General features: G+C 57.6%; 51 protein-coding genes and 1 tRNA gene (2 of these 52 only partly in view). 27 read left to right on the top strand and 25 right to left on the bottom strand.

Translation table 11 applies throughout. The features are described 5' to 3' along the window. From F3J26_RS15965 to F3J26_RS15940, 6 genes are all read left to right on the top strand, one after another. A protein-coding gene (locus tag F3J26_RS15965) for a hypothetical protein (RefSeq protein WP_166994816.1) crosses the window boundary here: on the top strand, positions 1-542 show its 3' portion. Its footprint begins 268 nt before the window's first position; only the last 542 of its 810 coding nucleotides appear in the window; its start codon lies beyond the left edge, outside the window; its stop codon occupies positions 540-542. Further along, positions 526-1,239, top strand: coding sequence for an RES domain-containing protein (locus F3J26_RS15960; protein ID WP_166994814.1), 714 nt, complete (start codon positions 526-528; stop codon positions 1,237-1,239). Before F3J26_RS15965 ends, F3J26_RS15960 begins: the two co-directional genes overlap by 17 nt. 121 nt (positions 1,240-1,360) lie before the next feature. Further along, complete coding sequence (locus F3J26_RS15955) at positions 1,361-2,329, top strand: cellulase family glycosylhydrolase (RefSeq protein WP_166994812.1); 969 nt, start codon at positions 1,361-1,363, stop codon at positions 2,327-2,329. Positions 2,330-2,442: 113 nt separating this feature from the next. Then, on the top strand, positions 2,443-3,207 hold the full coding sequence (locus F3J26_RS15950; protein WP_085938922.1) for a basic amino acid ABC transporter substrate-binding protein: 765 nt from the start codon (positions 2,443-2,445) through the stop codon (positions 3,205-3,207). 39 nt (positions 3,208-3,246) lie between these two features. After that, positions 3,247-4,011 (top strand): amino acid ABC transporter permease, encoded by a 765-nt coding sequence (locus tag F3J26_RS15945; protein WP_008460679.1) that lies wholly within the window; start codon positions 3,247-3,249, stop codon positions 4,009-4,011. Beyond that, complete coding sequence (locus F3J26_RS15940; RefSeq protein ID WP_008460680.1) at positions 3,998-4,720, top strand: amino acid ABC transporter ATP-binding protein; 723 nt, start codon at positions 3,998-4,000, stop codon at positions 4,718-4,720. Before F3J26_RS15945 ends, F3J26_RS15940 begins: the two co-directional genes overlap by 14 nt. 187 nt (positions 4,721-4,907) lie before the next feature. Here F3J26_RS15940 and F3J26_RS15935 read toward each other — a convergent pair whose 3' ends face one another. The 5 genes from F3J26_RS15935 to dsdX all read right to left on the bottom strand — a co-directional run bounded on the left by F3J26_RS15935 (position 4,908) and on the right by dsdX (position 11,414). Then, on the bottom strand, positions 4,908-5,891 hold the full coding sequence (locus F3J26_RS15935; protein WP_166994809.1) for a nucleoside hydrolase: 984 nt from the start codon (positions 5,889-5,891) through the stop codon (positions 4,908-4,910). 1 nt (position 5,892) lies between these two features. Further along, positions 5,893-6,924 (bottom strand): LacI family DNA-binding transcriptional regulator, encoded by a 1,032-nt coding sequence (locus F3J26_RS15930; RefSeq protein ID WP_008460682.1) that lies wholly within the window; start codon positions 6,922-6,924, stop codon positions 5,893-5,895. 91 nt (positions 6,925-7,015) lie between these two features. Next, positions 7,016-8,410, bottom strand: coding sequence for an MFS transporter (locus F3J26_RS15925; protein WP_166994807.1), 1,395 nt, complete (start codon positions 8,408-8,410; stop codon positions 7,016-7,018). Positions 8,411-8,730: 320 nt separating this feature from the next. Beyond that, entirely contained in the window at positions 8,731-10,059 is a 1,329-nt protein-coding gene (dsdA, locus tag F3J26_RS15920) for a D-serine ammonia-lyase (protein ID WP_166994805.1), read from the bottom strand. A 17-nt stretch (positions 10,060-10,076) separates the two neighbouring features. Continuing rightward, positions 10,077-11,414, bottom strand: a complete 1,338-nt coding sequence (gene dsdX, locus F3J26_RS15915; RefSeq protein ID WP_008458762.1) for a D-serine transporter DsdX — start codon at positions 11,412-11,414, stop codon at positions 10,077-10,079. 224 nt (positions 11,415-11,638) lie between these two features. Between dsdX and dsdC the strand changes: the two genes are divergently transcribed. Further along, positions 11,639-12,574, top strand: coding sequence for a DNA-binding transcriptional regulator DsdC (dsdC, locus tag F3J26_RS15910; protein ID WP_166994803.1), 936 nt, complete (start codon positions 11,639-11,641; stop codon positions 12,572-12,574). Here the strand turns inward: dsdC and emrD are convergent, their stop codons facing one another. Continuing rightward, entirely contained in the window at positions 12,575-13,759 is a 1,185-nt protein-coding gene (emrD, locus tag F3J26_RS15905; protein ID WP_166878713.1) for a multidrug efflux MFS transporter EmrD, read from the bottom strand. Positions 13,760-14,121: 362 nt separating this feature from the next. Between emrD and fhuE the strand changes: the two genes are divergently transcribed. After that, entirely contained in the window at positions 14,122-16,287 is a 2,166-nt protein-coding gene (gene fhuE / locus F3J26_RS15900) for a ferric-rhodotorulic acid/ferric-coprogen receptor FhuE (RefSeq protein WP_166994801.1), read from the top strand. A gap of 14 nt (positions 16,288-16,301) precedes the next feature. Here fhuE and F3J26_RS15895 read toward each other — a convergent pair whose 3' ends face one another. Beyond that, positions 16,302-17,204, bottom strand: a complete 903-nt coding sequence (locus F3J26_RS15895) for a LysR family transcriptional regulator (protein WP_166994799.1) — start codon at positions 17,202-17,204, stop codon at positions 16,302-16,304. A 109-nt stretch (positions 17,205-17,313) separates the two neighbouring features. On the opposite strand from F3J26_RS15895, the gene F3J26_RS15890 reads away from it, so the two are divergent. Then, positions 17,314-18,093: an oxidoreductase gene (locus F3J26_RS15890; protein WP_166994797.1), complete on the top strand. Its 780-nt coding sequence runs from the start codon at positions 17,314-17,316 to the stop codon at positions 18,091-18,093. Here the strand turns inward: F3J26_RS15890 and F3J26_RS15885 are convergent. The 3 genes from F3J26_RS15885 to F3J26_RS15875 all read right to left on the bottom strand — a co-directional run bounded on the left by F3J26_RS15885 (position 18,090) and on the right by F3J26_RS15875 (position 20,791). Next, complete coding sequence (locus F3J26_RS15885; RefSeq protein WP_166994795.1) at positions 18,090-18,368, bottom strand: hypothetical protein; 279 nt, start codon at positions 18,366-18,368, stop codon at positions 18,090-18,092. The two genes, F3J26_RS15890 and F3J26_RS15885, sit on opposite strands and share 4 nt — an antisense overlap. A 112-nt stretch (positions 18,369-18,480) precedes the next feature. Beyond that, the gene (locus F3J26_RS15880; protein ID WP_166994793.1) at positions 18,481-19,263 is read right to left on the bottom strand and encodes a metallophosphoesterase family protein; all 783 of its coding nucleotides are present in this window, start codon (positions 19,261-19,263) and stop codon (positions 18,481-18,483) included. Continuing rightward, the gene (locus F3J26_RS15875; protein WP_166994791.1) at positions 19,253-20,791 is read right to left on the bottom strand and encodes an MFS transporter; all 1,539 of its coding nucleotides are present in this window, start codon (positions 20,789-20,791) and stop codon (positions 19,253-19,255) included. Before F3J26_RS15875 ends, F3J26_RS15880 begins: the two co-directional genes overlap by 11 nt. A 114-nt stretch (positions 20,792-20,905) precedes the next feature. Between F3J26_RS15875 and F3J26_RS15870 the strand changes: the two genes are divergently transcribed. The 7 genes from F3J26_RS15870 to idnR all read left to right on the top strand — a co-directional run bounded on the left by F3J26_RS15870 (position 20,906) and on the right by idnR (position 28,182). Further along, positions 20,906-21,799, top strand: coding sequence for a LysR family transcriptional regulator (locus tag F3J26_RS15870; protein ID WP_166994789.1), 894 nt, complete (start codon positions 20,906-20,908; stop codon positions 21,797-21,799). Positions 21,800-21,884: 85 nt separating this feature from the next. Next, positions 21,885-22,496: a hypothetical protein gene (locus F3J26_RS15865; protein WP_039288852.1), complete on the top strand. Its 612-nt coding sequence runs from the start codon at positions 21,885-21,887 to the stop codon at positions 22,494-22,496. Between the two features lie 187 nt (positions 22,497-22,683). Beyond that, entirely contained in the window at positions 22,684-23,364 is a 681-nt protein-coding gene (locus F3J26_RS15860) for an HAD-IA family hydrolase (RefSeq protein WP_205246531.1), read from the top strand. Positions 23,365-23,783: 419 nt separating this feature from the next. Beyond that, positions 23,784-24,815 (top strand): L-idonate 5-dehydrogenase, encoded by a 1,032-nt coding sequence (gene idnD / locus F3J26_RS15855; RefSeq protein ID WP_166878693.1) that lies wholly within the window; start codon positions 23,784-23,786, stop codon positions 24,813-24,815. A gap of 24 nt (positions 24,816-24,839) precedes the next feature. Beyond that, complete coding sequence (gene idnO, locus F3J26_RS15850) at positions 24,840-25,604, top strand: gluconate 5-dehydrogenase (protein WP_008458735.1); 765 nt, start codon at positions 24,840-24,842, stop codon at positions 25,602-25,604. Positions 25,605-25,798: 194 nt separating this feature from the next. Further along, positions 25,799-27,118 carry a gluconate:H+ symporter gene (locus F3J26_RS15845; protein WP_166994787.1) on the top strand — a complete coding sequence of 440 codons (1,320 nt, stop codon included), beginning with the start codon at positions 25,799-25,801 and terminating at the stop codon, positions 27,116-27,118. 65 nt (positions 27,119-27,183) lie between these two features. Next, a complete protein-coding gene (gene idnR / locus F3J26_RS15840) occupies positions 27,184-28,182 on the top strand; it encodes a DNA-binding transcriptional regulator IdnR (protein ID WP_166994785.1) in 999 nt (332 codons plus the stop codon). A gap of 421 nt (positions 28,183-28,603) precedes the next feature. Here the strand turns inward: idnR and F3J26_RS15835 are convergent. From F3J26_RS15835 to F3J26_RS15825, 3 genes are all read right to left on the bottom strand, one after another. Then, a tRNA-Sec gene (locus tag F3J26_RS15835) sits at positions 28,604-28,698 on the bottom strand. A 128-nt stretch (positions 28,699-28,826) separates the two neighbouring features. Continuing rightward, positions 28,827-29,741 carry an alpha/beta hydrolase fold domain-containing protein gene (locus F3J26_RS15830; RefSeq protein ID WP_166994783.1) on the bottom strand — a complete coding sequence of 305 codons (915 nt, stop codon included), beginning with the start codon at positions 29,739-29,741 and terminating at the stop codon, positions 28,827-28,829. 83 nt (positions 29,742-29,824) lie between these two features. Continuing rightward, positions 29,825-30,160 (bottom strand): nuclear transport factor 2 family protein, encoded by a 336-nt coding sequence (locus tag F3J26_RS15825; RefSeq protein ID WP_008458728.1) that lies wholly within the window; start codon positions 30,158-30,160, stop codon positions 29,825-29,827. Positions 30,161-30,363: 203 nt separating this feature from the next. On the opposite strand from F3J26_RS15825, the gene F3J26_RS15820 reads away from it, so the two are divergent. Continuing rightward, the gene (locus F3J26_RS15820; protein ID WP_166994781.1) at positions 30,364-30,585 is read left to right on the top strand and encodes a YgdI/YgdR family lipoprotein; all 222 of its coding nucleotides are present in this window, start codon (positions 30,364-30,366) and stop codon (positions 30,583-30,585) included. A gap of 51 nt (positions 30,586-30,636) precedes the next feature. Here F3J26_RS15820 and fdhE read toward each other — a convergent pair whose 3' ends face one another. From fdhE to fdnG, 4 genes are read right to left on the bottom strand one after another with little or no spacing between them, the layout of a single operon-like run. After that, on the bottom strand, positions 30,637-31,566 hold the full coding sequence (gene fdhE, locus F3J26_RS15815; protein WP_008458723.1) for a formate dehydrogenase accessory protein FdhE: 930 nt from the start codon (positions 31,564-31,566) through the stop codon (positions 30,637-30,639). Continuing rightward, positions 31,563-32,198, bottom strand: coding sequence for a formate dehydrogenase cytochrome b556 subunit (fdoI, locus tag F3J26_RS15810; protein ID WP_008458721.1), 636 nt, complete (start codon positions 32,196-32,198; stop codon positions 31,563-31,565). The genes fdhE and fdoI overlap by 4 nt, the downstream gene beginning before the upstream one ends. Continuing rightward, the gene (gene fdxH, locus F3J26_RS15805) at positions 32,195-33,097 is read right to left on the bottom strand and encodes a formate dehydrogenase subunit beta (RefSeq protein ID WP_166994779.1); all 903 of its coding nucleotides are present in this window, start codon (positions 33,095-33,097) and stop codon (positions 32,195-32,197) included. The genes fdoI and fdxH overlap by 4 nt, the downstream gene beginning before the upstream one ends. 12 nt (positions 33,098-33,109) lie before the next feature. Beyond that, on the bottom strand, positions 33,110-36,160 hold the full coding sequence (fdnG, locus tag F3J26_RS15800; protein ID WP_166994777.1) for a formate dehydrogenase-N subunit alpha: 3,051 nt from the start codon (positions 36,158-36,160) through the stop codon (positions 33,110-33,112). Between the two features lie 179 nt (positions 36,161-36,339). Between fdnG and fdhD the strand changes: the two genes are divergently transcribed. After that, complete coding sequence (gene fdhD, locus F3J26_RS15795) at positions 36,340-37,164, top strand: formate dehydrogenase accessory sulfurtransferase FdhD (protein WP_166994775.1); 825 nt, start codon at positions 36,340-36,342, stop codon at positions 37,162-37,164. Positions 37,165-37,370: 206 nt separating this feature from the next. On the opposite strand, the gene exaC is transcribed toward fdhD, so the two are convergent. From exaC to F3J26_RS15770, 5 genes are all read right to left on the bottom strand, one after another. Next, positions 37,371-38,909 carry an acetaldehyde dehydrogenase ExaC gene (gene exaC, locus F3J26_RS15790; protein ID WP_008458710.1) on the bottom strand — a complete coding sequence of 513 codons (1,539 nt, stop codon included), beginning with the start codon at positions 38,907-38,909 and terminating at the stop codon, positions 37,371-37,373. 135 nt (positions 38,910-39,044) lie between these two features. After that, entirely contained in the window at positions 39,045-40,880 is a 1,836-nt protein-coding gene (gene selB, locus F3J26_RS15785) for a selenocysteine-specific translation elongation factor (protein WP_166994773.1), read from the bottom strand. After that, on the bottom strand, positions 40,877-42,265 hold the full coding sequence (selA, locus tag F3J26_RS15780) for an L-seryl-tRNA(Sec) selenium transferase (RefSeq protein ID WP_166994771.1): 1,389 nt from the start codon (positions 42,263-42,265) through the stop codon (positions 40,877-40,879). Before selA ends, selB begins: the two co-directional genes overlap by 4 nt. 69 nt (positions 42,266-42,334) lie before the next feature. Beyond that, positions 42,335-42,943, bottom strand: coding sequence for a glutathione S-transferase (locus tag F3J26_RS15775; protein WP_166994769.1), 609 nt, complete (start codon positions 42,941-42,943; stop codon positions 42,335-42,337). A gap of 65 nt (positions 42,944-43,008) precedes the next feature. Next, complete coding sequence (locus F3J26_RS15770) at positions 43,009-43,899, bottom strand: LysR substrate-binding domain-containing protein (RefSeq protein ID WP_166994768.1); 891 nt, start codon at positions 43,897-43,899, stop codon at positions 43,009-43,011. A gap of 100 nt (positions 43,900-43,999) precedes the next feature. Between F3J26_RS15770 and F3J26_RS15765 the strand changes: the two genes are divergently transcribed. The 7 genes from F3J26_RS15765 (at position 44,000) to F3J26_RS15735 (ending at position 53,179) form a co-directional block, all read left to right on the top strand. Further along, positions 44,000-44,596 carry an NAD(P)H oxidoreductase gene (locus F3J26_RS15765; RefSeq protein ID WP_166994766.1) on the top strand — a complete coding sequence of 199 codons (597 nt, stop codon included), beginning with the start codon at positions 44,000-44,002 and terminating at the stop codon, positions 44,594-44,596. Positions 44,597-45,066: 470 nt separating this feature from the next. Further along, positions 45,067-46,986: a PTS mannitol transporter subunit IICBA gene (locus F3J26_RS15760; RefSeq protein WP_166994764.1), complete on the top strand. Its 1,920-nt coding sequence runs from the start codon at positions 45,067-45,069 to the stop codon at positions 46,984-46,986. A 144-nt stretch (positions 46,987-47,130) separates the two neighbouring features. After that, entirely contained in the window at positions 47,131-48,279 is a 1,149-nt protein-coding gene (gene mtlD / locus F3J26_RS15755; protein ID WP_166994762.1) for a mannitol-1-phosphate 5-dehydrogenase, read from the top strand. Positions 48,280-48,324: 45 nt separating this feature from the next. Further along, positions 48,325-48,864: a mannitol operon repressor MtlR gene (gene mtlR, locus F3J26_RS15750; protein ID WP_008458691.1), complete on the top strand. Its 540-nt coding sequence runs from the start codon at positions 48,325-48,327 to the stop codon at positions 48,862-48,864. Between the two features lie 71 nt (positions 48,865-48,935). Then, the gene (locus F3J26_RS15745) at positions 48,936-49,298 is read left to right on the top strand and encodes a YibL family ribosome-associated protein (RefSeq protein ID WP_008458687.1); all 363 of its coding nucleotides are present in this window, start codon (positions 48,936-48,938) and stop codon (positions 49,296-49,298) included. Positions 49,299-49,494: 196 nt separating this feature from the next. Further along, positions 49,495-52,758, top strand: a complete 3,264-nt coding sequence (locus tag F3J26_RS15740) for an autotransporter family protein (protein ID WP_205246530.1) — start codon at positions 49,495-49,497, stop codon at positions 52,756-52,758. A 175-nt stretch (positions 52,759-52,933) separates the two neighbouring features. Then, a complete protein-coding gene (locus F3J26_RS15735) occupies positions 52,934-53,179 on the top strand; it encodes a YdgH/BhsA/McbA family protein (protein ID WP_008458685.1) in 246 nt (81 codons plus the stop codon). A gap of 43 nt (positions 53,180-53,222) precedes the next feature. Here the strand turns inward: F3J26_RS15735 and F3J26_RS15730 are convergent, their stop codons facing one another. From F3J26_RS15730 to F3J26_RS15720, 3 genes are all read right to left on the bottom strand, one after another. Continuing rightward, positions 53,223-53,750, bottom strand: coding sequence for a GNAT family N-acetyltransferase (locus F3J26_RS15730; protein WP_166994760.1), 528 nt, complete (start codon positions 53,748-53,750; stop codon positions 53,223-53,225). A gap of 4 nt (positions 53,751-53,754) precedes the next feature. After that, the gene (locus F3J26_RS15725) at positions 53,755-54,084 is read right to left on the bottom strand and encodes a DHCW motif cupin fold protein (RefSeq protein ID WP_166994758.1); all 330 of its coding nucleotides are present in this window, start codon (positions 54,082-54,084) and stop codon (positions 53,755-53,757) included. Positions 54,085-54,173: 89 nt separating this feature from the next. Then, positions 54,174-54,347, bottom strand: coding sequence for a DUF1127 domain-containing protein (locus F3J26_RS15720; RefSeq protein ID WP_008458678.1), 174 nt, complete (start codon positions 54,345-54,347; stop codon positions 54,174-54,176). Positions 54,348-54,524: 177 nt separating this feature from the next. Between F3J26_RS15720 and F3J26_RS15715 the strand changes: the two genes are divergently transcribed. Then, positions 54,525-55,934: an aminotransferase class I/II-fold pyridoxal phosphate-dependent enzyme gene (locus tag F3J26_RS15715; RefSeq protein ID WP_166994756.1), complete on the top strand. Its 1,410-nt coding sequence runs from the start codon at positions 54,525-54,527 to the stop codon at positions 55,932-55,934. Between the two features lie 183 nt (positions 55,935-56,117). Continuing rightward, positions 56,118-57,671: the 5' portion of an STY4199 family HEPN domain-containing protein gene (locus F3J26_RS15710; RefSeq protein WP_166994754.1), read on the top strand. It continues 84 nt past the right edge of the window; 1,554 of the gene's 1,638 nt are visible here — the first part of the coding sequence; the start codon lies at positions 56,118-56,120; its stop codon lies off the right edge, out of view.

Genomic DNA, 57,671 nt, shown 5'->3' with positions numbered 1-57,671 from the left:
AACTCTATGGCGAGAAGCTTATCGGTGAGAGCGTGCTTGTCGCCCATGAACCCGCGGCCAGCTACACTGCAGATTCGTCAAAGCGTTACGCGGCACAAAGCAGTTTTCTTCCTCCGGCCCAGCAGTGCGAGGTGATTAACCAGGCCCGCCTGGCACAGGCGCGAGACAGGTTAACGGACGAAGGCTGGCTGACCACCCATGAAATCGCCATGCTGGGCGGCTACTCGACAAAAAATGTCTCGGCTCAGCCAACGCGCTGGAAGGCGGCTGGAAAAATTTTCTCGGTCATTAAACGCGGCGTCGGGAACGTCTATCCGCGCTATGGTCTGGATGAAAACTACCGTCCTCTGCCTGTGATGAAAGTCATTCTGGAAACCTTCGCTCAGCACAAAACGGCCTGGGGGCTGGCAGAATGGTTTGCGACCTCTAACGGCCTGCTGGCGGGAAAAACGCCTGCCGAAATGGTCTCTGCTTATCCGGCTAACGTGCTACAGGCCGCTGAATACGAGGTCAGGAGGCTACAGGATGGCGCCGAAGGATGAGGCCAAAACGAAAGGACTTTTTGGCGAGCCAGTGTTGCTTGCCCCTGAACTTCCTGAGCCGGGAGACGCGATCCCGATTTTTAAAGAAACTTTACCGGCGGGAAAGGTCCTTTATCGCTGTCATGCCCTTACCTGGCCTGGAAACAGTTTCAATCCAGGGCGTGAACTGACCGGCAACGATTACGGTGCCAGGTTCAGCCCTTTTAAAGATATACAGGGGCGGCTGGTGCCAAGCCTGTATGCGGCAGACAGCATCACAGGGGCGCTGGCCGAAACGCTTTTTCACGACCTGATTGGCGGCGAGCGGCGGGGCTTTTTATCCATCAGGCCGTGGCGGCACTGGGGAATGAGTCAACTGGTGCTCAGGCGAGAGATGACGCTGGTGACGCTTAAAACAGCAGACCTCTACCGGATGGGGTTATCAAAGCAGTTTTTTCTGTTAAGCGATCGCCTGGTTTACCCGCAAACGCAGCGCTGGGCGCGTGCGATTCACGATCAAAATCCCGCCATTGACGGCATGGTCTGGAAATCCCGACAGCATGATGACAGCAGTGCTTTCCTTTTTTATGGCGACAGAACCCGTCCTGAGGATTTAGCGTTGCAACGTGAAGCTTGTGGGATATTTTCAACGCCAGAAGTGGTTGAAGAGATTGTGAAGATGGCGGACAGGCTCGGCATTGTGCTCAGCGACGAGTAGTTCGCTTTGGCAATCCTTCACACTCGGCATCACGATTAATTTTTTATTGCAATCCTCACTCCCCGCAAATGGGAAAAGCATGCTAAATATTAGTTTTCCTTCGCTAAGTAACGTGCCGCCGATGTTAAAGCCAACTCTTATTCTGGTTGCCCTCTCTTTCTGTGCCAGTTCGTTTGCGCAGCAGCAGGATGTTTTGCCGCCCACCTGGACCAGCCAGCTTGGGGTGGGAATGAACGTTGACTGGGCATTAACAGAGCGAGGCATCCGCGAATTTGACCCTCTGACGGTGCGTGACTTTCAGCAGCGAGGCTTTGGCCACGTCCGCATTCGCATTGCCGGGCCGATAACCCATCAGAAACTGGTGCATTTACGGCGCATCGTGGATGCCTGCGAGCAGTACCATATCGTGCCGGTGATCAGCTACCGGGCTGCGGAGCTGAAAGCGAAGCCGACCGCTGAAAATGCGGAAGATATTGTGGAGTGGTGGACGACCGTGGCGCGCTTTTTTGCCAAAAATGACGACTCGCTGGTGTTCGATATAATCGGGCAGCCGGAGGAGAAACTCAGCGCCAACCCTCAGTTGCTCAACCAGATTTACGACAAAACCGTGAAGGCGATTCATAAAATCAGCCCTCAGCGCCATATCTTTGTTGCGCCACGCAACCACGCCTCCCCGGAAGCGCTGGCCACGCTTAAAATTCCTGAATCCCGCCACGGACTGGTCATGGCTGACTGGCACCTGATGCCGGGCGGCCCAAAAAACTGGAACGGCAAAACATGGAACGGAAAAAACCAGTGGACGACGGGGACGGATGCTGAAAAAGCGGCTATCCACGCCCGCATCGAAACCGCCGTGCACTGGCAGCAGAAAACCGGCCATCTTTCCTGGGTCGGGAACTGGTCTCCTGGCAGTAAATTACCGGTCGATCAGCAGGTTGCGATGGCGACGTTTGTCGCCTGTGAATTACAAAAAGCGCAGATTCCGTATGCAGTCAACGGCGATGAAAAATTCTACGATGGGGAAGAGGGCGCCTGGCGGCCTGATATGGCGCCATTGCTGGACGCTATTCTGAAGCCTCAGTGTCAGTAATTATCACTCAGCGTGAATTATCTGTTGCTGCACTTCGGGTAATTATGTATTTTTATGCAAATTAACTGCATAAAAACATCATATATCCAGGGGCTTCTATGTTTACTAAAGCGATGAAATCAGTAGTGGCTGGCGGGTGTTTGCTCGCGGCATTGTTCAGTTCTGCTCAGGCGCTGGCGCAGACCTACGTTGTGGGTTCCGGCGGCACCTACCGCCCGTTTGAATACGAAAACAGCCAGAAACAGCTGGAAGGTTTCGATATCGACATCATCAAAGCCATCGCTAAAGCCGAAGGGTTTGATATCAAGCTGGTTAACACGCCGTGGGAAGGTATCTTCGCCACGCTGAACTCCGGCGATCGCGACATCATCATTTCCGGTATCACCATCACCGACAAGCGTAAAGCGATGGTCGATTTCTCCACGCCGTACTTCCCGGCAGAGCAATCCATCGTGGTGCCGACCGACTCTAAAGTAGATTCTGTTACCTCGCTGAAAGGCAAAAAAGTGGGCGTGGTTAACTCCAGCACTGGCGACATTGTGGTGTCCGACGTTCTGGGTAAAAACAGCACCGACATCAAGCGCTTTGACAACACGCCGCTGATGCTGCAGGAACTGACTGAAGACGGTATCGACGCCGCCGTGGGCGACGTGGGCGTGGTGAAGTACTACATCAAATCCCACCCGGAAAAACCGCTGAAGCTGGTACCGGACAGCAAGTTTGAGCGTCAGTACTTCGGCATCGCGGTTGCCAAAGGTAATACCGAGCTGAAAGGCAAAATCGACGCCGGCCTGAAGAAAATCATCGCCGACGGCACCTACGCTAAAATTTACGCCACCTGGTTCGACAACAACGTTCCAACCCTCCCGGCAGAGTAATTATCAATCGGGGCCGTTCCGGCCCCAAAAAGGACAGGTATGACCGGATTTCGCTGGGAGATAATCTCAGAATACGCGCCGTTGTTTATGCAGGGCGCGCTGATGACCATCAAGTGCACCATTATCTGCGTGATTTTAGGCACGACCTGGGGGCTGCTGCTGGGGCTGGGGCGTATGGCTCACGCCGATGACGGCCCGTGGAAGCACGTGCTGCGTTATGCCGTGCAGTGGCCAGTGCGCGTTTACGTCAGCGCGTTTCGCGGCACGCCTCTGTTCGTGCAGATCATGGTGGTTCACTTTGCGCTGGTGCCGCTGTTTATAAACCCGCGCGACGGGATCATGATCACCAGCGGGATGATGTCCGTGGACTTTGCCCGCGACCTTCGCTCCGAATACGGCGCGTTTCTCTCCTGCGTGGTGGCGATCACCCTTAACGCCGGGGCCTATGTGTCCGAGATTTTCCGCGCCGGTATTCAGTCCATCGACAAAGGGCAGATGGAAGCGTCACGCGCGCTGGGTATGGGCTGGGGCAAAACGATGCGTAAGGTTATTCTGCCGCAGGCGTTCCGCCGCATCCTGCCGCCGCTGGGCAACAACGCGATTGCCATTGTGAAAGACTCGTCGCTGGCATCCGCCATCGGTCTCGCCGACCTGGCCTACGCGGCGCGTACCGTTTCCGGCGCTTATGCGACTTACTGGGAACCGTACCTGACCATCTCCGTGGTGTACTGGGTGCTGACATTCCTGCTTTCGCTGCTGGTGCAACATATGGAAAAGAGGTTTGGCAAAAGTGATTCACGTTAAGGATTTACAGAAACAGTTTGGCAAAACTCACGTGCTGCGCGGTATCTCCTGCGATATCGCGCCTCAGGAAGTGGTTTGCGTGATTGGCCCTTCCGGCTCCGGCAAAAGTACGTTTCTGCGCTGCCTGAACGCGCTGGAAAAACCGGACGGCGGCGAAGTCGTAGTCAACGGTTTTGCGGTACACGACCCAAAAACTAATCTCAACACGCTGCGCGAAGGCGTGGGCATGGTGTTCCAGCGTTTTAACCTGTTCCCGCACATGACGGTGCTGGAAAACCTGATCATGGCACCCATGTCGCTGAAAGGGCTGTCCAAAGCGGAAGCGGTAAACCGCGCCGAAAAGCTGCTGCAAAAGGTCGGCCTGCTGGACAAAATCGATGCCTGGCCTTCGAGCCTCTCCGGTGGCCAGCAGCAGCGCGTGGCGATTGCCCGTGCGCTGGCGATGGAGCCGTCGATAATTCTGTTCGACGAGCCAACTTCAGCGCTGGATCCTGAGCTTGTCGGCGAAGTGCTGGCGGTGATGAAACAGTTGGCGCAGGAAGGGATGACGATGATTATCGTGACCCACGAAATGGGCTTTGCCCGCGAAGTGGCGGACCGGGTGATCTTCATTGACCAGGGTGTGATTCAGGAACAGGGCGTGCCGGCGCAGATCTTTAGCGCCCCGCAAAACCCGCGAACTCAGGCCTTCCTTAGCAAGGTTCTGTAAAAAAGGGCGCTTATGCGCCCTTTAACGTTGCTGACAAAGAGGGAAAAAGCGTGGTTTTTTCCTCTTTGTGGTTATCAGCCGAAAATCAACAAATTGATTTTCCTGTTTTTTAACGAGTCGTCTGGTTTTCTTCTATCACCAGCGTTTTTTAGCAGTAAAAAGGTCGCTTAAGCGCCCTTTCTATTGCCTATGCAAACTGGCGGATATGCCGGTCGATAAGCGCCAGCAGCTTCTGGTTATCCACGGTTTGCAGCAGCTTCACCGGCTTGCCCTGCGGCGCGTCAACGTTCACCGTCAGCCGCAAATGTTCCGGGCCATACCGCAGGGTTCTGCCGCGGCTCAGCCCGCTCAGCGACACATCCACATAATCCTCCGCCCAGCTCACCAGCTCGGGCTCAAGCAGCCAGGCAACGGTCAGCACATCGTGGATCCAGCAGCCCGGCAGTTGGCGAGTTTGCATGGAAAAATCCATCCACGGGCGAATGGTGTCCACGAGAAAACGGCTCAGGCGGTTATCGCAGGTGGCGAGCGCATCTAAATCCTGGTGAGTCATCATGGTTTGGGTGGTGACGTCCATCGGCACCAGAACGATGTTTGCGCCGCTGGTCAGCACGGCGTGTGCGGCCTCCGGGTCAACGCCGAAGTTGGTATCCTTCAGGTAGCCGTCAACGTTAAACACGCCGCCCATGATGACAATCTCTTTTACCGCGCTCGCCATCTGCGGGTAAAGCTGCAAAGCCAGCGCCACGTTGGTCAACGGGCCGATAGCTATCAGCGTGATTTCACCAGGATTTGTACAGATAAGTTCGCCCATCTTATGCACCGCCAGCGGGGCAACTTCGGCCAGCATTTGCGGGGCAGTAACGTCCTTCCACAGGTGGCGCAGACCCACTTTATCGACTTTGTGATCCAGATGTTCCCGCCACGGTGCTGAAGGCTCGATCAGCGCACGCGAAGCGCCGCGGGCGACCTCAACGGCCATGCCCAGGCGAGCGACTAAATCAGAGGCGACGGCGTAGCCCACTTCGCTTGGCGTATTGCCGGACACGGTGGTAATAAGCTCCAGAGAAATCTCCGGCGCCGCAAGCGCCAGGGCAAGGGCCAGACCGTCGTCTACGTTAGCCCCGGCAACGCCGTTACCCGGATCGCAATCGATAATTAAACGCTTCATGTTACTTATAACTTCCTGCTGTGGTGAGGGAGTGACAGCCGCAGGACTCGCCAATCTCCAGCTCAAAATCAAATTCGTGTTTATGCGGCTGCCCGTCCCACTTTTTCAGCATTTCGATGGCTTTTTTTGCCATTTTCGTGACGGGCTGGCGAACCGTCGTCAAAGAGGGAACGTTGAAGGCCGATTCCAGGGTGCCGTTGAAGCACACCAGGGCGAGGTCTTTCGGCGCGGAAAGCCCGTGTTCAGACAGTGCTCTCAGGCAGCCAAAGGCCTGTTGTTCATTGGTGGCAAACAGCGCCCGAGGCAATTCGCCAGCCAGCATTTGCTTTGTGGCATCGTAGCCGCCCTGGCGAGTGTAATCCGTTGAAAAAATCCATTCAGGGTGCACGGTAAGGCCCGCTTCTTCCAGCGCCAGCCGCCAGCCGCTGATGCGATCCTGAGTGTTTAGCATCTCCTGTGGCCCGCAAATAATGGCGATATCGCGATAGCCGTGCTCAATCAGATGGCGGGTTGCGCGCCGTGCGGCGTGCTGCTCGTTAACCTGAATCGAGCAAACGTTCAGCTCCGGCTCAACCCTGTCCAGCATCACGCAAGGCGTACCGCTGGCCTGGATAAGATCGATGTAAGGATGCCTGTCGACGCTGGTATAAATCAGCCCGTCCACCTGGCGATGTAGCAGGTTATTGATAAGCTCCAGCTCGCGGGCGCGATCGTCACCGGAATCCCCCAGCAAGAGCACCCGGCCATCGGCAAAAGCCTCCTGCTGGAGCGCGTGCGCCATGGACGAGATAAACGGGTTGGCAATATTGGGCACGACTAAACCGTAGGTGCGCGTGGTGCCGCTGGCCAAAGCCCTGGCAATGCCGTTCGGGCGGTAGCCGGTTTTCTTGATGGCGGCGAGCACGCGCTCACGCGTCGCCTGCGCGACCGGACGCGGGCCGTTGTTAATCACGTAGCTGACGACCGCGACGGAAGTCCCTGCTTCTTTGGCGACTTCAGCGCGGGTAACGCGGTGTACTTGAGGCTTAGTCACTGAATACCTGCTTTATTTGGCTGGCGGGCGATAAACGGAGCCACAGCATAAAGCTTTGCTCCGTAAAAATCGCCGTCAACTCTGTGACAAATCAAATAGCGTCTTCCGGCAGATTAAGGTCGCGACCTCGGGTCTCAGGTGCAAAGAAGGTGGTCACCAGCCCAATGCCCGCCATCACTGCAAAGTAGAGCGCGATAGGCCACCAGTGCCCGGTCCAGGAGAGCAGCGCGGCGGCAATCAGCGGTGCAGTTCCGCCGGAAAGCATCGACCCCAGCTCTTTGGCAAACGCCATCTTGGTATAGCGGTTTGTCACGCCGAAAAGCTCCACGCCCCAGGCGGCCTGCACACCGAAAATGCCCAGCGAAGCCAGCCCCATGCCGACAACGATGGTTGGAATAACGATCATCGGCTCGCGTGAGTCCAGCAGCATAAAGGCCGGGAAAGCGTAGATAATCAGCAGCAGGCAGAACCAGCGGTAAACGATCCGGCGGCCAAAGCGGTCGGAGAGCCAGCCGGCAAAAGGAATAATGGCGAAGCCCAGCACCGAGGCGATCAGCACCGCCAGCGTGGGGACGGATTTATCCACTGCCAGCACTTTGGCGACGTAGCCAATGATAAAACCCTGGGCGAGATAAGAAGGGCCGTTTTCACCAATGCGTAGCCCGACCATGGTCCAGAAGGCGCGGGTCCGCTGCCAGAAGCTGCGAGGATCTTTCTGCTGCTCGGCCAGCCCCTTTTCCCGTACCTGTTTACGCTCGGCTTCCAGCAGCGCTTTTTGGCGCTCAAACACCGGGGTTTCACGCAGATGCTGGCGAATAATCAGGGCAACAGCGGCAATCAACATGCTGCACAGGAACGGAATACGCCAGCCCCAGGCAAGCAGCGTCTCTTTATCCATCTGCAGCACCAGTAGCCAGGTCAGAGAAGCCAGCAGCGTGCCGCTGTTGGAGCCCAGCCCGATAATGGATGACACCAGGCCACGGCGTTTCACTGGCGCATATTCACCCAGCATGACGGTACCGCCGGACAGCTCCGCACCCGCGCCAAGCCCCTGGGCAAAACGCAGAATCACAAGGCAGGTTGGCGCCCAGACGCCAATTTGCGCGTAGCTTGGGATCAGGCCAATAAGCGTAGTGGAGCAGCCCATCAGCGCAATGGTAATGACCATCACCATTTTTCTGCCGTAGCGGTCGCCCAGCCAGCCAAACAGCAGGGCGCCTATTGGCCGGGCAACAAAGCCCACGGAGTAAGCGGCAAAGCTGGAGAGCAGCGCCATGACGGGCGTGGCATCCGGGAAGAACACATCGCCAAAGATGATCCCGGCCGCCAGGCCATAAAGCGCGAAGTCCGCGTATTCCATCGTGGTGCCGAGCCAGCAGGAGAAGGTGGCGCGAATAAAATCACGTTTACCTTCCGGCGTGGCCAGACGCTCTTCTGCCGCGTGTTGCGCCGAGGCCGGAGGAGGGGAGAAAGTGCTTGTCGTCATTAGAGTTCTCACAGAGATCGAACGTTATCTGTTGGCGAAGATGCCATTTTTAATCATTTCTCGCAGTGTATCTACGCGCGTAGATTGATCAAATAATTAAACCGGAAGTGAGAGTAAGGTAACTAAATGACAAAAATATGACGGGGAAGGTGACCCTCACCCTAACCCTCTCCCTGGAAGGGAGAGGGGACAGAACAGCATTCAGGCCAAAGATGCGGGTTTCTTCCGGCCCTTATTAGGAGAGGGGCCGATCGGGAGCAAAATATGCCGGGGTTTTCTCCCTCTCCCCTTTGGGGAGAGGGCTGGGGTGAGGGGAAAGATCAGCGAGCCTTCGCTAAATACTGCGCCATCTCAGCCTCAGGAACCATACCGCCTCCGGTGGCCCAGACCAGGTGCGTCGCGTTATCAAGCTGTTGGGCGCTGAAGCCCTGCAGCTCATGGTAAGACGTCGTCGCGCACACGCGCTGCGGCCCGGCCATACCAGCCAGGGCCGACGGCTCCAGGCGAATATTTTCCTCTTCAGCCAGCCAGCCTAGCAGGTTGTACAGCGTTTGATCGTCCACGGTATAGAAGCCGTCCAGCAGCCTTTGCATTGCTCTGCCGACAAAGCCGGAAGCCCGTCCCACGGCCAGACCGTCGGCGGCGGTTAGGTTATCTATCCCGATATCCTGCACGGAAAGCGCATCATGCAGGCCGGTATAAACCCCCAACAGCATGCAGGGGGAGTGGGTTGGCTCGGCAAAAATACAATGAACGTGGTCGCCAAAGGCCAGTTTCAGCCCAAACGCCACGCCACCGGGGCCGCCGCCGACGCCGCAGGGCAGATAGACAAACAAAGGGTGCTGCTCATCGACGGTAATAGCCTGTTGCGAGAATTGATCTTTTAGCCGTTGCCCGGCGACGGCGTAGCCAAGGAACAGCGTGCGGGAATTTTCATCATCGATAAAGAAGCAGTTGGCGTCAGCCTCGGCGGCTTTTCTCCCCTGCTCAACGGCAACCCCGTAATCTTCGGCGTATTCAACCACCTCCACGCCGTGGCTGCGCAGTTTAGCTTTTTTCCATTCGCGGGCGTCGGCGGACATATGCACCGTGACGCGGAAGCCAATTCTGGCGCTGATGATCCCAATCGACAGACCCAGGTTGCCGGTAGAGCCAACGGCGATGCTATAGCGGCTGAAAAACTCGCGTAATTCAGGAGAAAGCAACTTGCTGTAGTCATCTTCAGGACTCAGTAGGCCCGCCTCGGTAGCCAGTTTTTCCGCGTGAGTCAGGACTTCATAAATGCCCCCGCGAGCCTTAATCGAGCCAGAAATAGGCAGATGGCTGTCTTTTTTCAGCCACAGTTTACCGAAGAGCCGCTGCCCATTTTCTTTTTCCAGGCGCTTTTGCATCGCCGGAATGGCGGCCAGCTCTGACTCGATAATCCCACCGGCTGCGGCGGTTTCCGGGAATGCTTTGGCCAGATAAGGCGCAAAACGAGCCAGCCTGGCGTGCGCCTCTTTCACGTCCTGCTCAGTCAGGCCAACATGCGGTAAGCCTTCGGCAAGGGAGGTGGCTCCCGGATTAAACCAGGCCGTTTCGTTCAGGGCGGTAAGCTCGCTGAGCAGCGGAAATTTTTCGGTTAACGCGTGTAATTCTGTCGATTTCATAACGAGCCTCCTGGCGCTCAGATGATAAAGGAAAGCAGGAATGTGCCGGCCAGTGCAACTAAAGAAGCGATGAATGTCGCCGTGGTGTAGTACTTAAAGGTTTCATGGAGCGTCGCGCCGCAGTACTGCTTCACCAGCCAGAACAGCGAATCCGTCACAATGGTGCAGCCGATAGCGCCGGAGCCGATGGCGAGCGTCACAATCTCCGGACTGACGTTGGGATAGAGCGGCAGCAGCGGAGCAACGATAGCCGTGGCGCCCATCATCGCCACGGTCGCAGACCCGACGGCGGCGTGAAGGATAAGGGCAACCAGCCAGGCCAGCAGGATCGGATGCATATGCAGGCTGGAAAGGCTCAGCGCCAGGCTGTCTGCCATGCCGCTGGCCTTGAGAATGGCGTTAAACGCGCCGCCTGCCCCGATGATCATCAGGATATTCGCGATGGAGCCAAAGCCAGTTTCGGTGTGGCTCAGCAGCGTAGCGATACCCATGTTCTGACGCAGGCCCAGCAGATAATAGGCCACGAAAACGGCGATAAACATGGCGGTAATCGGGTTGCCGATAAACTCCAGCGCGGTATAAGCCGTGCTGCCCGGGGTCATGTTCAGCTCAGCGAGCGTCTTCGCCAGCATCAGGCCAATGGGTAGCAGCACGGTAAACAGCGTGGCGCTCAAGGACGGCAGAGAAGCCGCATCGCGCGTTTGCAGATATGAAAATTCGACGGGAACGGATTTAAACGGCAGACGCTTGCCCAGGCATTTCAGAAAGAGCGGGCCACCCACCAGAGACGCCAGCAGGCCAACCGCTAAGCCATACACAATCACGGTGCCTACATCGGCGCCGAGTTTATTGGTCACAAACAGCGCCGCCGGATGTGGGGGCACCACGCAGTGAACGGCCATCAGCGCGGTACACAGCGGGATCGCCAGTTTCAGCAGCGAAGTGTGGGTCTTTTTGGCGATGGAAAAGGCCAGCGGGATGAGCAGCACCACGCCAACCTCAACGAACAACGTAATGCCGCAAATCAGGCCGACCAGTACCATAATCACGTCGGCGGAAAGCCAGCGGCAGCGCTGCAGCGCCAGGCCAATGCGTTCGGCGGCGCCGGAGACTTCCATCATTTTTCCCAGAATGGTCCCCAACCCGATGACCGCGGCTAAAAAGCCGAGTGTGCCGCCGATGCCGCTTTCCACTGCGTTGACCATCTCCAGCGGGCCCATGCCCATCATCACGCCGACGAAAAAGCTCGCCAGCAGCAGCGCGAGGAAAGGATGAAGCTTCAGTTTTATGATGGTCAACACGATTAACACTATGCTGGCAAGCAGCGTACCCACCACCCAGATTTGCGATCCCATTAGCCCTTCTCCTGTGCATCATTTGCGGGCTATTGGATAAAAATCCATCCGGGCTGACAAACGATAAAACTGGCCTTTCACATGAGGTAAATTGAATCAATAGGGTGATTTGAGTCGAAATCAGGCGATGAAATGTGTTTCAGATTCGCTTTTATTCAACTAAATGCTGCTGGTTAGCCGCGGATTTTTTAAACTTGGCCGCTGGAATTGAGAGAGAGGTCACGATGGAAACGTCACGCGAGGGGCGAAATCGGTTATTAAACGGCTGGCAACTGTCGAAGCTGTACACTTTTGAGGTGGCGGCGCGCCATCAATCTTTTGCACTGGCGGCGGATGAACTGTCACTCAGCCCCAGCGCGGTTAGCCATCGGATAAACCAGCTGGAAGAGGAGCTGGGGATCCAGCTTTTTGTTCGCTCGCATCGTAAAGTGGAACTGACGCACGAAGGCAAGCGGGTGTTCTGGGCGCTGAAATCGTCTCTGGACACGTTGAACCAGGAGATTCTGGATATCAAAAACCAGGAACTCTCGGGGGTGCTGACCGTGTACTCCAGGCCGTCGATCGCCCAGTGCTGGCTGGTGCCCGCGCTGGGGGATTTCACCCAGCGCTACCCTGCTATCTCGTTAACTATTCTGACCGGGAACGACAACCTCAATTTACAGCGTGCGGGTATCGATCTGGCGCTCTATTTTGACGATGCGCCTTCCTCGCAACTGAGCCACCATTTTCTGATGGATGAGGCGATTCTGCCGGTTTGCAGCCCGGAATATGCCCGCCGCTTTGAACTCCATTCCCGGCCTGCTCAACTGCGCCACTGTACTTTGCTGCATGACCGGCAGGCGTGGAGCAATGATTCCGGCACCGATGAGTGGTACAGCTGGGCTCAGCAGTTTGGTATTGAACTCCCGGCCTCGACGGGCATAGGCTTCGATCGCTCTGACCTGGCGGTGATTGCCGCGATGAACCACGTTGGTGTAGCGATGGGGAGAAAAAGGCTGGTGCAAAAGCGGCTGGAGCGGGGCGAGCTCATCGCCCCGTTTGGGGAGAAAACGTTAAAATGCCATCAGCATTACTACATTTCGACCCTTACTGGCCGACAATGGCCGAAGATTGACGCTTTTGTTAGCTGGCTGAAAAACCTTGCCGAAGAGGCTAAATAACTAAACTGTCTCGCCATGATGCTGGAACCGCTGCGCCAGCGGCAGCCAGCAGCACAGGATCAGCACGCCCATCGCGGTCATCAGCATGCCGATGCTGTATTGCCCGGTTTGCGGCATCAGCGCGGAGAACCAGGCCATCACGCCGGAGCCGATGTTTTGCAGGCCGCCAACTAGCGCCCCTGCGGTACCGGCCAGGAACGGGAACGGCTCCATCGCGCCGCTGGTCGCCAGCGGGAACAGCATGCCTGCGCCGAAGAAGAACAGCGCCGCAGGTACCAGCAGTGTCCAGATATTCATGATGCCGAACCAGCCTGGGATCCACATCAGAATACCGGCGAACAGGCAGCTCAATACCGCCTGCCACATCAGGCTGGAGAAACGCACGTTCTGGCGGCCCGCGTACCAGGAGCCAAAAAACGCCGCCGGAATGGGCAGAATAAACAGAATGCTGACCACCACCCCGTTCAGGCCGAGTACGCCGCCCATCAGTACGCCGGAGCAGGCTTCAAACACCGCCACGCCCGCCAGGCCACCAACCAGCATCAGCAGATAGCAGTTGAAGGAGATATTGCCGAGCAGCATTTTGTAGCTGCGCATCAGGCGAGGCGGCGTGGCGTCTGCCGGGCGAGTTTCGGGCAGCCAGCGCCACATAGAAAACGCGACAATGGCACACAGCAGCAGCAGGAAACCGTAGCAGGCCCGCCAGCCCCAGACGCTGTCCAGCATCCCGCCAATAACCGGTGCCAGCAGCGGACTCACCAGAATGCCCATGTTCAGCAGGCTGTTGGCCTGGCGTAAATCACCGCCTTCGTAGAGATCGCGCGGCATGGTTCTCGCCATCACGCCCGCGACCCCGGTGCCCATGCCCTGCAGGGCGCTTGCCAGCACCAGAATATGCAAATTAGTGGTAAACAGTGCACCGAGCGTCGCCAGCATAAAAATCACCATGCCGGCGAGGATCACCGGGCGGCGGCCAATGCGATCGGAAAGCGGGCCATAAAACAGCTGAGACACGCCGTAGGTAAACAAATAGGCCGCCATCACGCGCTGAATCGCGCCGCTGCGCACGCCCATTTCATGAGCCATATCGGGAATAGAAGGAATATAAATCGTCTGTGTCATCTGCCCGACAGCAACCAGCAGAATCAACATCATCAGCAGGTGGATATTGGCTAACTTTCTCATGGCGTCCGATCGTTTACCTGAAAAAAGAGAGAGGCTTCGCAGCGTATTTTGCTGTGTATGTTTTGAAAGCGAGAGGAATCTATCACAACCTATGCAATAAGCCAGATGATGAGGCTGTTTTAACAGCAGAATTACGTGTCGGTTTGTAAAGCGAAAGCGGCAATTTTTATTGCCACCAAACGCCCATTTTTGCCCCGCAACGGTGCAATCTTCGTTAACCCTCAGAGAATTACATTTGTTTACAGGTTAAATACAAATGCGTATATTTCTCATCCGCATTTAATCGTGCGCGTCTTTATAAAAATCAAAAAAAGGTGCCGGCCACGGAAAACGCCGCAGCACTGCAAAAATGAGGGTTTAACATGGCATTTGTTAACTTCTCCAGGGATCGGTTCACGTTACGGGCAGGCGGCCCATCACTCCTGGCGGCGGCCATTGCGCTGGCGCTGCTGCCTTCTGCGCAGGCAGAAGACACCATCACGGTGAATACTCAGGCGGACAATCCGCTGGCGGGACAGGAACAGGATTACAGCGTCAAAACCACCACCACCGGCACCAAGCTGCTGCTGGTTCCTCGCGATATCCCGCAATCCGTCAGCGTCATCAGCCAGCAGCGTATTCAGGATCAGAACCTGCAAACCATCGGTGAGGTGCTGGATAACACCACCGGCATCAGCACCAAGCTGGTGGACAGCAGCCGAGCCACCTACTTTGCGCGCGGCTTCTTCATCAGCAACTATGCCTACGACGACATGCCCACGCAGGTTAGCGATGTCTGGGACTTCGGTGATACCGGCTCGGATACCGCCGTGTTTGAAAATATTGAAGTAGTGCGCGGCGCGGCGGGGCTGATGAGCGGCAGCGGCAATCCATCGGCGTACATCAACATGGTGCGCAAGCACGCCGACAGCCGCGAATTTAAAGGCAACGTGTCCGCCAGCTACGGTAGCTGGGACAAGCAGCGCTATGTGGCCGATCTTTCCGCGCCGCTGAGCGAGTCCGGCAACGTGCGGGGCCGCGTGGTTACCGGCTACCAGGACAACGACACCTGGCTGGACAAAAGCCACTACCGCAAGAAATTTATCTACGGCGTGGTGGATGCCGATTTGACCGACTCCACCACGCTTTCCGTCGGCTACGACTACCAGGAAAGCAATGACGACAGCCCGACCTGGGGCGGCCTGCCCACCTGGTATGCCGACGGCAGCCGGACGCACTTTAGCCGCAGCGCCACCACCGCGCCGGACTGGGCTTACTCCAACAAAGACGCCACCAAAGTGTTCGCCAACCTGGTCCAGCGCTTTGATAACGGCTGGGAAGCGCGTATCAACACGCTGCACGCCGAAACCAACTTCGACTCTAAGCTGATGTATGTCACCGGCTTCCCGGATAAAGTGACCGGCGCGGGCACCAGCGCCTATGGCGGCTGGAACCGGGGCGAGCGTAAACAGGATTCGGTGGATGCGTTTGTGCGCGGCGGCTTTGATCTGTTTGGCCGCCAGCACGAGCTGATGTTCGGCGGCAGTTACAGCCGCCAGCGTAACCACTACGACAACGCCATGCCGAACACCGGCTTGCCTTACGGCGGCATCGCGATGGACAGCTTCTACAGCAGCGTCGCAGACCCAAGCTGGTCATCCTTCTCGCTGTACAGCAAAGATGTGGTGCGCCAGCAGGCCGCCTACACCGCAGCGCGTTTCTCGCTGGCTGACCCGCTGCACCTGATTGTGGGCGCCCGCTATACCGAATGGGACGCGGACTACAATCCGTCCACCGCGCCGCAAACCAGCCTGAGCAGCAAAAAACACGACGTCACGCCGTACGCGGGGCTGGTTTACGACATCAATGACACCTGGTCGGCCTACACCAGCTACACCTCCATCTTTCAGCCGACCGACAAGCGCGACGTCAACGGCGATTACCTCGACCCAACCACCGGGAAGAGCTACGAAGCGGGCGTGAAAGCGGACTGGTTTAACACGCGCCTGACCACCTCGCTGGCGGTGTTCCGCATCGAACAGGACAAAGTTGCCCAGTCGCTCGGCACGCCGGTTAACGGCAACCCTGGTGAAACGGCGTATAAATCCGTGGACGGCACCGTGAGCCGCGGCGTGGAGTTTGAGCTGAACGGCGCGCTGACCGATAACTGGCAACTGACCTTCGGGGCTTCCCGCTATGTGGCAGATGACAATAACGGCGACGCTGTAAACCCTGACCAGCCGCGTACCACGATGAAGCTGTTCACCCGCTACCAGCTGCCGATGCTGCCGGAAGTGACCGTGGGCGGCGGTGTGAACTGGCAGAGTAAAACCTGGCAGGATGCCTACGGTCCGAACGGCAACACCCGCATCAAACAGGGCAGCTACGCGCTGGTGGATCTCTTCACCCGTTACCAGGTAACGAAAAACTTCGCCGTGCAGGGCAACATCAATAACCTGTTCGACAAAGAATATGAATCCTGGCTTTCCGACTATGTGGTTTATGGCGCCCCGCGCAGCTTCTCGCTGACGGCAAACTACAGCTTCTAAGCGTGACGGGGAGGTCAGTGACCTCCCTGACTACTTTCCCGCGCCAGCGCCAGGAAAGCGGCAAGCCCGGCAGAAGGATACCGCCTGCCGGAATAGTAAAGGCAAAGCCCCGGGAAGGGCGGGGTCCACGCTTCCAGCAGGCGCACCAGTTTGCCTGCGCGGATTTCATCGGCGACGTTTTGCTCCATGAAAAAGCCCAGTCCGATACCTTCCAGAACCGCCTCCCGCGCCAGAGAGGCTTCGTCCAGCGTCAGCGGCCCCTGCACATCGATTCGCGCGATTTCGCCCTGCTTTTCCAGATGCCAGCGGTAGAGCGAGCCATCCGGCAACCGGACGCGAATACAGGCGTGATTCAGCAAGTCGCCCGGCGTTAACGGCGCGCCGTGCTCCGCCAGATAAACCGGAGACGCGACAACGGCGAAGCGCTGCGGCTGGCCGAGAGAAAGCGCAATCATATCGGCAGGTACCAGCCCGGCTACGCGCACCCCAAGATCGAACCCTTCCGCAACGATATCAACCAGCTTTCCTTCAGTCACCATATCGACCTGCATCTCCGGATAGCGGCGTAAAAACTCAAACACCAGCGACGAAAGTACCTGGCGAGCGGCAAAAGGCGGCGCGTTGATGCGCAGCAGGCCGGACGGCGTATCGCGGTGCGCCCGCACGCTTTCAAGAGCGTCGTTCAGCCCCTGAAGAGACGGGCTAACTCTCTCAATAAACAGCCTCCCGGCCTCCGTCAGCGACACGCTACGGGTGGTGCGGTTAAACAGGCGTACGCCAAGTTCGGCCTCAAACTTTGCCAGCGTATGGCTGAGCGCCGTGGTTGAAACGCCGAGGTCGATAGCCGCCGCGCGGAAAGATCCCCGGCGGGCGATGGCCTGTACGGCTTCGATATCGCCGAGGGCTATGCGCGACATTGTCCCGATTCCTTCATCATTTCATCCCGGTTTGTCCCAATTGTTTAAATTATACCGCGTTCTTAGAGTAGTGATCCGACAGGTAAATCGACTTTCTGGAGAACGTAAGATGACTGACTTTTTGACACTGAAGGGCAAGAGAGCGCTGGTGACATCCGGCACGAAGGGGGCTGGGGCGGCGACCGTAGCGCTGTTCCGCGAGCTGGGCGCGCAGGTCATGACCGTGGCTCGCCATGCGCCTGAAAACGTTAATGACGATGAGTTTTTTGCGGCGGATCTCGCCACGCGTGAGGGCTGCGAGCAACTGGTAAAAGCGGTGCAGGCGCGTCTCGGGGGTGTGGATATCATCGTGCATATGCTCGGCGGCTCATCATCTCCCGCCGGAGGCTATGCGACGCTGGACGAAGCGCAGTGGCAGCACGAGCTGGCGCTTAACCTTTTCCCGGCGGTGCGGCTGGACAGGGCGTTGCTGCCGGGCATGACGGCGCAGGGCTCAGGCGTGATTATCCACGTCTCTTCGATTCAACGGATTTTACCGCTGCCGGAGGCAACCACGGCCTATGCCGCAGCCAAAGCGGCGCTTTCCGCCTATAGCAAAAGCTTGTCGAAAGAGGTTTCTCCGCTGGGCGTGCGGGTGCTGCGCGTGGCGCCGGGCTGGATTGAAACTGAGGCGTCTGTTCGCCTGGCGGAGCGGCTGGCGCTGCAGGCGGGCACGGATTATGAGGGCGGGAAGCAAATCATTATGGATTCGCTGGGCGGGATCCCGCTGGGTCGCCCGGCAAAACCAGAAGAAGTGGCTAACCTGATAGCCTTCCTGGCCTCAGACCGTGCCGCCGCGATTACCGGCACGGAGTACATCATTGACGGCGGAACGGTGCCGACCGTTTAGTAATGCACAGGCTGGCCAAAGCCGTCGCCGCTGTCGGTACTGTTATCCCTGCGGCCTCTGGCTTCCAGCTGGTCGGCGCGGATGCGGTCCCGGATATCCTGGCGCTGTTCCGGCGTCAGATAGCGGCTATTGTAGTAGGGATCGGGCCACGGGGAGCGCATAAAGCTGTCGTCCAGCCGCTGCCTGTCCTGGCGATCCATCCCTGAATTGTCCGATGACGAACAGGCGGCCAGCAGCAGCGGAGCCAGCAGAACGAGTGCATATTTAGAGGCCATTTTTCTTCCTGAAGCGGCAAGCAATGAAAGTGAGGCAGTATCGCGCATCGACATATTGATGTGCGTTATCTGTCGCCAATATTGCGCAGCTTATCACGAAATAGTGAGCCGCTCAGAATACCGACAGCGCCCGTGAACAGGCCATGCCGTGCTGATAAAGCTCGTCTGCGTAAAAGTCAGGTACCTGGCTCTCTTTAATCGCCTGGGCCACGGCGGCGACGTCATAATTTACCGTTTGGATAGCCAGTTTTAACTTCCCGTGATGGTAATGTCCCATCAGCCAGGTAGCCTGCGGTTCGCCGGGTTTTATTCGCCCGACCGCGCCGGTGTTGGCGACGGTAAACCTGCGGCCATCGCTGCGGACCAGCTCGCGAACATCCGCGTAGTGCGTATGCCCGGAAACCATCACGTCGAACTGATGTGCGGTTTGCCACTTCATTAGCTGGCTGCAGGAGAACTGGCGATGCACGTACTCGGACAGCGAATCCGGGCTGGCGTGGACCAGCAGAATTCTGAGCGGCCCGGCGTGAAACGCTCTCGACCGGGGTAGGGCACTGAGCCAGCGGCGATTCTCCTCTGTCAGCGTGCGTTTGCTCAAGGCAATCGCCTGTTCACGAGCCTGTTGCTCTGTCGCGGAGTGTTTGGCGAGCGGCGTGACCGGCTCGTCCATTGCCACGCGGCGGTCGTGGTTACCCATGACTACCGGAATCGCGCGGTGGCGAAGCAGCGTTATCACTTCGTTGGGCCATGGCGCGAAATCAACCAGATCGCCCAGGCACCAGATCTGCTGGATGTGGTGACGGTCAATGTCCTGCAAAATGGCCTCAAGTGCCGGTAAGTTGGCATGAACATCGCTGAAAAGTGCAAAACGGAAATCAACATCTTTAGCGTTCATTGAGCTGACTCCCGGCGCGATCCCGCACGGTGAAAACGACAACCAGAGCAATGAAGAAAGCGAACAGCGCGGCGCAAACCAGCATCAGCGAGAAGCCGTTGGCGTAGCTGTGGCGGATCAGCGAGCTTAGCGTCTGAGCCTGTTTCTCCGGCCACAGCGCAAGGGCGCGCTGCACATCTCCTGCCACAACCTGAGTAATAAAATCGTCGCGTACCGGCAGGTTGCTAGCCTGCATCGTTGAGGTCAGCACGTGACGCGTATGCCCGGCCAGAATGGCCCCCAGCAGCGCAAAACCTTGCAGAATGCCGGAGAAGCGCGCCGTGGTGCTGATCCCCGAAGCCATGCCCGCCCTTTCGTGAGGCACGGTGCCCATAATCGCCTTCTGCGTTTCGCCGTTAAGAATACCGCCGCCGCTGCCCAGCACGGCCATACCGGCGATAACCAGCCAGGGCCACTGCGCCAGCACGCCGCCGGCGATTATCAGGTTGCCGACGCCAACCAGCCCTAATCCAGCGGCTAAGATCCAGCGGGCAGCCATGCGATGTGCCATCCAGCGAGCCACCATCGGGAAGAACAACATAGCGAGGGCGAACGGCAGCATGCCGACCCCGGACGCCAGCGCGGTTTTACCCTCGACGTTTTGCAGCATCAGCGGCAGCAGCGAGGTCATTACCTGCGCCGTAGCCGCATAGGTAAACATGGCCAGCACTGCGCCAATAAACGGCAGCGAGCGGAACAGGCGGAGATCGAGCATTGGCTGGGCTTTGTAACGTTCGACCAGCGCAAAGAACAGAAAGAACCACGCCGAAGCGATAAAGCGCCCCATCACTTCGGGACTGCCCCAGCCGTGCTCCGGGGCGAGGATCAGCGCCCAGGTGAGAGAAAACATGGCGGCGATAAACAGCGAAATGCCATGTACATCCGGCTTACCGGCGGCAGGATTGCTGGACTCTTCGATGGTGCGCAGCACCGCCATCGCCAGCAGCAGGCAGATGGGAATGTTGATGTAGAACGCCCAGCGCCAGCCGAAATAGGCGCTGATGATGCCGCCGGCCAAAGGCGCGAGCACCATGGTGATGCCCATCATGCCGCCCCAGATGGCCCAGGCGCGGCCTCTGGCCTGCGGTTCGCGGAAGGTGTGGCCGATGATCGCCAGCGCGGGTGCCAGCAAGAACGCCGAGCCGACGCCCTGCAGCGCGCGGGCAATATTCAGCATCAGGATAGTGGTGGCTGCCCCGCAGGCGAGAGACGCCAGGGCAAACAGGGCGATGCCGAATAAAAAGATTCGCCGTCTGCCGAAGCGGTCCGCCAGCGAACCGGCGGGCAGCAAAAGGGAAGAGAAGCACAGCACGTAGGCGCCGATCACCCACTCCATATCGGCAAACGTGGCGTCCAGCCCGCGGGCGATGGTCGGCAACACGACGCCAACGATATTTGTGTCGATGACCGTCATCGCGCAGCCCATGGAAGCAACCAGCAGCACGGTGGTGTCGTTTTTGGCCACGGGCGCGGCCAGCACAGTAGACATAAAAGCTCCGAAAACGCGGGAAGAACACGCCTTAAGCTTCGCGATCCGGGGCGCGGTATTCAATTTTCACGTTCGGCATTATTATTAGTTAATACCTAATAATCAGGAGTAAACATGGAGCTTCGCCATCTGCGTTATTTTCTCGAAGTTGCCCGAACGCTCCATTTTGGCGCGGCGGCGGAAACGCTGAACATCTCCACGCCGACGCTGTCGGTGCAAATCAGTCAGCTTGAGCGGGAGTTTGGCACTCCGCTCTTTTTACGCACCAAAAGGCGCGTACAGCTCACCCAGGCCGGGGAGATTTTCCGCGAAGAAGCCGAAGCCACTCTGCGGCAGGCTGAGCTGACGCGTGAGCGTGTGCTTAGCGCTGCACGCGGCGAGCAGGGCTACATTCGCGTCGGCTACGTGGCGTCTTCGCTTTGGTCGGGGACGCTTAGCTCGGTGATGGGGGCGTTTCGGGGGAGATATCCGGATATCTCGCTTGGTGCGCGAGAAGTGCTGATGGACAGCATGGCGGCGGCGCTGGTGGAGGGCAAAATCGACGTTGGATTTGTGCGCGCCCCGGTCGCGCTGCCGTCAGAAGTCGGGCACCTGTTGGTGCAAAGCGACTGTTTTTGCCTGGCGCTCCCCGCTTGCCATCGTCTGGCTTCCGGCACGGAAGCTATCGACCCTGCCGCTCTGGCCGGGGAAAGCTTTATTCTGCCGGAGCAGACATCCGGCTCGCATGAAGTCGCCCGCCGCGGGGGATTTGTGCTCAACGATGCCATCCGCTCCAGCACGCTGACCGAAGTGCTGGCGCATATCGCGCTGGGCAACGGCATCGCGGTTATCCCGGAGATCATGGCGAAAACCATCGGCGTGCCGGACGTGGTCTATCGCCCGATTGCCGGGGCAGAAATCCCTTCGGCTATCTGGATGCTGTACCGCAAGCGGGAGCGCACGCCGATGATTAAGCGCCTTATTCGCTTCGCAAAAGAGCACGTTTCGGGTGGGTCAGGAAACGTTTGAACACACTCTTTCACCCCCGGGATTCATTTGGCGGTTAATCTTGATCCAGAGCAGTCCTTACCCTGACCTGAATCCTGGAGAAAGCATGATCAAGCCACGTTTGTTTATCCCGGCCTTAAGCCTCCTGCTGCTGAGCGTGGGCGCTGCGGCGGCGGACAATGTCATTACCCCGGTGCGCGGCACCATTGATGCGGTCAATGATTCCTCGCTGCAAATCACCACCCGTCAGGGGGAAAAGCTTTCCGTTGGCCTGACGGACAAAACCCGAATCAACGGCGTGAGCGAAGCGAAGATGAGCGACATCAAGCCCGACAGCTTCATCGGCACCGCCGCCGTGCCGCAGGCGGATGGCACGCTGAAGGCGCTGGAGGTACACGTTTTTGCCCCGAGCCTGCGCGGTTCCGGGGAAGGGTTTAATCCGTTTGAATCCGCCAACGGCCAGGTGAACACCATGACCAACGGCACGGTCGGCACCCTCGTGAACAGCCACGGGCGCACGATGACGGTGAAATTCCACGGCCAGCAGAAAACCGTGCAGGTGCCGGACGACGTGCCGGTGGTGCTGATCAGCCCCGCCGACAAATCCGTGCTGAAGCCGGGCGCGAAAGTGGTGCTGTTTGCCACCAAAGATGACAAAGGCCAGGCCGTCGCGCGCGGAATTTCCGCCGGGGTTAACGGGCTGACGCCGCCGATGTAATTTGTGGTGATTATCAGAACAGTGCCGACCTCTATACAGAGGACCTGCCAGTAAGCTTTACAGGTTGAATCGTTGATCGGTATTTCCCTTCTCCCTTTTAGGGAGAAGGTGGTTGCCCAGGTGAACAATAAATAACGCCCATGTATGATGCTCCGCAGACCATCAGACTCCTGTGGAGAGCACGTCATTGACAGCACAAACGGGCGATATACTTTTTAACGGCCAGCGCTTTTCGGCCTTCTTCTTTGATATGGACGGCACCATTCTGACCTCCATTCGCGTGGCAGAACGCATCTGGGGTGAGTGGGCCGTGCGTCACGGCATCGATCCGGTAGCTTTCCTGCCCACCATTCACGGCGTGCGCGCGGTGGAGACGATTGCCCGCCAGAATCTACCGGGCGTGGATGCCGAAGCCGAAGCACAGCGGATTACCGAAGCTGAAATCGCCGATGTGAATGGCGTGGAAGCCATCGGCGGCGCGCGAGAGTTTTTGCAGGCGCTGCCGATGGATCGCTGGGCCATTGTTACTTCCGCCCCAAAAGCGTTGGCGCTGCGCCGCATTCAGGCCGCCGGTTTGCCTGAACCCAAAGTCATTATTGCGGCGGAAGACGTCCGTCTCGGTAAACCCGCCCCGGAGGGCTACCTGCTGGCGGCGGAAAAATTGGGCGTAAACGCGGCCGACTGCCTGGTGTTTGAGGATGCCCTGGCGGGTGTACAAGCCGGTGAAGCGGCAGGCGCAAAAATCTTTGTCATTTCCGGCACCAACGCTCACCACGCCGGGGAGCTCTCTCGTTATACCGGCGTGGAAAATTACGATGCCCTGCGAGTTGAGGCCGACGGCTCGGGTATTCTCTTGCAGCTAAGCTAATTATTCAGGCTCTCTTTTGTGGCAGAGCCTATTCAAGGTGATTGACAGATTCCCGGCCGATGAGTGCCGGGTTATCTCTTTCATTCTCATGGGTAATTAAAAATATTACTCTACTTTGTAAATAAATAATTCATACTTTTCATGATGGCTAATATTTGATTTGCAGAACGTTCATGTATTTTTCTTTTAAAGGTTTTTGATGTTTTTTATTTATTTACCAGAATCCTCAGAAGCTATTTTTTTATTTTCCGCATTACATCGCCCCATCCCTGGCGCCAACCGCTAAGAACTAAAAGGTGCGTCACGTTATGCGTAACATCCTTCTGTAACAGCCTTTAAGTGTGATTTTCATCACAATTATGGGCAGGTAAAAGCCTTTAAATAGCGCTGAGTTTTACCCGCTGACTATTGAGGCATTGATGAAAATTAACACTGAATCCTGTGTGATCTCAGGCAAGCAAACCGTTTCCGTTAGCCATCAGGAAATTGAGTGGAATAATAAAGGGACGTTGCTGAAGATTTCCCGGGGAGGCATTTGCGGGTCCGATTTGCATTATTATCAGGAAGGGAAGGTCGGCAACTTTGCCGTAAAAGCCCCAATGATTTTAGGCCATGAAGTTATTGGCACGGTAGTGCATACCGATTCTCCTGAATTACATGAAGGGCAGACGGTCGCTATTAATCCATCCAAACCTTGTGGCCATTGTAAATATTGCCTTAGCCAGGAAGAAAATCAATGCACAACCATGCGCTTCTTCGGCAGCGCAATGTACTTCCCACACGTTGACGGCGGCTTTACCCGCTTTAAAACCGTCGACAGCGCGCAGTGCGTTCCCTATCCCGCTGAAGCGGATGAAAAAGTGATGGTGTTTGCCGAGCCGCTGGCGGTGGCCATCCACGCCGCGCACGAGGCGGGAGATCTGCAGGGCAAGCGCGTGTTTATCTCCGGCGTAGGGCCGATTGGCTGCCTGATCGCCAGCGCGGTAAAAACGCTGGGAGCGGCAGAAATTGTCTGCGCCGATGTCAGCCCGCGCTCGCTTTCGCTGGCCGCGCAGATGGGCGCCGACACGCTGGTGAACCCGCTGCACGATAGCCTGGACGGCTGGAAAGAGGAAAAAGGCTACTTCGATATCAGCTTTGAAGCCTCCGGTCACCCTTCGTCAGTAACCACCTGCCTGGAAGTGACCCGCGCCAAAGGCACCATGGTGCAGGTAGGAATGGGCGGCGCAGTGCCGGAATTCCCCATGATGATGCTCATCGCCAAAGAGATTTCGCTGAAAGGTTCTTTCCGCTTCACCACGGAGTTCAATACGGCCGTTTCCTGGCTGGCTAACAAGGTGATTAACCCGCTGCCGTTGCTGAGCGCAGAGTATGCCTTTACCGACCTGGAGCAGGCGCTGATCTTTGCCGGGGATAAAACCCAGGCCGCGAAAGTCCAGCTGGTTTTCTGAGGCCTGTTAATAAGGATTAAGGCAATGAACGATCTTTTTTCACTGAAAGGCAAGAACATCCTGATTACCGGCTCTGCGCAGGGGCTCGGGTACCTGATGGCTACCGGGCTGGGTCAGTACGGGGCGCAGATTGTCGTCAACGCCAGCACGCCAGCTAAGGTCGAGGCTGCGGTGCAAAAGCTGCGGGACGAAGGGATCCGCGCCGTGGGCGCCCCGTTCGACGTGACGCAGAAACAAGATGTCGATGCGGCTGTGGAGCGCATTGAGCAGGAAGTGGGCCCGATTGATGTGCTGGTGAACAACGCCGGAATTCAGCGCCGCCATCCTTTTACCGAGTTCCCCGAGCAGGACTGGAATGATGTGATTGCGGTGAACCAGACCGGCGTTTTCCTGGTTTCGCAGGCGGTGACCCGCCGGATGGTGGCGCGCCAGGCCGGGAAGGTGATCAATATCTGCTCCATGCAGAGTGAGCTGGGGCGCGACACGATCACGCCTTACGCCGCCTCGAAAGGCGCGGTGAAGATGCTGACCCGGGGCATGTGCGTTGAGCTGGCCCGCCACAACATTCAGGTCAACGGCATCGCCCCCGGCTACTTCAAAACGGAAATGACTCAGGCGCTGGTGAATGACGAAGCGTTCAGCGGCTGGCTGTGCAAACGGACGCCCGCCGCACGCTGGGGTGATCCGCAGGAGCTGATTGGCGCCGCGGTGTTCCTCTCTTCAAAAGCTTCAGATTTCGTTAACGGGCACCTGTTGTTTGTTGATGGCGGCATGCTGGCCGCCGTTTAACGGCGCGAGTGCCTGCCGAAAAGTGAAGGCGGGTAGACCGAATAAAAGGTGGAGAGCATGGGCCTTCTCTCGCCGCAGAAAGCTGAAAATCAAGCGATTGGTTTTCAGCTTTTTTAAACGCGCTGACTCCCCGACCTGACCACTAACCTGCAGCGCTGCGCGCTGCTTTTTTTGCACTGATAAGAGATAAGCGTATGCCATTACTTATTATTGCCGCAGGCGTCGCCCTGCTGCTGGTCCTGATGATCGGTTTTAAAGTGAACGGCTTTATCGCGCTGGTTCTGGTGGCGGCGGTGGTTGGCTTTGCGGAAGGGATGGATCCCCAGGCGATTCTGCACTCCATTCAAAACGGGATTGGCGGCACCCTCGGCGGGCTGGCGATGATCCTTGGCTTTGGGGCGATGCTCGGGAAGCTGATTTCGGATACCGGGGCGGCGCAGCGCATCGCCACTACCCTGATCGAGGCCTTCGGCGCGAAGCGCGTACAGTGGGCGCTGATGATTGCCGGGCTGGTGGTTGGGATGGCGATGTTCTTTGAGGTCGGCTTTGTGCTGCTTTTGCCGCTGGTGTTCACCGTTGTCGCCTCGTCCGGCCTGCCGCTGCTGTATGTGGGGGTACCGATGGTGGCCGCGCTGTCGGTCACGCACTGCTTCCTGCCGCCGCACCCGGGGCCGACCGCGATTGCCACCATGTATAACGCCAATCTCGGTACCACCCTGCTATACGGGCTGATTATCAGCCTGCCGACGATTATCGTTGCCGGACCGCTGTTCTCCCGTTTGTTAACCCGGTTTGAAAAGCAGCCGCCGGAAGGTCTGTTCAGCTCGCGGGTGTTCAGCGAGGCGGAAATGCCTTCGTTCTGGAACAGCCTGCTGGTGTCCATCACGCCCGTGCTGCTGATGGCCATTGCCGCGCTTTGTAACGTGGTGCTGCCTGAAAAAAGTGGGCTCAGATCTTTCCTCGACTTTATTGGTAACCCGGCGGTCGCGCTGTTTATTGCCCTGACTATCGCCACCTTTATCCTCGGCTGGCGCAAAGGGCGAAGCATGGAGCAGGTGATGAACATCGCCGGGGACTCTATCGGCGCTATCGCGATGATCGTGTTTATCATCGCCGGTGGCGGCGCCTTTAAGCAGGTGCTGGTCGACAGCGGCGTAGGGCAGTACATCGCGCACCTGATGAACGGTGCGCCGCTCTCGCCGCTGCTGATGTGCTGGACGGTGGCGGCACTGCTGCGTATTGCGCTGGGTTCGGCGACCGTCGCGGCGATCACTACCGCAGGCGTGGTGCTGCCTATCATCAGCGTGACCCACGCCGACCCGGCCCTGATGGTGCTGGCGACCGGGGCGGGGAGCGTGATCGCCTCTCACGTTAACGATCCGGGATTCTGGCTGTTTAAGGGCTACTTTAACCTCAGCGTGGGGGAAACGCTGCGTACCTGGACCGTGATGGAAACGCTGATCTCAGTCATGGGGCTGCTGGGCGTATTGACGATAAATGCCGTTTTGCATTAAATCGTTGTATGACTCGCCGACAGGCCACCGGGTGCGCGCGCTGCGCCCCGGTATTGAGAGGGCCGATGAGAAACCACCGCATTTCTTTGCAGGATATCGCCACGCTGGCTGGCGTGACGAAGATGACCGTCAGCCGCTACATCCGTTCGCCTAAAAAGGTTGCAAAAGAAACCGGGCTGCGTATCGCCCGAATCATGGAAGAGATTGATTACGTGCCCAATCGTGCCCCCGGTATGCTGCTGAATGCCCGCAGCTATACGCTGGGAGTGCTGATTCCTTCTTTTCAAAACCAGCTCTTCGCCGACATTCTCGCCGGCATTGAGTCCGTCACGTCCGGGCAGAATTACCAGACCCTGATCGCCAACTATAACTACAACCGCGAGTCGGAAGAGGAGTCGGTGATTAACCTGCTCTCCTACAACATCGACGGCATTATTCTCTGCGAGAAGTACCACACCTTCCGCACCGTGAAGTTTTTGCGGTCCGCTGCCATCCCGGTTGTGGAACTGATGGATATTCAGGGCGACCGGCTGGATATGGAAGTGGGGTTTGATAACCGCCAGGCCGCGTTAGACATGGTTGGCACCATGCTGGACAAGCGGCAGCGGCGCAGGATCGTCTACCTCGGTTCAAAAGATGACGTGCGCGACGAGCAGCGCTTCCGGGGTTACTGCGAAGCGATGACGCTGCGCGGCCTGGAGCCCCAGCGCATCAACCCGAAAGCCATTTCATCCATCCATCTGGGTATGCAGCTGATGCGCGACGCTCTGGCCGCTTACCCTGACCTGGACGGAGTCTTCTGCACTAACGACGATATTGCGATGGGCGCCCTGCTGCTCTGCCGCGAGCGGGGCCTGCTTGTCCCGGAACAGATCTCGATCGCCGGTTTTCACGGGCTGGAGATGGGGCGCCAGATGATCCCCAGCCTGGCAAGTGTGATCACCCCCCGCTTCGACATTGGCCGGGTGGCGGCCAGAATGCTGCTGGATAAGATCGGTAATGAAGACCTGAACCACAACACTATTGATTTGGGCTACCAGATTTACCACGGGCAGACGCTGTGAGCGGGTTTTGTGAGGCAGGTGCCAGGAAGGGAACACGGCGTTGATGATGCCGCGTATTTTTCCCCTTTCCCTTTTAGGAAGAGGGTCGGGTGAGGGGCTAGTGAATATTATTTCCGGACTGGCTATCGATCATTGTGAGGCCGGAATCTGTGCTTACAAAGCAGGGCGCTCGCAGGCTGTCGATCAGAAGGTTAAACATCGTGATTAACAGAGAGCTGCAATATTTCCGTACCTGAAAGTGGCCAGCATCATCTATGGATGTATAAGATTTGTATCGCGCTGAAAGCTAATAAGGATTATTACGAATTTTTGGAATGTTGCATGAAGTAGATGGCACGCTAAAACATTAATGTGCTTTGGTGGAAATATTTTAATATTCTCAACCAATTATTTTATTTAGATGTTTTTGATATTTTAAACTTGGCGGAAAGTCACAGGAGTCGAACCTGCCCGGCGCCGCTGGCGGCACCAACTGGAGTTGAAGTCCAGCCGCCTCACCGGAGACGACGACCTTCCGCGCCTGCATTGCTACATGGAGGCGGGCGCAGTATACCGGGTTTCATGCTGCTGCCCAATGGGTCAGTAAGAATATATCCTGCGCCTAAAGTGAAATTATTTGCTAAATCAGTCTAACGACCTGGGAATCACTCCGTTGACGCGGTTCGCCAGGCTATGTCTCTTATGGCCTCTCTCGCTGTCTGGCTAATGCCGCCCAGCTGAAAGAAACCGTGGATCACGCCCAGATAGCGCTGGCAGCTTGCCGTAACACCTTGTTCTATAAGCTGGGAATAAAGTAATTCGCCCTCATCGCGCAGGGGATCGTATTCGGCGGTGAGGATATGCACTGGTGGCAGCCCGGCAAAATCTTCGCGCCACAGCGGGCTGGCTTCCGGATGCATCACATCCGTTCCAGGGAAATAAGCTTCAAAGCCACTGAGCAGCGTGTCGCGGGTGATAATGTAGTCTTCGCCGTTCTGCTGGTAGCTTGGCTGCTGAGCGCTGGCGTCGAGCATCGGATAAATCAGCATCAGGCTAGCCGGGAGCCATTCCTTGGCGGCTTTCAGACGCAGGGCGGTTACCAGGGCGATATGCCCGCCCGCGCTGTCTCCGGCAAGCGTGATACGCTCACTATCGACGCCTAAATTCATGGCGTGGTGCCTGATTAATATGGCAGCACGTTCGGCATCATCATGGGCGGCAGGGTAAGTGTGTTCTGGGGCCAGGCGATACTGCGCGGCAATGACCCGGCATCCGCCGTGAAAAGCTAACTGGCGGAGCTGATTATCGTGAGTGGCAAACCCGCCGCTGACAAAGCAGCCGCCGTGATAATAAATCACCGTCGGCAGTGTTCCACTGGCGTCGAGTGGGGAAACGACCCGTAACGGCATTCCCTCCAGTGAAATATCTTCCACCTGGACTCTGGTTTCCGTTTCACCGGCCAGCACGGTACTGGCGATATAGCCTGCCCGCCGTTCGGCAAAACTTTGCTGGCGGGAAGAGGGGCGACCGGCGGCAATAAAGTCATTCACCAGTCGGGCAATAGCGGGTTCGAGGGCCATAATACGTCCTTTTACTGGATGAATATCCATATCCTATGCCGACAAACTGGCCAGGTAAACCCATCATTTATGGCGGGCAGGGTTCAGCCAAAAAAGAACCATGCCGTTTTTATCAGCCCATTTTCCACTTCGAAAACGGCCATGCTTTCAATCGGTTCATCGCTCAGGCCGTGGATCTTCTCGTGGTCGAACACCTTGTTGCCCATTGCGGTGCGGGAAATGATTTCTGCTCGCAGGGCCGGGTTATTGAAGCGGTGATCTTTGTAGAAAGCATACAGGGCATCGCGTCCTGCCAGAGAAGGCGTTACGGCTGGCGGGCGATAGGCGGTGAAATCTTCGCTAAAGCAGGCTGTAAAGGCGTCGAGGTCGTGGGCATTGTACGCCTCGAACTGGCGTATGACGGGGTCTGTGACTGACATAAAAGTATCCTGATAAGAGAAACTGACGGGCTGCCAAAATATGGTTGTGTGCCGGGACAGCGTCTCTTGCCCGATGGAAAATGTCCAACGAAAGGAATGGTGACGAGGTTAAGCCTCCTGTCTCTCTTCGCAATACACATTAACAACCGGTTGCATTTCATCCCGTTACAATCCTGTGTCTAAAACAATAAAGGGTTGGCAAAATGAAAAAACTTTTCGGGATGATGTTGGTTGGCGTGGTGGCGTTCTCGGTTGTGGCCTGCTCCAGCAGCTACGTAATGGCGACCAAAAACGGGGAAATGATCGTCACCAAAGGTAAACCAGAGGTGGATAAGCAAACCGGACTGACGCGCTACTATGACGCGCAGGGCGTGGAGCATCAGATCCAAAACGATCAAATTACCCAGCTGATTAAGCGCGGCTGATCGTTAGAAAAGAAAACTACCGGCCAGCGCAAGCTGGCCGGTAGGGCAGTTTTATTCCCCTTCGCCAGGGAATAAGAACGGGTTGATGCTGCTGCGGGCGAAGCCTTCCTGCTCCATGCGGGCGTCAAGCACCAGCGAGGCCAGATCGTCGGCAACGGCTTCCACTTTCGGGTCCTTTTCCTGATAGAGAATTTTCAGGTAGGTGCCGCAGTCGCCGCAGCTTTCGGCTTTGATCGCCGCCTGTTCGCTGTCCAGCGACCAGTAGTTTAAGTCGCGGGTCTGCTCGCAGTTGCTGCACTTCACACGCACCACGTGCCATTCGGTTTCGCATAGATTGCAATGCAAATAACGCAGGCCGTTCGTGGTGCCGATGTGCACCATGCTGGAAACCGGAATCGAGCCGCAAACCGGGCAGAACTGCCGCTGTTCGCCGTATTCAGCTTTGGCTTTACCGGGGATAAGCGTCGCCATTTGCGCCCAGTAGAGCGACAGCGCAGCCCAGATAAACGGTGCCTTGTCGCTGCTGACGAGCGCGAAGTCGGCGTTGAACAGCGCGGTGGCCATCTCTTCCAGCTCCTGGGAAGACGCCTTTTCAAGATTTTCAATCACCGCTAACGCCGGGCCGTCCATCTCAGGCTTCAGCTCGGCAATCAGCGACTGCAGCAGGCGCTGCCAGTGCGGGTCGCGCGGCAGGACGTGAATATCCAGCGGCGGCTTGCCGGTTTTAGCTGCTTCGGCAATCAGGGCGGTTAAATCCATCTCCAGGGGGTGGTCGTACAGCACCACTTCCTGCGCGTGGGCAATCAGCGCGGCAAAGCGCAGATAGTCGCCCAGCGGGTTGCTGGCAGCCAGCTCGCGCAGGCGTTCAGCACGGCGGTTGTAGAGATTTTTGAGCCTGGGGAATAATAACGGCGGAATCACTTCCGCCGTGCGTTTCTCGCTCTTCTCCAGCTGATCTTGCGGGATTATGCGAATACTCATTCAGATGACTTTTCCTGTTTCCGGCGGACTTCGCGATACCATTTCGGGTGATGTTTCTTCGCCCACGTCGTGGTAACCCAGCCCTCCACCATCGCGGTGATGGTGCCTTTTACCCAAAGGGCGGCGTAAATATGCACCATGATAACCACAATTAACGCTACCGCGGCAAATGAATGCAGCATTAACGCAAATCGAATAACCGGAATTGGGAAGGCTGGCGCAAAGTAAGGACGCCAGATAATCACGCCGCTCGCCAGCAACAGCACCAGGAAAATAATCGCCGCCCAGAACACGCATTTCTGGCCGAAGTTATAGCGCCCGGTGTCTCCCACTTCCTCGTTGACGACGATCTTACGAATATTCTTCGCCCAAAAGATATCATCCCGATTGATTAGGTTGTGGTGCCAGTAACGGAAAAACATGATGATGAAGGAGGCGAACATCACCACCCCAACGAACGGGTGGAGGATGCGCGCCAGCTGCGGCGTGCCGAGAATGCCCATCAGCCAGTTGAAGGACGGGAAGAAAAAGCCCAGTCCGCTCACAGCCGCCAGCACGAAGCAGAAGGCGGTGATCCAGTGGTTGATGCGCTCCGGCGCGCTATAGCGCTGAATGGTCGGTTGCTTTTTCATTTACGCACCTCGTCGTCGTCATGGTGCAGATTATCGTCCTCTTCATCGGCACGGTTCGGGCCGACACCAACGTAGTGGAAGACGCTGGCGGCGAAGGTTGCCGCAAAGCCGATGGCGGCCAGCGGTTTCCAGACGCCTTTCCAGAACTTCACGGTTGGGCTGATGGATGGGTTCTCCGGCAGGCCGTGATACAGCGTCGGCTTGTCCGCATGGTGCAGCACGTACATCACGTGCGTCCCGCCAACGCCTGCCGGATCGTACAAACCTGCGTTGTCATAACCACGGGTTTTCAGTTCCGCCACGCGCTCGCCGGCGAGGGTCTTCATATCCTCTTTCGAGCCGAAATGAATCGCCCCGGTCGGACAGGTTTTCACGCATGCAGGCTCCTGGCCCACGGTGACGCGGTCTACGCACAGGGTGCATTTGTAGACGCGGTTGTCGTCCGGGTTCAGGCGCGGCACGTCGAACGGGCAGCCCGCAATGCAATAGCCGCAGCCGATGCACTGTTCGGACTGGAAGTCGACGATGCCGTTGGCATACTGAATAATCGCCCCTTCCGATGGGCACGCCTTCAGGCAGCCCGGATCCGCGCAGTGCATACAGCCGTCTTTGCGGATCAGCCATTCCAGTTTGTCGTTCTGCTCCACTTCTGAGAAGCGCATCACCGTCCAGGATTTGGCGGTCAGGTCCGCCGGGTTGTCGTACACCCCGACGTTATGCCCCACTTCATCACGGATGTCGTTCCACTCCGAGCACGCCACCTGGCAGGCCTTACAGCCGATGCAGGTGGTGACGTCGATAAGCTTGGCGACCTCTTGCTGGTGATCCCGCGCCTGAGGCGCAGGCGTGAAGCCGTTAGTGGCGGAACGACGGATAATGTCCTGAGATTGATAAGCCATAATTCGTCTCCGTTACACCTTTTCCACGTTGACCAGGAACGCCTTGAACTCTGGCGTTTGCGTGTTGGCATCCCCGACAAAAGGCGTCAGGGTGTTGGCGATAAAGCCTTTCTTCGCCACGCCCTCGTAACCCCAGTGAATCGGGATCCCGATGGTATCTACCTTCTGACCGTGAACGTCCAGCGTGCGGATACGCTTGGTCACCACCGCTTTGGCCTTGATGTAGCCGCGGTTGGAGGAGACCTTCACCGTGTCGCCGTGGGCGATGCCGAGCTTGTTGGCCAGCTTCTCGCCAATCTCGACAAACTGCTCCGGCTGCGCGATGGCGTTGAGCAGCGCGTGCTTGGTCCAGTAGTGGAAGTGCTCCGTCAGACGATAGGTGGTGCCGACATACGGGAACTTGTCGTGCGTGCCCATCGCCTCCAGGTCATCTTTAAACACGCGTGCCGCCGGGTTGGAGACCACGTTCGGGTGCAGCGGGTTGGTGCCCAGCGGCGTTTCAAACGGCTCGTAGTGTTCCGGGAACGGCCCTTCTGCCATCTTGTCGAGGGCAAACAGGCGACCCAGCCCTTCCGGCTGCATGATAAACGGCCCGACGCCGCTGTCCGGCGCGGCGGTGCTGTAGTCCGGCACGTCGATGCCGCCCCATTTCGCGCCATCCCAGGAGATCAGGCGGCGTTTTTCATCCCACGGTTTACCCGACGGATCGGCGGAAGCACGGTTATACAGAATGCGGCGGTTAAGCGGCCACGCCCATGCCCAGCCGAGCGTGTTGCCCAGGCCTGACGGGTCGGCGTTGTCGCGGCGTGCCATCTGGTTGCCGTCCGGTGTCCAGCTCCCGGCGAAGATCCAACAGCCGCTGGACGTTGTCCCGTCGTCGCGCAGCTGAGCAAAGGAGCTGAGCTGCTGCCCTTTTTTCACCAGCACCGCGCCGGTGGCCGGGTCAATCAGGTCTGCCAGCGCCTTGCCGTTGCTTTCCATGGCCACTTCTTCCGGCGCCGGGTTATCCGGGGTCAGGTACTGCCAGGTCATGTTCAGCACCTGCTCAGGCACTTTGCCGCCGTCGCGCTCGTACATGCGGCGCAGGCGGGTGAAGATGCCGGAGAGGATTTCGCCGTCGTTCAGCGCTTCTCCTGGCGCATCTGCCCCCTTCCAGTGCCACTGCAGCCAGCGCCCGGAGTTGACGATGGAGCCGTTCTCTTCCGCGAAGCAGGTGGATGGCAGGCGGAACACCTCGGTCTGGATTTGCGACGGATCAACGTCGTTCATCTCGCCGTGGTTCTGCCAGAAGTTGGAGGTTTCAGTGTTCAGCGGGTCAATGGTGACCAGGAACTTCAGCTTCGAAAGCGAGGCCACGACCTTGTTCTTGTTAGGGAACGAGGCCACCGGGTTAAAGCCCTGGCACAGATAGCCGTTGACCTTGCCCTGGCTCATCATCTCGAAGTACTGCAGCACGTCGTAGCCTTTGTCCCACTTCGGCAACCAGTCGTAGCCCCAGCTGTTTTCTTTCGTCGCTTTGTCGCCAAAGAAGGCTTTCATCATCGAGACGAAGAATTTCGGGTAGTTGCCCCAGTAGTTCACCTGGCCTTTCAGCAGCGGTTTCGGCGTGTTGGCCGCCAGATAGCTGTCGATATCTACCTGTTTTTCGCTGGGTAGGTTCATGTAACCCGGCAGGCTGGTGGAAAGCAGGCCGAGGTCGGTCAGACCCTGAATGTTGGAGTGGCCACGCAGGGCGTTAACGCCGCCGCCCGCCATCCCCATGTTGCCGAGCAGCAGCTGGATCATCGCCATGGTGCGGATGTTCTGCGCACCGATGGAGTGCTGTGTCCAGCCCAGGGCGTACAGGAACGACGCGGTTTTGTCCGCCACGCTGGTTTCGGCGATGTACTCGCACACCTTCAGGAAGTCTTCCTTTGGCGTACCGCAGATGCTGGTGACCACATCCGGCGTGTAGCGGGAAATATGCTCTTTCAGCAGGTTCCACACGCAGCGCGGGTGCTGAAGCGTCAGGTCGCGTTTGGCGAAGCCTTCTTCATCCAGCTCGTAGTTCCAGGTGGTTTTGTCGTACTTGCGGTTTGCCGCGTCATAGCCGGTGAACAGGCCGTCGTCGAAGCCGAAGTCCTCACGCACAATCAGGTTGGCGTTGGTGTAAGACTCGACGTATTCGCGATTGAATTTGTTGTTGTTTATCAGGTACAGCAGGACGCCCGACAGGAATGCAATGTCGGTCCCGGAACGGATAGGCGTGTAGAAATCCGCCACCGAAGCGGTTCGCGTAAACCGAGGATCGATCACAATCAGCTTCGCGCCGTTGTGAATTTTGGCTTCCATCGCCCAGCGGAATCCCACCGGATGCGCTTCTGCCGCGTTCCCACCCATTACCACGATGAGGTTGGCGTTTTTGATATCAACCCAGTGGTTGGTCATCGCACCTCGACCAAATGTTGGAGCAAGACTTGCTACCGTTGGTCCGTGTCAGACACGCGCCTGGTTATCCACGGCAAGCATGCCGAGGGCGCGGGAAAATTTCTGGGTTAAATAGCCGGTTTCGTTGCTGGACGCGGAGGCGCACAGCATCCCCGTGGAGAGCCAGCGGTTGACCGTGGTGCCCTGATCGTTCTTTTCGATGAAGTTGGCGTCGCGGTCTTCTTTCATCAGCTTCGCGATGCGGTTAAAGGCATCGTCCCAGCTGATTGGCTGCCATTTATCGGAGCCTGGCGCGCGGTAAGAAGGCGTTTTCAGGCGGCTTTCGGAGTGAATGAAGTCCACCAGACCGGCCCCTTTCGGGCACAGCGCGCCGCGGTTTACCGGGTGGTCCGGGTCACCTTCGATATGGAAAATTGAGGCTTTTGCGTTTTTTGCGCCGTCGCCGAGGCTATACATCAATAGCCCACAGCCCACGGAGCAGTATGTGCAGGTGTTACGGGTTTCACGGGTGCGCAGCAGCTTGTACTGCCGGGTTTCCGCTAGCGCAGCGCCGGGGGCAAAACCCAGTGCTGCTGCCGTGGTGCCTGCCATACCGCCAGCGCAGATCTTAAAGAACTGCCTTCTGCTGACCTGCATGGATCGCTCCTTACATTTCGACATTTCACATTGCTTAGGATTTATTTTGCGGGGTAACCCGCAAAGGTTCACAATTAGAACCAGTATAGATTTTGATGGCTTTCTTCCCTTCATCCGGAAGGGGTATTAAGTAGAATACCACAATGGTCCTGAGGGTGTTCTCGAATGGTTAAAACTAAGTGAACAAATTTCGCTACTCTGAAAAAGAAACCGTGGCGCAGATCACCGGCGCGCACACGATTGATCTTTGGCACCGGGGCAATCTCACCGTGGCAGAAACCGACTGGCTGGCGGAGGAAGTGCCCGTGGCGCTGGTTTACAACGGCATTTCACACGTTGTGATGATGGCATCGCCTAAAGATCTCGAAGCGTTTGCCCTCGGGTTTTCGCTGTCCGAAGGCATCATTGAAAGCCCTGCGGAGATTTATGGGATGGATGTGTCGCCGTCCTGCAACGGTATTGAAGTGCAAATTGAGCTGTCCAGCCGCCGCTTTATGGGGCTGAAAGAGCGCCGGCGAGCGCTGGCTGGGCGAACCGGCTGCGGCGTTTGCGGCGTCGAGCAGTTAAACGACATTGGCCGCCCGGTTACCCCTCTGCCGTTTACCCAGACTTTTGCCCTGGAAAACCTGGATGCGGCGCTGAAAAAAATGCGTGACTACCAGCCCGTCGGCGAGCTGACCGGCTGTACCCATGCGGCACTTTGGCTAGATCCAGAGGGCCACATCCTCGACGGAAGGGAAGATATTGGCCGCCACGTAGCGCTGGATAAAATGCTCGGCGTTCGCAGCCGTAACCCGTGGCACAACGGCGCTGCGCTGGTGTCGAGCCGGGCTAGCTATGAAATGGTGCAGAAGGCCGCGATGTGCGGCATTGAAATCCTGTTCGCGGTGTCTGCGGCGACCTCATTAGCGGTTGAAGTTGCGCAGCGGACAAATCTCACGCTGGTGGGCTTTAACCGGCCTGGGCGGGCAACGGTTTATACGCATCCTGAGCGGCTGCGCTAGGTTTTCCCCTCACCCCGGCCCTCTCCCCAAAGGGGAGAGGGAGGAAAGAAGTGAAAGGTGGAGCAATCCTCGCTCCATAGGAGGGAGGAAATAAGTGGAAGGTGGAGCAATCCTCTCTCCAGGCGAGCCAGGAGAAAATATCTAACAGGCAACGCTAACTCGTCCCCTCTCCCTTCCAGGGAGAGGGTTAAGGTGAGGGTCAATCCTCAGAACAGGCCCAGCGGCTTATCGGAATAGCTCACCAGCAGGCACTTCGTCTGCTGATAATGCTCCAGCATCATCTTATGGGTTTCGCGCCCAATCCCGGACTGTTTGTAGCCCCCGAACGCCGCGTGCGCCGGGTAGGCGTGATAACAGTTGGTCCACACGCGCCCGGCCTGAATGCCGCGCCCCATTTTATACGCCAGGCTGCCGTTGCGGCTCCACACGCCCGCGCCCAGGCCGTATTCGGTGTCGTTCGCCAGTTCCAGCGCCTCTTCCACGGTTTTAAACGTAGTGACGGCAAGCACCGGCCCGAAAATTTCTTCCTGGAACACACGCATGTTGTTTTTACCGAACAAGATGGTGGGCTCAAGGTAGTAGCCCGCCTGCAGGTCGCCCGTCAGCGCTTTTCTGCGCCCGCCAGTAAGTACATCCGCACCTTCTTTCTTGCCGATGTCGATGTAGTTGAGGATGGTTTCCATCTGCCCCTGAGACACCTGCGCGCCCATCTGGGTGCGGCTGTCCAGCGGGTTGCCGGAGCGAATGGCTTCTACGCGGCGGATCGCGCGTTCAATGAAACGTTCGTAGATGGACTCCTGCACCAGCGCTCGGCTCGGGCAGGTGCAGACCTCGCCCTGGTTGAAGGCGAACAGCGCAAAGCCTTCCAGCGCCTTGTCGAAGAAGGCGTCTTCCTCTTCCATTACGTCGGCGAAGAAGATGTTCGGGGATTTGCCGCCCAGCTCCAGCGTGACCGGGATAATGTTCTGGGTGGCGTACTGCATGATCTGCTGGCCGACTTCGGTGGAGCCGGTAAACGCCACTTTAGCGATGCGTTTGGATGTCGCCAGGTATTCACCAATTTCGCCGCCCGCGCCGTTGACCACGTTAACCACGCCCGGCGGCAGCAGGTCGCCAACCAGCTCCATTAGCAGCAGCACGGAGAGCGGGGTCAGCCGCGCGGGCTTCAGTACGATGCAGTTGCCCGCCGCCAGCGCCGGGGCCATTTTCCAGCTCGCCATCAACAGTGGGAAGTTCCACGGGATAATCTGCGCCACCACGCCCAGCGGTTCGTGGAAGTGATAGGCCACGGTGTCTTTATCCACCTCGCTGATGCCGCCTTCCTGGGCACGAATGCAGGAGGCGAAGTAGCGAAAGTGGTCGATAGCCAGCGGCACGTCGGCGGCGCTGGTTTCGCGAATCGGTTTGCCGTTGTCCCAGGTTTCCGCCGTCGCCAGCAGCTCAATGTTTTGCTCCATGCGGTCGGCAATTTTTAGCAGGATAGTCGCGCGCTCCTGCACGGACATCTGCCCCCAGCCCTTTTTAGCCGCGTGGGCAGCATCCAGCGCCAGGTCGATGTCGGCCTTGCCGGAGCTGGCGATTTCGCACAGCGGCTGGCCGGTTACCGGGGTGAGGTTTGCATAGTACTGGCCGCCAACCGGGGCAACCCACTGGCCGCCGATGTAGTTGTCGTAACGGGGTTTAAGTTTGAGCGGGAAACCATACTCGCCGGGAATAATACGGGTATCGGGAGGATTATTTGTCATGGCCGTCTCCTTGTGATGGTTCACTCACAAGGGTAGTTCGGGCTGTCTGTTTCTTCGCCATTTCGCGTCGGCTTTACGACATGCTTCACGGATTCCCTGGGGAAGAGGGCAGACCTCTTCCCGCAGAATGGAATATTACGCCGGTAAAAATAGCGCCTTATCGCGCAGCAGATGGTCGTTGCCGCGCCGCCGGGTGAAGCCAATTTTGTCGAAATACTCCAGAATCTGAATCGCCAGTTTGCGGCCCACGCCCAACCTGTCGCGGAAGTCGGCGGCGTTGGTCGCGCCGTGGGTTTGATCCAGCTCGCGGATCAGATCGGCAAACGCCTGCAGGCGATCGTTCCGATAATAACGATCTTTCAGAATCGCGGTGACCAGCCCTTGCTGAGCGGCGGATCTTAGCAGCTGGCGCATGACCTGCTCTTCTTCACCGGTTTCTTTGGCCAGGTCACGGACCCACCACGGCTCGTCGCCGAACAGGGTGTCGACTTTATCCCACACGGCCTGCTGTGCTGAGGAAAACCCAGGTTCATGTCCCGGCAGATGCAGCCAGCCCTGGCGGCTCATTATTAGGCCTTCACCGCGCATTTTTTCGATGAGCGACAGTACCAGACCTTCATCCTCTGCGGGCAACGCCATGCGGCGCAGGCGTTCTCTCCCCGGCCCCGGCTGATCGTCGTGTTGCTGGTGGTAGCGAGCCAGCGCGTCGAGCAGTTTTTGCTGCCAGAGAGCGGCCACGTCCGGGCTTAACAGCGCGTTGCCCGCCTGCAAGTATCCCGGCTTCGCAAGTAAGGCCTGAAGCCCTTGCGTTGTTAACTGACGCGCCCAGCTAAATTCGTTGAGCAAAACGGCGCCTCGCGCCAGGTGAGATCCCAGCGCTTGCTGGTCATCGGTGGTTTCTGCCCGCTCACCCAGCCAGCTCAGGAAGGCAGGCTGGCGTTTACCACGGCGTGGCGCATGAAGCAGCACGGCACGGGCTCCGGCGAGCGTGATGCGCGCGCTGATATCGCGCAGCACCAGGCGGTCGTTATCCGCCAGCCACAGCGGGACATCCAGCACCAGCTCGGCCAGATTACCTTCGAGCAGCGAAACTCGCCCGGTCACGTGGCGGGCAGAATGGTGAATATGCAGCGGCTGCCATTGCTGGAGCGGCTGCAGCGTTTGCAGCTCGACGATGACGCGCTCAACCGGCTGCAGAGGTTTGTCGCTCAGCAGCCAGTCGCCCCGGCTTATGTCGGTTTTTTCCGCGTCACCGCTGATGTTCAGCGCAATACGCTGCCCGGCCATCGCGCGGGTTGCCGGCTGGTTTTGAGCGTGGAGGCCGCGCACGCGCATCGGTTTTTCTGCGCCCGTCAGCCAGAGTGAATCGCCGATATTGACTTCGCCGCTCAGCGCCGTGCCGGTCACAACCAGCCCTGCGCCCCTGACCGTAAAGGCGCGGTCGATGGCGAGGCGGAAGCGATGTGCCGTGGCATGAGGGCGTTCGCCCAGCCCTTTGAGATGCTGCTGTAGCGCCTCGACGCCTTCCCCGCTGGTGGCGGCGGTCACAAAGATTGCGGCCTGGGTATCACCCAGTAATGCAGTAACTTCATCGCGGACTTCCGCAATGCGGCTGTCGCTCACGCGGTCGGCTTTAGTCAGCGCGACTGTGATCTGCGGGTTGCCGGTCAGCTGTAAAATCGCCAGATGTTCGCGGGTTTGCGCCATCACGCCATCATCGCAGGCGATGACCAGCAGGGCATGATCGATGCCGCCGACGCCAGCCAGCATGTTGGCCAGAAACTTTTCATGCCCGGGCACGTCGATAAAGCCGATAACCCGGCCATCCGGCTGCGGCCAGTAGGCGTAGCCGAGGTCGATGGTCATGCCGCGTTTTTTCTCTTCCGGCAGGCGGTCTGCGTTCACGCCGGTCAGCGCCTGAAGCAGGGTGGTTTTGCCGTGGTCGACGTGCCCGGCGGTGGCGATAATCACTGGGCGAGTCCCTCCAGCAGCAGCGCTTCGTTTTCGAGGCAGCGTAAATCCAGCCACAGGCGGCCCTCGGCCACGCGGCCAATCACCGGCCTTTCCAGCTCGCGCAGAGTTTGCGTCAGCGAGGCGATCGTTGTGCCACGTCCGTCTTTTGGCGTGAAGGTCAGAGCGGCACCAGGCAGGCGATCAACGGGTAAAGAGCCGCTGCCGATTTGCGACAGGCACGCTTCAACGCGCACGTCGAACTGCTCGCCAAAGCGCTCTTCAAATGCGGGCAGCAGGCGGCTGGCCTGCCGGTGGATATCTTCGGCGCTGCGGGTCAGCAGGCGCAGGGTTGGCAGGCGTTCAACCAGCGTTTCCGGGTGCTGGTACAGCCGCAGTGTGGCTTCCAGCGCCGCCAGCGTCATTTTGTCGGCCCGCAGCGCACGCTTCAGGGGGTGGCTCTGAATACGCTCGATCAGCGCCTTTTTGCCGACGATAATCCCGGCCTGCGGGCCACCGAGCAGTTTATCGCCGGAGAAGCTCACCAGGCTCACGCCATCGGCGATCAGCTGCTGCGGCATCGGCTCTGGCGGCAGGCCCCACTGGCTTAAATCCACCAGCGAGCCGCTGCCCAGATCGGTGACGACCGGCAGGCCGAGTTCGTTGCCCAGCGTAACCAGCTCGGCCTCGCTAACGACTTTGGTGAAGCCTTCAATGTGGTAATTGCTGGTGTGGACCTTCATCAGCAGCGAGGTATTTTCCCCCGCTGCCGCGCGGTAATCTTTCAGGTGCGTGCGGTTGGTGGTGCCGACTTCAACCAGCCCGCAGCCCGCCTGACGCATGACGTCGGGGATGCGAAACGCGCCGCCAATCTCCACCAGTTCGCCGCGAGAAACTACCACTTCACCGCCGTCTGCGCAGGCCGCCAGCATCAACAGAACCGCCGCCGCATTGTTATTGACGATGCAGGCGTCTTCCGCCCCGGTCAGCTCACAAAGCAGGTCGGCGATGGCGCGATCCCGGTGGCCGCGCCCGGCATCGTCCAGTGAATATTCCAGCGTGACGGCGGAGCGCATGGATTCCGTCACTGCCGCGATAGCTTCTTCAGCCTGTAATGCCCGGCCAAGATTGGTGTGCAGCACGGTACCGGTCAGGTTGAACACGGGCTGGAGAGCGCTGCGCTGGCTGGCCTCGAGCACGCTACGCGTTTTCTTCGCCCAGTCCTCGCTCCAGTCCGGCAGCTTGCTTGCCGAGCGGATGTGCTCGCGCGCTTCGTTTTGCAGCGTTCTCAGCGTGGCAACCACGCGGGTATGGCCGAACTCGGCAAGCAGGGCGCTAAAGGCGGCATCGCGCAGCAGGCGGTCGGTCGCCGGAAGATGGCTAAAAAGTGTTTGAGCTGTCGTCATGGCAAGGACTGAATTAAGAAATTTGTGGGCGATATTACAGGGGACAGCGTCCCCTGTCCTGGCCGCAGATCATGCCGCGGGCGGTTCGGTACGGGCAAAACTCTCGCGCTGGAACAGCTGTTCTACCAGCTTGACCAGGTGAGGGCGGTTCACGCACCAGCCCGGTGAAACGCGGCGGAAATTAAGATAGCCCACTGCGCAGGCCGCGGAAATACTGGCCAGATCGAGCGGCTCGGCGGCCAGGGTGCCGTCGGCGGCGTATTCTTCCAGCAGGTCGAGGGCGCGGCCAATCTTCTCGCGCTGACGCACCAGGACTTCTTCAGACTGCTGTTCCGCCGGGCGCAGTTTCTCACGCACCGACGTTAACGCCGCGTCCAGAATGCCGTCGGAAAGCGCCTCAAGCTGGCGCACTTTCAGCGCCGCTTTTGGGTCGTGCGGAATGAGCTCTGGCGCAATGTTTAGCAGCTCAAGGTATTGGGCGATGATCGGCGAATCAAACCAGCGCTCGCCTTCATCGGTGATAAGCGTAGGGACTTTGCCTAGCGGGTTGTACTGCGGAGCCGGGCTGTCGCCAACCCACGGGTTGACGTTAATAAATTCAAAACTGAGGCCTTTTTCAAGCAGGATGACCGAGATCTTTCGCACGTAGGGGCTGGTGTAATTACCGATCAGTTTCATGACATTATCCGTTTTTGCCAACTTGAGGTAAGTATGAAACAGATACCCAACATTGGTGAAAAAGTCTACGCCTGCTGCGCTTTTATGTAATCAACGAAGGCACGCAGCGCGCTGGGCATGTATTGCCGATTTGGGTAATAGAACTGGAACGGCGGCAGCGCAGGCAGCCAGTCTTCGAGCATTGAAACCAACCTGCCGCTTGCCAGGTGTTCTTCTACCTGCTGCTGATAGAGATAGCCGATGCCTGCGCCGCACAGCACCGCTGCCAGCTCTGAGTCGAGATCGTCCACGATGATGTTGCCGCACGGCGTCACTTCCAGCTTGCCCTCCGGCCCGTAAAACTCCCAGCAATAGGGGCGGCCGCTGTGAAAACGAAAGATGACGCTGCAGTGATTAACCAGCTCGCGAGGGTGCATTGGCGCAGGGTTTTGCGCCAGGTATTCCGGCGTGGCGACGACGCAAATCCTCGCTTTTGGGCCGATGGGAACGGCAATCATGTCTTTTTCCACCGTGGTGCTCAGCCGTATCCCGGCGTCGTACTCCTGCTTCACGATGTCCACCAGCCTGTCGTCGGTGGTCACTTCGACTTTGATGTCGGGATAGCGGGCGGTAAACCCGGCGACCAGCGGCATCAGCACAAGGCGTGATGCCAGCCGCGAACTGTTGATTTTGAGGGTGCCCATCGGCGTGTCCCGAAACGAGTTCACCTCATCGAGAATAGTATGAATCTCGTCGCAGGCCGGGCGCAGGCGCTCGTAGAGGTTGTTGCCAGCCTCGGTCAGCGAGACGCTGCGGGTGGTGCGGTTGAACAGCCGAATTTTCAGGCGCTGCTCGAGCTGTTTGATGCCGTGGCTGATCGCCGAAGGAGACAGCCCCAGCTCGTCCCCGGCGGCGCGAAAGCTTTTGTGCCGCGCCACGGCGATAAAGGTCGCAAAGTCGGTAAAATTCAGCGCCATTAGTGAAAATCCTTCATTAACCTATCTCAAATACTACGTTTTACAGAATTATCCAGCGGTCGTAAAGTGAACGCACATCCCCACTGGCTGAGATAACTCCATGAAATCAGAGAATATGTATATTGTTTGGGCGCACCCGCGCAGTGAGTCGCTAACCGCGCAGGTGGTGCAGGAAATTCAGGGCGAGGCGGCCGAACGCGGCATTAACGTCTCCTCCCTGGATCTGTACCGCAGCGGCTTTAACCCGGCGCTGGGCATGGAAGATGAGCCGGACTGGAACAACCCGCAGAAACAGTATTCCCCGGAAGTTCATCGCTTGTTTGGCGAGTTAGAAGATAAAGACACCGTGGTGATCGTGTTCCCGGTGTGGTGGTACAGCTTCCCGGCCATGCTCAAAGGCTATCTGGATCGCGTGTGGAACTTCGGCCTGGGCTACGGGCCAGGCAGCACGCTGGGCAATAAGAAAATCCGCTGGGTGGCGCTGGTCGGCGGCTCGCAGGCCGGGTTTGTGAAATATGGCTGGGAAAAAAACATGGCTGATTATATTCACGGCTCAATGGGGTATCTGGGCGTGGAAGATGCAAAAATTGAGTTCCTCTATAACACCATCGGCGTGGAAGAGGGGATTGGCGACAGCGACGCCCATTACCAGCAGCTGTTTGCTCAGGTGCGCGGCATTGTCGCGGACTTAGGGTAACTAACTTTTCATTCCAGCGCGGCATTCAACGTCGCGCTTTCTGCCAGCCGCTTCGCTGTAATTTACTTTCATCCCTTTCTTGCCCGCCGTTTGTTGTCAACGCCCAGATTTTAACTGGATCACATTAGGATTAATCTGCCCCAAAATACTTTGTGAACCAGATCACAAATGAATAACAAAGACGTCATAACAAAATGTGATTTTAGTCACATTAAAAGGTCAATCAGGGTTAAAAATCCCCCGGTGTATTTTTTTTACACTGCAATTATGTGATCGTCATCACTCAATGTGGAAGGTGGATCCCTGAGTATTAGTGATCTAAATCACATAATTAGGCGGTTGCTGGACAGATTAACGATTCAGTGCCAGATTCGCGTCACTTTACTGCATAAGGCCGGCGACCCTGCCGCTACGTTAACAGTAAACCTCGGGCTGCTTTTCAGCGCGGAACACCAACAAGGGGTATGTGTATGTCATCCGATATCAAGATCAAAGTGCAAAGCTTTGGTCGTTTCCTCAGCAATATGGTTATGCCAAATATCGGGGCGTTTATCGCCTGGGGTATTATCACGGCCTTATTTATTCCTACCGGATGGTTGCCAAACGAAACGCTGGCGAAGCTGGTAGGCCCGATGATCACTTACCTGCTGCCGCTGCTGATCGGCTTTACCGGTGGTCGCCTGATTGGCGGTGACCGCGGCGGCGTGGTGGGTGCGATTACTACCATGGGCGTTATCGTCGGGGCAGATATGCCGATGTTCCTCGGCGCAATGATTGCGGGTCCTCTGGGCGGCTGGGCAATCAAGCACTTCGACAAATGGGTCGACGGTAAAATCAAATCCGGCTTTGAAATGCTGGTGAACAACTTCTCTGCCGGTATCATCGGGATGATCCTGGCGATTCTGGCATTCCTCGGCATCGGCCCGGCGGTTGAAGTCCTGTCCAAAGTTCTGGCGGCAGGCGTTAACTTCATGGTTGTGCACGACATGCTGCCGCTGGCGTCTATCTTTGTAGAACCAGCTAAAATCCTGTTCCTGAACAACGCCATCAACCACGGTATCTTCTCGCCGCTGGGTATTCAGCAGTCCCACGAGCTGGGCAAATCCATCTTCTTCCTGATTGAAGCGAACCCGGGTCCGGGTATGGGTGTTCTGCTGGCGTACATGTTCTTTGGGCGCGGTAACGCTAAGCAGTCTGCGGGCGGCGCGGCAATCATCCACTTCCTGGGCGGTATCCACGAAATTTACTTCCCGTACGTGCTGATGAACCCACGTCTGATCCTGGCCGTTATCCTCGGCGGTATGACCGGCGTGTTCACCCTGACCGTGCTGAACGGCGGCCTGGTGTCTCCGGCTTCCCCGGGTTCTATCCTGGCGGTACTGGCAATGACGCCGAAAGGCGCGTACTTCGCTAACATCGCGGCTATCTGTGCGGCAATGGTTGTCTCCTTCGTGGTCTCCGCCATCTTGCTGAAAACCAGCAAAGTGAAAGAAGAAGACGACATCGAAGCTGCGGCTCGCCGTATGCAGGAAATGAAAGCCGAATCCAAAGGTGGCGCAGCGCCGCTGGCGGTAGGTGCTGGCCTGTCTAACGACCTGAGCCACGTGCGTAAAATCATCGTTGCCTGCGACGCAGGGATGGGCTCCAGCGCCATGGGCGCAGGCGTGCTGCGTAAGAAAGTGAACGACGCTGGCCTGAAAAATATCTCCGTGACCAACTGCGCGATCAACAGCCTGCCGGACGACGTTGACCTGGTGATTACCCACCGCGACCTGACCGAGCGTGCGATGCGCCAGGTGCCGCAGGCGCAGCATATCTCCCTGACCAACTTCCTCGACAGCAGCCTGTACGCTAACCTGGTTGAGCGTCTGGTGGCTTCCCAGAATCTGAGTCAGAAAGAAGAAAAAGTCATGCACAGCCTGGAAGACAGCTGTGTTTCCAGCGAAGACGCGGTGTTCAAGCTGGGCGCGGGTAACGTGTTCCTCGGCCTGAAAGCCAGCAACAAAGAAGAAGCGATTCGCTTCGCTGGTGAACAGCTGGTGAACGGCGGCTACGTGCAGCCGGAATACGTGGACGCGATGTTTGAGCGCGAGAAACTGACCCCGACCTACCTGGGTGAAGGTATCGCGGTTCCTCACGGCACCGTGGAAGCAAAAGACCGCGTGCTGAAAACCGGCGTGGTGTTCTGCCAGTACCCGGAAGGCGTTCACTTCGGTGAAGAGCCGGAAGACGTGGCTCGCCTGGTGATCGGTATTGCAGCCCGCAATAACGAACACATCCAGGTCATCACCAGCCTGACCAACGCGCTGGATGATGAGTCGGTGATTGAGCGCCTGGCGCACACCACCAGCGTCCAGGAAGTGCTGGATTTGCTGGCCGGTAAGAAATAAGACCCTGCCCCTCACCCCCTGAGGGGCAGCAGGTGCAAAGCATTACCCCCTCTCCCCTTTTGGGAGAGGGCTAGGGTGAGGGGATTCGCATACAGTATCCTTACCCCAGCCCTCACGGGTGAAATAATCAGGAAGGTTAACGCAATGAAAGCATTACATTTTGGTGCAGGTAATATCGGTCGTGGCTTTATCGGTAAACTGCTGGCGGACGCCGGTCTGCAACTGACTTTTGCCGACGTAAACCAGGTGGTTCTGGATGCCCTGAACGCGCGTCACAGCTACCAGGTTCACGTAGTCGGCGAGCAGAAGCAGATTGATACCGTCTCCAACGTGAATGCCGTCAGCAGCATCGGCGACGACGTTGTGGCCCTTATCGCTCAGGTTGATCTGATCACCACCGCCGTCGGCCCGGTTGTGCTGGAGCGCATCGCACCAACGCTTGCCAAAGGCCTGGAACTGCGCCGTGCGAACGGCAACGAAACGCCGCTGAACATCATCGCCTGTGAAAACATGGTGCGTGGCACCAGCCAGCTGAAAGAGCACGTCAAGAAAGCGCTGTCTGCTGACGCGTGGGCGTGGGTAGAGCAGCACGTTGGCTTTGTCGATTCTGCAGTTGACCGCATCGTTCCGCCGTCTGAATCCGCCACTCACGATCCGCTGGAAGTGACCGTGGAGACCTTTAGCGAGTGGATTGTCGATAAAACCCAGTTTAAAGGTGACCTGCCGAACATTCCTGGCATGGAACTTACTGATAATCTTATGGCGTTTGTCGAGCGCAAGCTCTTCACGCTGAATACCGGGCATGCTATAACCGCGTACCTCGGTCAGCTGGCCGGGCACCAGACTATCCGCGATGCCATTCTTGATGAGAAAGTGCGCGCCGTAGTGAAAGGGGCGATGGAAGAGAGCGGTGCGGTGCTGATTAAGCGCTACGGCTTTGAAGCCGACAAACATGCCGCGTACATCAAGAAAATCCTCGGTCGTTTCGAAAACCCGTATCTGAAGGATGACGTGGAACGCGTTGGCCGCCAGCCGCTGCGTAAACTCAGCGCGGGTGACCGCCTGGTTAAGCCGCTGCTGGGGACGATTGAGTACGGTTTGCCTCACGCTCACCTGATCAAAGGGATTGCGGCGGCAATGCACTACCACAGCGAGCAGGACCCGCAGGCGCAGGAGCTGAAGCAGCTTCTGGCAGATAAAGGCCCGCAGGCGGCGCTGGCGGAAGTGTCCGGTCTGGATGTAAACAGCGAAGCCGTGACTGAGGCGGTGAAGGCGTATAACGCCATAGCGTAACCCTATGCAGGCGCGGTGGATACCGCGCCTGAAACATGTTTAGTGATGCAGGCAAAAATGGAAGAAACCCAGGCCTTTGAAAACCGCGTGCTTGAGCGACTGAATGCCGGCAAAACCGTAAGAAGCCTGCTGATTGCTGCCGTCGAGCTGTTAACCGAAGCGGTAAATATCCTGGTGCTGCAGGTGTTCCGCAAGGACGACTACGCGGTGAAATATGCGGTTGAGCCATTGCTGGACGGCGACGGCCCGCTGGGCGACCTGTCGGTACGCCTGAAGCTTATCTACGGGCTGGGCGTGTTGAACCGCGCCGAGTACGAAGACTGCGAGCTGCTCATGGCGCTCCGGGAAGAACTGAACCACGACGGCAACGAGTACAGCTTCACCGATGACGAAATGCTTGGCCCGTTTGGCGAGCTGCACTGCGTGACGGCACTACCGCCGACGCCGACTTTCGTTGACGGCAGCGATCCTGAGTTGTTGGCAATGCAGCGTCAGCGATATATGCAAATCGTTCGTTCCACGATGGTCCTTTCCCTGACCGAGCTGATCTCCCGGATCAGCTTAAAAAAAGCCTTCCAGAAATAGCCGCTTTTCGCCCTGTCCCTCAGGATCGTGTATCCTTGCCAGCAAGCCATCTTTATTCACGGTAAGTCAAAATGAAAGAAATCGAAAAAGCAGAAATTAAACGCCTCAGCGACCGTCTGGACGCTATCCGCCACGAAATGCCAGGCCTGCATCTGATCAACGAAGCGGAAAAATATGCCGAGCTGGAAAAAGAGCGGCAGAAGCTGGAAATCGAAATCGCTCGCCTGCAGGCGGTGCGTAACCAGAAGCTGAGCAAAGAAGCGCAGAAGCTGGTAGCGCTGCCGTACAAGCGTGCGATTACCAAAAAAGAGCAGGCCGATATGGGCAAGCTCAAGAAAAGCGTGCGTGGCCTGGTAATTGTCCATCCGATGACCGCTCTGGGTCGCGAGATGGAACTGACCGAGATGACCGGTTTCTCCCGCACGGAATTCTGATCGCGTTCTCTTTTCGGTGAAATAAGCCGATAAAACCCGCCTCATCAGCCTCTTAAATCTCCACCCGGCTCTATAGTTAAATGCCGGGTGTGGATTTCTTCTACCCCAGCCCCACCACTGGACAATTTGCCCGCCTTACTGCGAGGCCGCAGGGAATGCCAACCCGTTGTTTATCTTTCTTGCTGCGAGAGTAAACATGAAAAATAAGGCTTTGACTCTGGTTCCCGTCTGTCTGGCCGGTTTAACCGGCATGCTTCCCTTTCCTGCCACCGCCGCCTGTTCGTCGTCAACGCCGAATAGCGGGGACACCGTGACCTGTAGCGGCTCGGGTATTCCGCCGGTGGTTGCCACCGCAGGCAGCAATAACGTTACGATTAATCTCGGCTCAACTGTGATCGGGAGTTACTCGCTGACCACCCAGGCGACGCCATTTTCGGTGGACAGCGGCAGCAGTATCAACAACGCCGGGGCGCTGACTCTCTCTGATAACGGCACGGGCGTGGCGAACCGTGGGGCGCTGTTGCTGGGCGTGAATAACGGTAATACGCTGACTAATGGTGCGACGGGCACGCTGACCACCACCGGGGCCTACAACGACGGCATGGCCGCTAACGGTAATAACAATACGCTGATCAATAACGGCACTATCACCACCAGCGGTAACAATTCTTACGGCATGACCGCAGCCTGGGGGCAGAGCAATCCTGGCGCTGCAGGAAATACCATCACCAATACCGGCACCATCTCCACATCAGGGAATAACGCCAGGGCTATTTCGCTGCTGGGCGGCAGCGGCACGGTGAACAACAGTGGGACGCTGTCCACTTCCGGGCGAGATGCGCCCACGGTGTTTTTGCAGGGCAACAACGCCACGCTAAATAACAGCGGCCTGATTCAGGCCACCGGCACCGCGTCCTCCAGCGGCAGCGTGGACGGCGTGGTAGCAAACACGCTCGGCAGCAGTTTTAACACTACGATCAATAACCTGGCCGGTGGGCAGATCGTCAGCAATAACGGCATCGGTATTCGTTCGACTAACGGTAATATCACCATCACCAACGCCGGGCTGATTCAGGGCGGAAGCGGCACGGCAATTCTCAGCGGCAACGGCAGCATTTCGCTGATCCTCCAGACCGGCTCGCAAATTATTGGCCTGGCCGATGGTGGGCGAGGCAATAACTCCGTGACATTAGAAGGGACGGGTACCTCCTCTAACGCCTTTACCAATTTTCAGACGCTGACCATGACCGGCAGCGACTGGACCTGGGCGGGTACTGGCGCGTTTACCACTGCCCTCGTGCAGAGCGGAACGTTGGATCTTACCGGCATGCTAGGTACCAGTACGGCTTCCGTAACGGCTTCGGTAAGCAACGGCGCGACGCTGCAAGCGAACTCAACCAACTTGCCGCTTTCGGTCTCTAATGACGGGATGGTGCGTTTCCTGCAAAACAGCGACGGCAGCTATTCGGGGAAGATTACCGGCAGTGGAGCTGTTGAAAAAAGCGGTGGCGGCCTGCTGCAGGTAACGGGGGCTAACACTTACACCGGGGGGACGACGCTGACCGGCGGCACGCTGCAGGCTGCAGCAGACAGTGCGCTCGGTGAAGCTACAGGTGGGCTTATCTTTAACGGTGGCACGCTTCAGCTCGGCAGTTCGTTCGATCTTGCGACATCCCGTGCGATATCAGTGACTGCCAATAACGGGACGTTTGACACTCAGGGATTCACCTCCGTTGTTGGGCAGGGGATTACGGGGGCTGGTGCGTTAACAAAACTGGGCGGCGGTACGCTGGTGCTCAACGGCGTTAACAGCTATGCGGGTGGCACGGCTGTTAATGCCGGTACGCTGGTTGTAGGCGACAGCGCTCACACCTCTGCGGCAGCTGCAGGCACCACCACCGTGGCGGCCGGAGCCACACTGGGTGGTTATGGTACGGTGAATGGTGACGTGACGAACAGCGGAACGTTGGCGGTAACAAATGCGCTGCCGATTCTTTCTGCTGGCCCGCAAGGCAATTTCCAGATTTACGGCAACCTGACCAACGTGGGGCTTGTTCAGCTGGCTGGTAGCGGCGTGGGGAATAGCCTGACCGTAGCCGGAAACTATAGCGGTCAGAACGGCGTGATTGCGCTGAATACGGTCCTGGCGAGTGATGGGGCTGCGTCTGATAAGCTTATCCTCAGCGGCGGTAGCGCTTCGGGCAGCAGCACGCTGAAGGTCACTAATATCGGCGGGGCCGGGGCGCAAACTACGGCAGACGGTATTCAGGTGGTGCAGGCCACTAACGGTGCGACCAGTACGGCAAATGCCTTCACTCTTTCTGGAGGCACCGTCAGCGCCGGGGCTTATTCCTATTATCTCGCCAAAGGCGGCGTCTCCGACGGCAGCGGCGGGAGTTGGGATTTGCGCAATACGGTTGTGCCGGATTCGACAACGTCGGTCACCCCGGCGGAAGAAACGCCTGAGTCCATCGTGGATGCTTCTCACGGCGATGAGAAGTTGAATGTCTACCGGCCAGAAGTTGCGCTGTACGCCGAAGCACCTGCCGTGGCCCGCCAGCTTAACCTGCAGCAGATCTACACCTTCCACGACCGTCAGGGCGAGCAGAGTCTGTTGGGCAGTGATAACAAAGCGCCAGCTTTTTGGGCCAGAAGCTGGGGAAGCCACGCGGATATTCATCAAAACGGAGATGTGAACCCGTCCTTCAACGGTACATTGTGGGGACTGCAGTTGGGGCAGGATTTGTATACCGCCACTGAGGATAATGGGGCGACACATCACTTCGGTATCCTGTTCGGATTCTCCAGAGCGACCGGGGATGTCGATGGCTTTGCGCTGGCAAAACAGGGCATGCGCGTCGGCAAACTGCAGCTGAATAACTACAACTACGGCGGCTATTGGACAAGGGTTGCGGCTTCCGGCTGGTACACGGACGCGGTGTTAATGGGCAGCGCACTGCGGCTGAATACTAACTCGGTCAACGAGGTGAATGCTTCTTCCAGCGGCAATGCGGTGACCGGCTCTGTTGAGACGGGGCTGCCCGTTTCCCTCGGTGAAGGCGTGACGCTTGAACCTCAGGTACAGCTGATCTGGCAACGAACCTCGCTGGATTCGCTGAACGACGGTGTCTCCGATGTTCGCTGGAACAATGGCAATACCTGGCAGGGGCGGGTGGGGGCCCGGCTGCAGTGGGCGTTTGAGGCGAGCGGCGTGAGCTGGAAGCCTTATCTGCGCGCTAACGTACTGCGGTCATTCGGCCAGGATGATGAAACCGCTTTCGATAGCAGCACAACCATCGCCAGCAATGTCGGGCAAACGGCCGGGCAAATCGGGGCGGGGCTGGTGGCGCAGGTGAGCCAGAGCGGCAGCCTTTATGCTACGACAGGCTATCTGACAAACTTCGGCGGCGAACGCCAGCGGGTAGTGACCGGCAATGTCGGCGTGCGCTGGAATTGGTGACTGCTCTGCGGGGCCAGGGCTTTGCCAGCGTCGCTATTATCATGATGACTTTGTGTTCAGTTTTTTTGAAGTAGATAAGCGAATTGTTCCGCTAACAAACAAAGCACGGCGGCGCTATTCTTATCTCATCGAAGGCAGACAGCCTTCCAACTAAAAAAATGCAAAGGTAATCATCATGAAAAGCATCAAATATTTTGCCGTAGTTATGACTCTCGCTGCTTCCTTCTCCGGCTTCGCTGCGGAAACTCAGCCAGCTGTCAGCCAGAAAATGGGCACCGTATCGGTCAGCGGCGCGTCTAACCTCGACAGCCTGCAACACCAGCTGCAGCAGAAAGCCGAGCAGGCAGGCGCGAAGTCTATCCGCATTGTCTCCGCCGGCGGTGATAATAAAATGTACGGCGTGGCTGAAATCTACAACTAAGTCTTGAATCACGCAGTATGGGCCGCCTTGTGCGGCCCGTGTTTTATCTGAACTCCCGGGCCAGCAGGCCAAAAATCCAGTCATCCTGCCAGCGTTCGTTCAGCCAGTAGTTCTCCCGCAGCGTTCCTTCCGGCTGAAACCCGACTTTCTCCAGCACTTTCTTCGACGGAAAATTTCCGGCGGTGACCGTGGCCACAAGCTTGCGGATGCCGACCTCCGCAAATGCAAAGGCGCACACCTCGTACAGCGATTCGTACCCGTAGCCCTGACCGTGAAACGACGGGTCGAGTAAAAATCCGACTTCCGCGATATCGTCCTCGCGCAGGATAAAACCGGTGACGCCAATCGGCACGCCGGTTTTGCGGTGGCGCATCACCATACAGAGCCAGTGGCGGCTGCCCGGCTGCCAGTCGGGAAGACGGGCGTCAAAAGCCTGGCGAATCTCTGTCTCCGGTCGGTTATCGGCCACGTAGCGCATGACCTCCGGCTGCTGCTGCAGGTAGCGGAAAAGTGGCCAGTCGGCTTCGGTGATTTGGCTGAGCGCCAGGCGTGGCGTCAAAAGCGTCGGCATGGCGTTAATCCACAATAAACAGGACGGCACCTGATGCCGTTGAGGAACGGTGAGGCTCCGCGCCGTCGGCTACCTGGTAACTCATACCCGGGGTTAACGTAAACTGGCGGCCATCTTCCAGCTCAGTTTGCAGCTCACCCTTCAGGCACAGCAAAACGTGCCCTTTTTGGCACCAGTGATCGGCCAGATAGCCGGCGGTGTATTCCACCATGCGCACGCGGATGGGCCCAAACTGCTGCGTGCGCCAAAGCGCTTTGCCGGTGATACCGGGGTGTTCGGTGGGGATTAGGGTGGCCCAGTCGGTGCTAGTAAAAGGCAAGTCGGTGATGTTCATGCGGCTCCTGAGTATTGTTGTTGTTGTCTGGTCCTCCTTTTGATAGCAGTAAATAAAAAACGGTGCCAGCGTGTGGCACCGCTTAAGCGTTATTCCCAGCGGGATAAATCATCCCTCGTCAGCCCCATATCCCTGAGTTGTTCCGGACTAAGTTCGCGTAACGCCCGTAAAGTCTGGCGGCGCTGGCGGCTGCGGCGAAAATACTGGTAAAGCATTACCAGGCCATAAAACGGTCTGCGATGGTGGTTCTCTTCAAAGCCCATGCTGTGACTCCTCGCGGTTTGCCTGGGGGTAATCATGGGGCCAGCGGGCAAAAGCAGACAGATTCAAAAATTACTTTTCTTTAACATACAGAAGGGCTAAAACATGAGCTGAATGGCATTTTTTGCGCCATTCTGTATCGGTTTTTCCTTCTGTATGGCTTCCGGTGAGGATACAGCATGACGCGTTACCAACATCTCGCCACGCTGCTGGCTGAGCGCATTGAGCAGGGGCTTTATCAAAGCGGGGAGCGCTTGCCTTCGGTGCGGAGCCTGAGCAGTGAACACGGCGTCAGTATCAGTACCGTGCAACAGGCGTATCACGTCCTGGAAGACCAGCAGCTGATTTCCCCTCAGCCACGTTCCGGCTACTTTGTTTCGCCGCGCAAAGCCGTGCCGCCTGTGCCGCGCTTAACGCGTCCCGTACAGCGCCCGGTGGAAGTGACGCAGTGGGATGCGGTGCTGGAATTGGTGAACTCCCGGCAGGATTGCGAAGTGATCGCCTTTGGCAGTGGATCGCCGGATCTCACCCAGTCGACGATGAAACCGCTGTGGCGAGAAATGGGGCGGCTCGCGCAGTACCAGGAGCCTGAGCTGCTGGGCTACGACGGTATGTTCGGCGTGAAAGCCCTGCGCGAGCAAATTGCCCGCCTGATGCTTGACAGCAACTGCGTGGTGAATGCCGATGAGATCGTGGTGACCAACGGCTGCCATGAAGCACTGTCGATTGCGATTCGCGCGGTGTGTGAGCCGGGGGACATAGTGGCGGTTGAGTCGCCGTCATTCCACGGAACCATGCAGATGCTGCGCGGTTACGGTGTCAAAGTGGTTGAAATTCCTACTGATTCTGTCACCGGTATTAGCCTGGAAGCACTCGAGCTGGCGCTGGAGCAGTGGCCCATCAAAGCCGTGATTCTGGTAGCCAATTGCAATAATCCTCTTGGCTTCATCATGCCGGAGGCGCGTAAAAAAGCGGTGATGAACCTTGCCCGGCGCTTTGATATCGCCATCATCGAGGATGATGTCTACGGTGAGTTGGCCTATGAATACCCGCGCCCTATGACGATCAAATCCCTGGATGTGGATGGCCGCGTCCTGCTGTGCAGTTCGTTTTCAAAAACGCTGGCGCCGGGGCTGCGCGTGGGCTGGATTGTGCCGGGACGTTACCTCGACCGCACGCTGCACACCAAGTATATCGGCACCGGCAGCAGCGCGACCTTCACCCAGCAGGCGGTAGCGGCCTTTATTCGCAACGGGCATTACCACCGCCATATCCGGCGTATGCGCCAGCACTACCAGCGCAATCTGGAGGTGTTTACCTGCCGCGTGCGGCAATATTTCCCCTGCGGGATTTGCGTCAGCCGGCCTCAGGGGGGCTTTTTGATGTGGATTGAACTCCCGGAAGAAGTCGATGCGGTGCGGCTGGGCAGCGCATTGAAAGAGGCAAAAATCCATATTGCGAGCGGCTCGCTGTTTTCAGCCTCTGGAAAATATCGCCAATGCCTGCGGTTGAACTATTCTTTGCCGTTCAACGCCGTTACCGAGGCGGCCCTGAAAAGATTGGGCGAAATCGTCGAATGTGAGATTTGAAAATGCCCGGCTAAATCGCTCTTTTTATCGCCATTGATTCCCGGCGGGCTGCTTTACACTCGGCTGTAATGGCGAAGTGTGGCCTTGGCATTAATAACCATAAAAAAATAGCCGCCTGGGGCGGAAAAAAGCCGTTTTTTCTGCGTTCGGCAACGTAAGGCCGGACATCGACAAAGGACTATCATGAGCAGCGCAACATTGCAGATGCGGGAGCACTTTGAGACGTGTCTGGGGATTATTCGGCAGGCTTCACTTCAGATCCTGCCGCTATTGAATATTCGTGCCGCCGAAGGCAAAGATCCGCAGTGGTTTTTCCAGCAGCTGGAGCAGGCCCGTATGGCGCTGGGCAGTTGGGGAGCGGTGGCAAAGCGGCTGAACCTTAACGACTCTGAGATTTCACAATTCACGCTGCTGCTGCGCCATTTGCAGCAGCTGGTGCCGCAGTATGAAAGCGGGCAGGAGGTTAGCCAGAACCAGCTCCTCGCCGCCTTGCGCTTCACCAGTTATCTGGAGCATGTGCGCTTCAAACAGCCCTTGCTGGGCTACTCCACCGAGCTTTCCTCCGACGTTGACGGGCTACAGAAAGGCGCCCAGCAGCAGATGCGCGCCATTGAACTGATGCTGAAAGGGCTGGTCAATCAGGCTTGGGAAAACCAGGCGGAGCTGGTTAATCAGCTAAAAAGCCAGTTTGGGGCTGACAAAGTTCGCCGCTGGCTGAAGCGAGGCGAGCGGGGCGATGTGCTGAGCGGCATGAAGTTCAGCGAGCTGGCGCTGATGCTGGTGGATAAGAAAGAGTTTGCCCATCACTACGCCAAAGTTTACCAAAACTCGCCTCAGCTGGGTTTTCTTATCGACCAACGTAAAACCCTGCAAATCTTCCTCGATGGCACCCGTCAAATCCGCAACGACCTGATGCACAAGCAGCCGCTGACGAGCGTGCAGGTGGCTTTGCTGGATAGCTATTTCGGTGAAATCAGCGGCCCGGTACAAAAAGCCTTTAGCGAAGGCCGCACTAAAGTGAATCCCTCCTCGCTGCTGGACGCGGATGATGCGGCACTGCAAAGCTACCTTGACCAGGCGCGTAAAAATCATGCGGCCCAGGGCGGCGATCCGGCAGAGATCAGAGAATCAATCGAGCGTTATGACCCGCGCATGGCCAAAAAACAGCATGATACTACCGACATGATCTCCACCGCGCTGTGGGCATCGGTAGGGATTGTGGTGGTGGCAGTGGCGGTGATTGGTCTTTATCTGTTAAGTGATGCCACCTCAAAACCTGAGGTGACGGCGGCTCCGCCAATAGTGAGTACGCCGGTGCAGCAGAAAGAGCGGCCGGAATCCAACAGCCCGCGGGATATGCTTGCCAATATGGGCATCACCTGGGACGAAAATAACCTGCGGGCGGCGATTAACCGTAATGACGCGCGTATTGTGCGCCTGTTTATGCAGGGCGGGATGAACTGGAAAGTCTATTTTGCCGAGCAGGCGCTGGCGGCGGATGACCGCGATGTGCTGACCATTTTGCTGCAATACCGCCCGCAAATGGACGAAACCCGGCCCTGCCGCAGGCTGATTGGCTCCACCGAGTTAGGCATGAATAAAGGGCAAAAGCTGACTTCGCTGAGAAAGCAATTCCTCGCCAGCTTCTGCAGTTCAGCCCCGGCGGTACAGCGCCAGAAAGAGGAAGTAGAGCGCGCTCAGCTGCGCCTGGCGGCGCAGAAGCAGCGCTACGAAGAT

Source organism: Enterobacter sp. Ap-867, from assembly GCF_011752855.1.
Classification (GTDB): Bacteria; Pseudomonadota; Gammaproteobacteria; order Enterobacterales; family Enterobacteriaceae; genus Cedecea.
Note: the sequence above shows the minus strand (reverse complement) of the source record. Positions and strands in the feature narration are given on the sequence as shown.

Excerpts from the sequence above, each read along its gene's own strand:
- F3J26_RS15950 (WP_085938922.1), top strand. The coding sequence starts at position 2,443 with ATGAAATCAGTAGTGGCTGGCGGGTGTTTGCTCGCGGCATTGTTCAGT.
- selA (WP_166994771.1), bottom strand. The coding sequence starts at position 42,265 with ATGACGACAGCTCAAACACTTTTTAGCCATCTTCCGGCGACCGACCGC.
- F3J26_RS15870 (WP_166994789.1), top strand. The coding sequence starts at position 20,906 with ATGGAGCTTCGCCATCTGCGTTATTTTCTCGAAGTTGCCCGAACGCTC.
- F3J26_RS15720 (WP_008458678.1), bottom strand. The coding sequence starts at position 54,347 with ATGGGCTTTGAAGAGAACCACCATCGCAGACCGTTTTATGGCCTGGTA.
- F3J26_RS15760 (WP_166994764.1), top strand. The coding sequence starts at position 45,067 with ATGTCATCCGATATCAAGATCAAAGTGCAAAGCTTTGGTCGTTTCCTC.
- F3J26_RS15925 (WP_166994807.1), bottom strand. The coding sequence starts at position 8,410 with ATGACGACAAGCACTTTCTCCCCTCCTCCGGCCTCGGCGCAACACGCG.
- F3J26_RS15955 (WP_166994812.1), top strand. The coding sequence starts at position 1,361 with ATGTTAAAGCCAACTCTTATTCTGGTTGCCCTCTCTTTCTGTGCCAGT.
- fdhE (WP_008458723.1), bottom strand. The coding sequence starts at position 31,566 with ATGAGTATTCGCATAATCCCGCAAGATCAGCTGGAGAAGAGCGAGAAA.
- F3J26_RS15960 (WP_166994814.1), top strand. The coding sequence starts at position 526 with ATGGCGCCGAAGGATGAGGCCAAAACGAAAGGACTTTTTGGCGAGCCA.
- exaC (WP_008458710.1), bottom strand. The coding sequence starts at position 38,909 with ATGACAAATAATCCTCCCGATACCCGTATTATTCCCGGCGAGTATGGT.
- F3J26_RS15890 (WP_166994797.1), top strand. The coding sequence starts at position 17,314 with ATGACTGACTTTTTGACACTGAAGGGCAAGAGAGCGCTGGTGACATCC.
- fdxH (WP_166994779.1), bottom strand. The coding sequence starts at position 33,097 with ATGGCTTATCAATCTCAGGACATTATCCGTCGTTCCGCCACTAACGGC.
- emrD (WP_166878713.1), bottom strand. The coding sequence starts at position 13,759 with ATGAGAAAGTTAGCCAATATCCACCTGCTGATGATGTTGATTCTGCTG.
- dsdC (WP_166994803.1), top strand. The coding sequence starts at position 11,639 with ATGGAAACGTCACGCGAGGGGCGAAATCGGTTATTAAACGGCTGGCAA.
- F3J26_RS15945 (WP_008460679.1), top strand. The coding sequence starts at position 3,247 with ATGACCGGATTTCGCTGGGAGATAATCTCAGAATACGCGCCGTTGTTT.
- F3J26_RS15745 (WP_008458687.1), top strand. The coding sequence starts at position 48,936 with ATGAAAGAAATCGAAAAAGCAGAAATTAAACGCCTCAGCGACCGTCTG.
- F3J26_RS15880 (WP_166994793.1), bottom strand. The coding sequence starts at position 19,263 with ATGAACGCTAAAGATGTTGATTTCCGTTTTGCACTTTTCAGCGATGTT.
- idnD (WP_166878693.1), top strand. The coding sequence starts at position 23,784 with ATGAAAATTAACACTGAATCCTGTGTGATCTCAGGCAAGCAAACCGTT.
- dsdA (WP_166994805.1), bottom strand. The coding sequence starts at position 10,059 with ATGAAATCGACAGAATTACACGCGTTAACCGAAAAATTTCCGCTGCTC.
- F3J26_RS15825 (WP_008458728.1), bottom strand. The coding sequence starts at position 30,160 with ATGTCAGTCACAGACCCCGTCATACGCCAGTTCGAGGCGTACAATGCC.
- mtlD (WP_166994762.1), top strand. The coding sequence starts at position 47,131 with ATGAAAGCATTACATTTTGGTGCAGGTAATATCGGTCGTGGCTTTATC.
- F3J26_RS15895 (WP_166994799.1), bottom strand. The coding sequence starts at position 17,204 with ATGTCGCGCATAGCCCTCGGCGATATCGAAGCCGTACAGGCCATCGCC.
- F3J26_RS15820 (WP_166994781.1), top strand. The coding sequence starts at position 30,364 with ATGAAAAAACTTTTCGGGATGATGTTGGTTGGCGTGGTGGCGTTCTCG.
- fdoI (WP_008458721.1), bottom strand. The coding sequence starts at position 32,198 with ATGAAAAAGCAACCGACCATTCAGCGCTATAGCGCGCCGGAGCGCATC.
- F3J26_RS15765 (WP_166994766.1), top strand. The coding sequence starts at position 44,000 with ATGAAATCAGAGAATATGTATATTGTTTGGGCGCACCCGCGCAGTGAG.
- F3J26_RS15770 (WP_166994768.1), bottom strand. The coding sequence starts at position 43,899 with ATGGCGCTGAATTTTACCGACTTTGCGACCTTTATCGCCGTGGCGCGG.
- dsdX (WP_008458762.1), bottom strand. The coding sequence starts at position 11,414 with ATGGGATCGCAAATCTGGGTGGTGGGTACGCTGCTTGCCAGCATAGTG.
- idnO (WP_008458735.1), top strand. The coding sequence starts at position 24,840 with ATGAACGATCTTTTTTCACTGAAAGGCAAGAACATCCTGATTACCGGC.
- F3J26_RS15730 (WP_166994760.1), bottom strand. The coding sequence starts at position 53,750 with ATGCCGACGCTTTTGACGCCACGCCTGGCGCTCAGCCAAATCACCGAA.
- fhuE (WP_166994801.1), top strand. The coding sequence starts at position 14,122 with ATGGCATTTGTTAACTTCTCCAGGGATCGGTTCACGTTACGGGCAGGC.
- F3J26_RS15885 (WP_166994795.1), bottom strand. The coding sequence starts at position 18,368 with ATGGCCTCTAAATATGCACTCGTTCTGCTGGCTCCGCTGCTGCTGGCC.
- F3J26_RS15715 (WP_166994756.1), top strand. The coding sequence starts at position 54,525 with ATGACGCGTTACCAACATCTCGCCACGCTGCTGGCTGAGCGCATTGAG.
- F3J26_RS15845 (WP_166994787.1), top strand. The coding sequence starts at position 25,799 with ATGCCATTACTTATTATTGCCGCAGGCGTCGCCCTGCTGCTGGTCCTG.
- F3J26_RS15775 (WP_166994769.1), bottom strand. The coding sequence starts at position 42,943 with ATGAAACTGATCGGTAATTACACCAGCCCCTACGTGCGAAAGATCTCG.
- F3J26_RS15830 (WP_166994783.1), bottom strand. The coding sequence starts at position 29,741 with ATGGCCCTCGAACCCGCTATTGCCCGACTGGTGAATGACTTTATTGCC.
- F3J26_RS15725 (WP_166994758.1), bottom strand. The coding sequence starts at position 54,084 with ATGAACATCACCGACTTGCCTTTTACTAGCACCGACTGGGCCACCCTA.
- F3J26_RS15865 (WP_039288852.1), top strand. The coding sequence starts at position 21,885 with ATGATCAAGCCACGTTTGTTTATCCCGGCCTTAAGCCTCCTGCTGCTG.
- F3J26_RS15875 (WP_166994791.1), bottom strand. The coding sequence starts at position 20,791 with ATGTCTACTGTGCTGGCCGCGCCCGTGGCCAAAAACGACACCACCGTG.
- mtlR (WP_008458691.1), top strand. The coding sequence starts at position 48,325 with ATGCAGGCAAAAATGGAAGAAACCCAGGCCTTTGAAAACCGCGTGCTT.
- F3J26_RS15935 (WP_166994809.1), bottom strand. The coding sequence starts at position 5,891 with ATGAAGCGTTTAATTATCGATTGCGATCCGGGTAACGGCGTTGCCGGG.
- idnR (WP_166994785.1), top strand. The coding sequence starts at position 27,184 with ATGAGAAACCACCGCATTTCTTTGCAGGATATCGCCACGCTGGCTGGC.
- F3J26_RS15740 (WP_205246530.1), top strand. The coding sequence starts at position 49,495 with ATGAAAAATAAGGCTTTGACTCTGGTTCCCGTCTGTCTGGCCGGTTTA.
- F3J26_RS15735 (WP_008458685.1), top strand. The coding sequence starts at position 52,934 with ATGAAAAGCATCAAATATTTTGCCGTAGTTATGACTCTCGCTGCTTCC.